Below are 57,671 nucleotides of genomic sequence, written 5' to 3'. Positions count from 1 at the left end.
GGCTTTAATAGCAAAGCTATAAAAGTATCTATTTGAACCTCTTCGGCAAATTTTTTAAACAGTTTAAAAAGCAATTTACTTATCCCTTTTGAAACAATTCTTTTAAGTAAAAAACCTATTAAGATTATTGCAAAAAACAAGCAATACGCCTGTACGGTGTTGCCCCAAATTACCTGTTCAAAAAATTCGCTATTCATTTTACACCAATTGTTTTAATGCTATTTCAAAAGCAGTACTTGATAAATTTGTTTTTTTATTCGAAGAATTATAGACTGCTATTAAAGCATCTTTAATTACAGATGAAGCATCGCTAAAGATCGCATCATCACTCATTTCTACATTTCGTTGCATTAAGTATGCAAAAACCCTAGCCATTCCGCAATTGGCAATAAAATCTGGAATTACCGCAACATGATTATCTGCATGTTCCATAATACTACCAAAAAAGATTTCCTTATCAGCAAAAGGCACGTTTGCACCGCAAGCAATCACCTCTAAACCGCCTTTAATCATTTGGTCTACTTCACTTTGCTGTACCAACCTTGATGAAGCTGCAGGCACAAAAATCTCTGCTCCAACATTCCAAACTTTTTCACTCGCTTCGGCAAAGGGTATTAAATTATCAGCAACCAAAGTGTTGTTTACTCTATTATTAAATAACGTTTTAATCTCCTTTTCTGTAAAACCATCGGGATTAATTAAACCACCAACACGATCTATGATACCAACAATTTTAACACCATGTTGCGCTAAATAATATCCAGCAGCCGCCGCAACATTGCCCCAACCTTGTATAATTGCTTTTTTGCCAGCTAATTCTCCACCCCAAATGTTGTAAAAATGTCTAATCGACTCAGACACACCATAACCGGTAATCATATCGGCAACTTTATATTTTCTTTTAATATCTGGGGTGTAATCTAAATCTTCGAGCACTTTAGAAACACCATAACGCAATTGACCAATTTGATGGATACGTTCGTTTTCTCTAGCTTGGTAATGCCCACTAATTACGCCTTCTTGCGGATGCCATAAGCCATAGCTTTCCGTTATTGGAATAACTTCATGTATTTCATCGATATTTAAATCGCCTCCGGTGCCATAATAACTTTTTAATAAAGGCATTACCGCTTTGTACCAACGTTCTAGCACTTCCTTTTTACGCGGATCTGCCGGATCGAAGTTGATACCAGATTTTGCACCACCAATTGGTGGACCAGATACAGTAAATTTCACTTCCATTGTTTTGGCCAGCGATTCTACCTCACGTTTATCTAAGCCTTTACGCATACGTGTACCGCCACCAGCAGCGCCACCACGCAAAGAGTTAATTACAACCCATCCTTCGGCTTCAGATTCTTTGTCTTTCCACTCGAAAACAATTTCAGGTTGTTTCTCTTCGTACTTTTTTAATAAGTCTTTCATTTTGTTCAGTTTTATAAAGCTAGCATTACCCCAATAATGCGTATTTGGGTAAATCTTCTTTAATCAGTTTTATAATTGGTGGGGCAAAGATAGAAACAAAAAAACCTCCACGAAACTAATCGTGAAGGTTATATATCTTTATTAAGAATATTATTTTCTTAAAGATTTGATACGAGCAGCTTTACCAGTTAATTCACGTAAATAGAACAATTTAGCTCTACGCACTTTACCGTGACTGTTAACTTCTACTTTATCGATATTTGGAGAATTGATTGGGAAGATACGCTCTACACCAACACCATTACTCATTTTACGAACAGTAAACGTTTCGTTTGCACCTGCGCTATTACGTTGAATAACTACACCTTGGTAAATTTGAATACGTTCTTTATTACCTTCGCGAATTTTATAGTGTACACTAATTGTATCTCCTGATTTGAAAGAAGGAAACTCATTTTTCGCGATTACCTGCTCTTCTACAAATTTTACTAAATCCATGATTTTAAGCTATTAAGCCGATTTTTTTATGTTTAAAATCGGACTGCAATATTAGGGATTTTATTTTACAAAAAAAAGTAGATTTTAAAATTATTTTATTTTTTAACAAATCGCGTTTTTTCCACAACGACGAGGGGGTTGAGTTGGTAAGTTGCTGAGTGGTGGAGTCGGTAAGATGTTAAGTTGTGGAGTTGTTTGGTACGCCTTAACAACTCCACAGCTTCCCGACTCAACAATTACTCTAGTAAATCTGGTCTACGCTCCTGTGTACGTTTTAGCGCCTCATCATGGCGCCATTCATTAATTTTAGCTTGGTGGCCGCTCAATAAAATATCTGGTACCGTATGTCCACGCCAATCGGCAGGTCGCGTATAATTTGGTGCATCTAACAATTCGCCTTGAAAACTATCAGATAAAGCAGAAGTCTCATCATTTAATACGCCAGGTATTAAACGTACAACAGCATCAACCACAACCGCAGCAGGCAGCTCTCCGCCACTTAAAACATAATCGCCTATGGAAATCTCACGAGTTACAAAAATATCGCGTATGCGTTGGTCTATGCCTTTATAGTGCCCGCATAAAATGATGACATTTTTTAAGGTAGATAATTGGTTGGCGATGGTTTGATTTAATGTTTCTCCATCTGGGCTCATAAAAATCACTTCATCATAATCACGTTCGCTTTTTAACTTTTCTATACAAAGCGCAAATGGCTCTATAGACATGATCATGCCGCTACCACCACCATAAGGATAATCATCCACACTTTTTTGCTTATTGGTGGCATAATCTCTTAAATTATGTACTACAATTTCTGCAACTCCCTTTTTTTGTGCACGCAGTAAAATAGAATGTGCAAAAGGACTGGTTAATAAATCTGGCAAAACGGATATGATATCAAAACGCATGGTGCAAAGGTAAGAATAGTTTAGCGTTTGGCGCAGAGCGATGATTTTCTGTTCGCAGAGCTTAAACCGCGATGCATTAGTCTACTTCTTCTAATTGAAAAATCTCCTCAACAGCAATGTTGAAAACTTTCGCCATTTTTAAGGCTAACACAGTTGATGGTACGTATTTTTCGCCTTGGTTCGTGAAGATACGAATCAAGGTGGTTGATTGGGCTTCATGTAAGCAGTATATTTCGGTTTTAACCACCCCGCCTTTCAGGCACCCCTCCAAAGGAGGGGAATGGAGGTTGCAATTCCCTCCGACACGTCGGAGGGTGGTCGCAGACCGGGGTGTTATAAAAACATTAATCGAACTCCGGCTTAAGAAATGACATTAGGGCTTAATTTGCATAAACACTTAATTTTTCTTAATTTCTTAATGTTGATCGTTACAGAACATTTCTAAACCGTCCACTGATCGTGGATCAAAGCCACCAAGAAATATTGCCCATCAATTTTTTCGAATACCAAACGGAGAGTTGTCCAATCCATTCCGTCTAATTTTTGGTCGAAACCACTAAAATGATATTCGATAAAATGATGATTTGGATAAATCGTTTTTAAATTATTTAGCGAATTGCCTTGCTTAATAATTTGATCGTAACCCACGGCTTCCGCAGCTAGATAATCTGCATTGTAAACAAACTTTTTAAGATATGCGGGCACCGAAAGTTTAATCGGATCTCCAGTACCATCGTAACTCCCCCAAGTTAAGGTCCATTGTTTATTAATCGATTCTAAAAAATCTTCAGGAGTAAGTTTTTTTGAGTTTGCCGTATCTATAAATCCATAAGGAACAAACCTAACGCCATCGGCAGAAAAATATTTAATCAGCTCTGCGTAATTATTTTGTTTTAAGAAAGTTAGCACTTGCCTTGCAGTGGCTTTTATAGAGTCTTGCTGAGATAAACCGTCGCCATCATCTTTTGGCAGTGTGGTTTTAACGGTGTCTGTTATAGCTACAGCACTATCTTCAATTTTATTATCTTTTTTGTCGCTGGTGCAAGCGGTAATAAAACTAAACAACAATAAAAATAGAATTAAGCGTTTCATTTCTATTCAACGAAATAATAAAACTATTGTTTCAATTTTACGAATTTAGATAAAGATCTAGCAATCCCTCTGGTAAATCCACGAGTAAAGTTTTTTCATCCTCATCAATCTCTACAATCATATCTTCGTTTAATGGGAATAAAATCTCTTTATTTTTGTAAACAACTGTGGCCACAAAATGTTGTGGATATTCATTTACCTCAATGATTTCGCCTAATTCGCCATGGGTTTCATCAGAAACTATAAAACCTTTTAAATCATCGTAAGTAAAATCATCTTCATCGCGTTCTGGCATTTTATCTAGCGGCAGGTAAACTTTCTTTTTAACCAATGCTTGTGCCTTATCAATATGGTCTAAATCATCAAAATAGAAAAGACCAGTGCTGTTTGGGTATAATTTATGACTAGCAACAAAAAAGGGAACCATTTTGCCGTTCATATCTGCAAAAACAACATCTAAATCCAAATCTTCATAGGCATCAAACTCAAAATACAATTGTATTTCGCCTTTTAAACCTTTGGTTTTTGTAAAATAGCCAATATAAAACGCTTCTTCTTTTAACATAATATAAATGTATTTGTTAGTTTAATCCGCCAATGCAGAGAATACCTCAATAAGAAATTCTTTATCGAACTAGTTGGCATTACAGATGCTGATCCCGAATACTCGGGACAGCATTGACGTGTTATGCTGGGGTTTTGGTTAAAAAAATAGCGTCCCGAAAATCGGAACGCTATTACAAGTTAAAACAAATCTATGATTATGCCTCTTCTTTTTTCTCTTCTTCAGTAGTTTCAGCAGCTGGAGTTTCAGCAGCCACTTCTTCAGTTGCAGCTTCTGCAGCAGGAGCCTCATCAGCTACCACTTCTTCTTCAACAACTTCTTCTGCTACTGGTGCATTTTTTGCAGCAATTGCAGCAGCACGATCAGCATTTTTCTTAGCTTCTGCAGCTAAAGCAGCTTTTCTAGCTGTTTCTTTTGTAGAGCTTAAACCTTCTTTTTTACCTTCAATTTGACCGCCTTTAGTTTCTAACCATTGCGCAAATTTAGCATCTGCTTGTTCTTCGGTTAAAGCACCTTTTTTAACGCCACCTTGTAAGTGTTTTTTGTACAATACACCTTTGTAAGAAAGAATAGCACGAGCCGTATCAGTTGGTTGTGCACCTTTGTTTACCCAGTCTAAAGTTTTTTCGAAGTTAATTTCGATAGTTGCAGGATTGGTGTTTGGGTTATAAGAACCTAAACGCTCAATAAATTTACCATCTCTTGGAGAGCGAGAATCTGCTACTACCACATGGAAAAAAGGTTTCCCTTTTTTACCGAATCTTTGCAATCTGATTTTAGTTGCCATTTTCTTTTAAGTTTATGTATTCAACATAGTTCCCGGAGCTTCGTGCTTGCGGGGATGCAAAAGTAAGTAAAATACTAGTAACTAACAAAAACATTATTTTATATTGAAACAACATAACTTTAATCTTATTTAAAGATATTTACAATTATGAAAATAGCTATAGATATGGACGAAGTCCTAGCCGATCCTATTAAAAAATTTATACACCTTTATAACCGCGATTACGATGTGCCGCTCGATTTACAAATTGAGCCTGGCAATGAGATTTACCAACACATTCCCGAACATATTAACAATAAATGGTTCGATTATATTAACGAAAAAGGCTTTTTTAGAGATTTAGAATTGATTGAAGGAAGTGTTGAAGCTGTTAAAAAACTGCAAGAAAAATATGAAGTTTATATCGTTTCCGCAGCTATGGAGTTCCCAAATTCTTTAGAAGATAAATACCATTGGTTAGCGGAGCATTTCCCTTTTATTAGCTGGAAAAATATCATGTTTTGCGGAGAAAAAATTGTAAATACTGATATCATGATTGATGATAGAGCCAAAAACTTCATTGATTTTAAAGGTAGAACACTGCTTTTTACCTCGCCACATAATTTATTGCTAACAGATTACGAACGCGTAAACAATTGGCAAGAAGTTTTAGATAAATTGATGTAGATAGTTTCGTGCTGAGCTTGACTGGGCATCGTAATGCTTTGGTAGGTTTTGGTTTTGTTATCAGAAAGGCAAAAGCAGTATTTCAATTAAAGTTAGCCGGGCTCTTTGCTGCAATCTTTTGTTTTCAGCTTTGACAACTTTCTTTCAACATGGTTATAAAAGTTGTCAAAGCTCTAGAGAAAACAAAAGTGCAAAAACTTACGAAGTCTACTGTTAAAGCAGGACAGTAGACTTCGTAAGTTTTAAGCCAAAAAAGCCAAAAAGTATTTTCGCTTCAATCCCGCTTAGCTAACAAAAGTCTATGCTACTATTTAAGCTAGCACCTAGTAAACTCCATAAAAAGACTTACGAAGTTTCTGTGCAGAATGCCTAAAACTTCGTAAGTCTATATTTAATGTCAGTGTAATCCTTTAAAAACCTACTTAATCAAGCGCAGCTAATTAAAACTAAACTCTCCAACCAATCTACCTCCACTACTTTTAGCTTCTAAAGGCATTACAATAATTTTGCGTTGCTGCTTACCCGTTGAGTAACGCGTATAAATTTCTGCTGTAACCGTTGTTGGCCCGCTGATGGTAAATTGCCTATCTCCATAATAATTTACTTCAATTTTATATTTACCATTCATTGCTTTTTTAAGCATAAACTGTTCCGGACCATAACCAGAAGTAAAATCATCACTCAATCTTCCGCCTATTTCAGTCGTCGGATCGCTGTAATAACACTTCTCCCCTTTAGGATCGGTTACCCACAAATCAATATCCGTATCGTTTTTGTTCCAGTTTAAAACTACACGTACATCTACAGGCAAACTTTGTATCAATCTTTTGTCTATAGCACTCGTGTTTAATTTATTGCCATATTTAGTAATCAAATTGTTTATTTCGGCAATAATAATCTCTTCAATTCCCTCATCTCTACTAGCTGTTTGACTGTTATAACTTTGCGTTAGCACTTTGTATAAATTATCCAACGCTTTTTGATACTGACCAACATCGGCCAATGCCAAAGCATAATCTCTATAACTTTGCGAATCCATTGGGCGCCATTGTAACACTTTTTCGGTTACAAATAAAGCCTGATTGTAGTTACCTGTTTGCTTTAGTTTATAAGCCAAAACTTTGTATAAGTCGGCGTTTTCTAAATCTAAATCGGCAATGCTACTTAAAATCGTTAATGCCCTTGTACTATCAGCTTGTTGGTAAAAATAATTGGCCACATCAAAATAGAAAGTTGGCGTACTTAAATATTGAGGTCTAATGGTTAAATATTGTTGGTAAGCTTCTTCCCCTTTTGCAGTAAGCGATTTCATGTAATCCTTATCGCTCTTAAAATCAGGAATTATAATTATGGGTTGTTGCACTTCTGTTCTATTCGCCGCTGATTGGTCTTTAATAGCTAATCCTGCAACTCTCCCCCGCAAAGCTTGCGAAGCTCCTGGCGCACCAGAATCACTCATTTCTTGTGCTTTAATTGTTGTTACAGAAGCCGTAACAGATTGTTTTCTTTGAACACCATACCCTACAATAACAACCTCATTTAAAGCTTCTTTATTTTCACTTCTATCATCACGCTGTACTCTTGGTGGTAGCGCCGGAGATGCCTGTGTTCTTGATGGCGTTGGCGAAGGCATTCTTACGGCGTCTACTACTACATTTTGTGCAGCTACAGGCTCTGGATAATCATCTCCCTTTTTACCTTTGTGCTGAGCAGTAAAATCTGTGTTCCACCATTTTTTTAGCTGTTTGCTCATGGTAAAAGCCTTGCTTAGTAAGTCTGTTTTACGCTCTAAAATATCCGCTCTGCGTTGTTTCATTACCTGATCAAATTGAGTTCTCAATTCTGCGGGCGGAGTAATATCGTAACGCAAATAATCATCTAAATTTTCTAGCACGATTAAACTGGTGTTTCTAGTAACAATACCAAACTGTTTGCTCAAAACACTAATATCATCTTTGTTTAACTCGTATTGAATATCCATTTCGGCAATTTTCTTTTGTGCCCAAATTCTACTTACATTAACCGAAACCAAACTTTGCGCATTAGGATCTAACCTAACATTTTGCTCACTTACAACTGTGTTGCCATATCCAAACTGTAAAATAATGTTAGTACTAAACTCGCTTAAGATACCTGCAACTGCTAAATGCCCATTTACATTAACCCGCATTGATGGGTAGGTTTGACGAACTTCTGCATTATTTTTTATGCCTAAAAATTGCAATTGTTCGTCATTTAATTGCGCAAAAGCTTCGCTGGTTGAGCTAGTATTCAAATTAATGAATTGTCCGCCAGATTTTAAACTAATATACTTTAAAGTGCTGTAATCTGCTTTTTGAGATGTATTAATGGTATGAGTTGGCTTGTTTAAAGCAACTGAATTTTTGCCGAAGGTAGAAAGCCCATCGCTAAAGAAAAGGTATTCGTTAGCTGATAATGAATTAGCATGAATAGCGCTGTAATTTGTACCGCCATCGTAAACTGTTTTTGTTAATTTTTCTTTAAGCTCATCCCAATTTCCATTGGTAATTTTAAAAGAGCCTGCGTTTTTAAAAGTATTGTTTAATAAACCTAAATTGACGGTTAAGTTTTGTTTTTGCTTTATAATTAAGCCTAACAATTCTAATTCTTTTTTGGTATCTCGATGCAACCCACTTAACGAGGCATCCCAAATTAAGCCTAACTCGTTGCTCCAAATCCTTGCTCTACTTTGCGCTTTCGGAAAAACATTTACTAAAAAATAATAACCGCTGTTTGCTTTTTGCATTTGCACTTCGGGCATATCGCTACGTTTTGGTAAATTAATGTTTAAAGCTTTTTGAGGTTGGTAGTTTGTTTTTTTCATTTCGGCAACATAATTATTGCCTTTGCTATTTAAGTTAAAACTGCCGTCTGGCTGCTCGGTTAACTCTGGTTTAACCACACTTTCATAAACTGTTGTTTTTAAAGAAAATTCGGCAATTGTTTGCTTGTAATCTAATGGTAAATGATAGGTTAAGGCATTTCCATTATTGAATTTTAGTTCTTCTTCATAAGCTACAATTATGGTTCGCGTAGCTTTGGCTGGCATTGGATAAATTCTTGTTCTAAAATTATTTCCTTCTACTTTTTCTAGCAAGCCTGGGTCTACCCTACGTCTTTCTATGCTTTCGAACACTTCAGTTGCTTTTGCTTTTTCTACAGGCACGGCTTCACGCATTTTGCCATTAATATCTAAAGCATAGCGACTAATGCTTACGCCATCTGGCATTGGGAAAGTTAATTCGCCTTCTAAAATACTCGAGGTACTGTTGTAGAAAGTCATGGTCATTGTGGTAGTGGCAATGTTGCCCATAATTTGCACATCGATATTTAACTTTTGTAAGCTAACTGCGTTTTCTTGTGCGTTTGCTGTTTTTACTTTTAAAACTGGCATTTGCGCATAGGCGGATGATGCGATTGATAAAATGAAAATTGTGAGGAGTGTTTTAAATGATTTCATAAGTCTGGTTTTTATTAGGGATGCAAAACCTAGGCAGATTGCATAAATGTTTTTTTAATTTGGGTGGAAAACCTGAAATAGCAGCACAGTTTTTTGGGAAAGCCCGAAATGAGGCACGAATGAGGCTTGCCTGCCTGCCGGTAGGCAGGGAATGAATAGCAGGGCTAATGTTAGCGAAATGTGATGACTAAAATTTTCAAAAGATTTGTAACATTTTCTAAGATTAACCATCGAAATATAAAAAACCTAAAACCATGTTAATTACAACTACAAATACGATTGAAGGCAAGAAAATTGTTAAATACATTGGCCTTGTAAGTGGCGAAACCATTATTGGCGCTAACATTTTTAAAGATCTTTTTGCGGGTATCCGCGATATTGTTGGCGGAAGATCTGGCTCTTATGAGCAAGTGTTAAGAGAGGGTAAAAACACCGCTATAAACGAAATGCAACAATATGCCGCTGCAATGGGTGCAAATGCAATTATTGGCGTTGATTTAGATTACGAAACTGTTGGTAGTGGCGGCAGTATGCTAATGGTTACTGCTTGCGGAACAGCTGTTGTTTTGGAAGATTAGATTATTAGTCATTGGTTCACTAGTTTATTTTGCATAGCGTAATGAATGGTCTTTAAAGAGACAGCATATTTGAGCATGTGCTGTCTCTTTGTGCCCCGCACTAACGAACTATTGAACCAATAAACTGTTATTTACATAGAAAGTATCTCTACCAATTTTAACCAAGATGGGGTTATTTTTTCGGCATCGATGTGTTTAATGGTTTGCGAAAATGGTGTAAATACAATTTCTTTGTTTACCAAGCCAGCCATCACATCAGTTTTGCCTTCTAGCAAACCTTCAAGTGCGGCAACGCCCAATCTGCTCGCTAAAACCCTATCCATACAACTCGGACTACCACCTCTTTGTATGTGCCCAAGTACCGAAACTCTGATATCGTATTTAGGGAATTTTTCTTTTAAGGTTTCGCCAATAACATAGGCACCACCAGCTTCATCGCCTTCGGCAACAATGATAATTTTTGATGCTTTATCTTTACGACCAGTTTCTATTCGGTGCATTAGTTCTGGTACGCCAACTTTAGCTTCAGGAATTAAAATTGCCTCTGCTCCCACTCCAATTCCACTTCTTAGGGCAATTAATCCAGAATCTCTTCCCATAACCTCTACAATAAAAAGTCTGTCGTGAGATTCGGCGGTATCTCTAATTTTATCAACAGCATTTACAACAGTGTTAATGGCGGTATCATAACCAATTGTAAAATCGGTACCTACCAAATCATTGTCAATTGTGCCTGGTAAGCCAATAATTGGGAAATCAAATTCTTTAGAGAAAATATCTGCGCCAGTAAAAGTACCATCTCCACCAATTACCACAAGTGCATCAATTTCACTATCGACAAGATTTTTATGTGCCAATACTCTTCCTTCCTTTGTTTTAAAAGCATCGCAACGAGCCGTTTTTAAAATTGTACCGCCGCGTTGTATAATATTGGCCACCGATTTGCCGTCCATAGGAATAAAATCTGCTTGTATTAAGCCTTCATAGCCCCGTAAAACGCCTGTAATTTTTAAATTATGGTATAAACTTGCTCTTACTACTGCTCTAATTGCAGCATTCATGCCTGGAGAATCTCCTCCAGAGGTTAAAATGCCTATGTTTTTTATCTTGCTCATTATTTATTTCTTGTTTGCAAACTCAGCTAAACCTTTATCTAAGTAAGCTAAATATTTATCAATATCGTACTCAACACCAATTGGCGGAGTTACTAATTCTTTGCCATCAGTATCTAAAAGTACATAATAAGGCTGTGCCAACGTTTTATAACGCTCACCTTGTAAATGTTGAAACTTTAAACCAACAGAGTTTACCTGCGTTTTTAAAACTTCAGATCTAAATTGTTCTGCTTCTGGAAGCGGGGTTTTATCATCAGTGTATAACGATACAACAATATAATCTTCTTTCAATTTTTTTAATACGCGAGGATCCGACCAAACTTTCGCTTCCATTTCTCTACAGTTTACACATCCATGGCCAGTAAAATCAAGAAATAGAGGTTTATTCACTGTTTTAGAGTAAGCTAAAGCTTCTTCGTAATCAAAAAAGCCATCTATGTTATGCGGAATGTGTAAAAATTCGCTATATTTTCTTTTTGTTTTGGTGGTTGAAGTTGTTGCTGTGCCACTACCTTCTCCAATTACAAAATCTTGAGTAGACAATGGCGGAACTAAAGAACTTACTGCTTTTAGTGGAGCACCCCACAATCCTGGGATTAAATAAACAGCAAAAACAAAACTTGCCGTAGCAATAAATAACCGTGGAACAGAAACATAGGCCAAATCACTATCGTGAGAAAATTTGATTTTGCCTAATAAATAAACACCCAAAAGTATAGCCAATACAATCCAAATGGCTAAGAAAACTTCTCTGTCTAAAATACCCCAATGGTATGCTAAATCTGCCGTTGATAAGAATTTTAAGGCTAAGCCCAATTCTAAAAAGCCTAACACTACTTTAATTGAATTTAACCATCCTCCAGATTTTGGTAAGCCCGTCATTAAACTTGGGAAAATGGCAAACATGGTAAAAATTAACGCTAGCGAGAGCGAAAACCCAAACATTACCACAATTGGTGTGAGCAAATCGGTATTTATGGCTACAAGTGAGGTACCGATTAACGGCCCTGTACAAGAAAATGAAACAACGGCTAGCGTTGCTGCCATAAAAAATATCCCTCCAAAGCCTTTAGAATCTGATTTAGCATCTAGTTTATTTACAAATGAACTTGGCAGAGTAATTTCGAAAGCACCCAAAAAAGAAACACCAAAAATTACTAAAATTAAAAATATAAGAATATTAAAAAAGCCATTTGTTGAGATTTGATTTAAAGCACTTGCTCCCCAAATTAAGGTAATAATAACGCCTAAACCCACATATATAACAATAATAGAAAGCCCGTAAATAATAGCACTTCTTATCCCTTTTGCTCTACTTTCGGCTCGTTTAGTAAAAAATCCAACCGTTAATGGTACCATAGGGAAAATACATGGAAGAAAGAAAGCTGCAATTCCCGCCAACAATCCCAAACCAAATGTTACCCAAAGTGAAACTGGTTTTTCTGAAGTATTGCTGGGAGCAACTTCAGTTTTAGCGGTAGTTGATACAGCTGTTGTATCTTGTACTTTATCATTTGCTGCACTATCTTGTTCAGAGCCAACTGTGGTAAAATCTAAATCATCTGGTACTGCAGTTGTGGTATCTGCTTGCAGTTTTAGCGCAAAACTTTTTGTTGGATTAGCCAAGAAAAAGAAGCTTACAACAAATAAGAATAAGATTGTGTTCTTCATGTTAAGTTTTAAAAGCTGTGAAATTAATAAAACTTTTTATTAATGACGTTGATTACAGGCTTTGGTGTTATACACATTGCATTATAATTACATTACCTAACGGGGATTTTTAATGTAATTTCATCTGACGGTAAGCAACTTACCTCATTACACACCATAAATTCTACTTTCGCTGTTATTAGCGTGTTAGGTTTAATGAGTTTAAGTTTTTGAGTGAAAACAACTTCTTTCTCAAAATAAGCTAATTCCATTTTTATCACTTTATCATATTTAATGATTGGTTTAGGTTGCCATGTTTTTCCAATTATTACAAATTCTTTTGATGGCATATAATTAAACTTCAACCGCATCGGTTCTGATTTTACATTTTGCGCATACATATGCCAACCTTTATCAAGCTTTGCTTTAAAATATAAAATAGCATCGGTTTTAGTTGTTTTTTTCACATAGTAAGACCACGTAATTGGTTTTACCAATTGTGCCTTTACACTGTAAGCAATGCTAATAAAGAGCAATAATAAAATGTGTTTTTTCATAAAATGAAGATAAATAAAAAGCCTTTCAGCGTGTGCTAAAAGGCTTTAATGTTAATGTTTTTTCAAATTACTTTACAGGAATGCTGAAAGCTACCTCAGATGGAGGCAAACAAGAAGCTTCATTACAAACCATAAATTCAACTTTTCCTTTTACAACAGTTGTTGCTTTATTTAGCTTAATCTTTTGCTGAAAAACAACTTGATTTTCAAAATAAGTTACATCCATTTTAAAAACCTTTTCATATTTAGAAATTGGTTTTGGTTCTGTTGTTTTACCAATCAAAGAGAAGTCTTTAGAAGGGGCAAAACTAAAACTGGTTTTATTTGGTCCACCCGGTTTAAGATTTAGTGAATAAATATGCCAGCTATCATCAATAGTTGCTTTTAAGTAAACTACAGCTTCTGTTTTACTGATTTTTTTTGCTGCATAAGACCAAGTTACTGGATTTTCTAATTGAGCAAATGCACCTACTGCGCTAAAAAATATTAGGCTTAAAATTAATGTTAGTTTTTTCATTTGTTTATAGTGTGTTATGTATAAATTCTATTTCTTTAAAGTTAAATTCGATTAATTTTCCTTCTTTTTCAATCTTTAAAAGTCCTTGGTCTGTTATTCCAGTTATCATGCCTTCAAAAACCTCGCCATTTTGTCGGTAACTTGCACGTCTATTAATTTTATAAAGGTTATTAACATATTCTTCTTTTATAACAGTATCTCTTCCTGCTTTTAATTGTAGATATACTACCTCAATATGACTACAAATCTCTGCCAAAGTCAATTGTAAATTAACATTTTCTTGTAAAATTTGATATAATGATGTGGCGCTATTTACCAAGTGAGCGGGAAAGTACTCCTGATTAACATTTAATCCAACACCAATAACAGATGATTTGATGGCGCTTCCAACGATTGTGTTTTCAATTAACATACCTCCAATCTTTTGATCGCCATAATAAATATCATTAGGCCACTTAATTTGAACATCATTGCCTAAATATTTAAATAATGCTTTGTTAATGGCAACACTAATAGCCATATTTAATAAAAACTGTTTCGTTAACGGTAGAAATGATGGTTTAAGTAAAATGCTAAAAGTTAAGTTTTTTCCAGGTTCAGTATGCCAAACGTTTCCTTGCTGCCCTCTACCTGCAAATTGCTCGTCTGCCATAATTACAGTTCCCTCGGGTAATGGCTCGGATTTTGACAATAAACTCTTCAAGAAGTTATTAGTAGAATCGACAGCTGATAATTTGATAAGATTTTGACCAACAAATAATGTTGAAAAAGTGTTATTTTGCAAGTGTTGATTTATATTTGTTGATATTCAAAATTAAAAAAATTTAATGGTAAAAAAGAAAACCGTAAATCTTTCTACATACCTCTCGGAAATAGCCATACATGGCATACAAGAAAAAAAAGGACATGATATTGTTCGTTTAGATTTGAGAGAACTGAATAGCTCAGTTTCTGATTATTTTATTGTTTGTAATGCAGATTCATCTAACCAGGTAAAAGCAATTGCCGATAGCGTTGAAGATGAAATTTATAAACAAACCCAAACTAATCCTTGGCATAAAGAAGGTCAGGAAAATGCCGAATGGATTATTTTAGATTACTTTGATATAGTAGTACACATTTTTAAAACCGAAAAACGTGAATTTTTTGGAATTGAAGATTTATGGGGTGATGCCGAAACCACAACTTACAAAAGCGCATAGCCCAATTATTTAACACACATTTAAACTAACATGGAAGATAACCAAAATACAAAACCAAAACCGCTTAAACGTATTCCAAATATCCCAAAAAAACCAATAAAAGGAGGCAAATTCAATATTTTTTGGGTTTATGCCGCAATTATTGTTGGTTTATTGGTAGTTCAATATTTATTTACTGCTGATAATGTTAAACGAGTAGATTACAGTGTATTTGAAAAAGATATGCTATTAACTGGAGATGTACAGAAGATTGTTTCTTATAAATCTGATGATGTAGTTATCTCTGAGGTTTTTATAAAAGAGGATAAAAAAACTGATAAAAAGTATGACAAATACCGCAGCAAAAATTCATTTAATGCTGCCGAAAAAGGCCCTATGGTTACATTTGTGCAGCCAGATGCAGAAACTTTAGATAAAAGGTTAGAGGCTTCTCAAATCACTTTACCTGCAACTCAGCAGCGAATTAAATCAGAAACAATTTCTAAGTCTAACGGTTGGATGGGTCAATTAATCAGCTTTATACTTCCTTTGGTATTAATTGTTGGTTTATGGATTTTCATGATGCGTCGCATGGGCGGTGGAGCTGGCGGTGGCGGAGGTCAAATCTTTAATATCGGTAAATCTAAAGCAACTTTGTTTGATAAAGAAAGTCAGGTTAGCATTACATTTAATGATGTTGCTGGTTTAGAAGAAGCCAAACAAGAAGTAATGGAGATTGTAGATTTCCTTAAAAACCCTAAAAAATATACCAATTTAGGTGGTAAAATACCTAAAGGAGCTTTATTGGTTGGTTCTCCAGGTACAGGTAAAACATTATTAGCCAAAGCAGTTGCTGGCGAGGCACAAGTTCCATTTTTCTCTTTATCAGGATCTGATTTTGTGGAGATGTTTGTTGGGGTTGGTGCTTCTCGTGTACGTGATTTATTTAAGCAAGCAAAAGATAAAGCGCCTTGTATCATATTTATTGATGAGGTTGATGCAATCGGTCGTGCCCGTGGAAAAAACAGCATGATGGGTGGTAATGATGAGCGTGAAAATACCTTGAACCAATTGTTAGTAGAAATGGATGGTTTCGGTACAGATTCTGGAATTATCATTTTAGCTGCAACCAACAGACCAGATGTTTTAGACTCAGCTTTAATGCGTCCGGGAAGGTTTGATAGACAAATTTCTATTGATAAACCAGATTTAACTGGCCGTGAGCAGATTTTTAAAGTTCACTTGAAACCAATTAAAACTGCTGAGGTTGTTGATGCTAAAAAATTATCTGCACAAACGCCTGGTTTTGCAGGTGCAGAAATTGCCAATGTTTGTAATGAAGCTGCCCTAATTGCTGCTCGTAGAAACAAGGAATTTGTTGATATGCAAGATTTCCAAGACGCGATTGACCGTGTGATTGGTGGTTTAGAGAAGAAAAACAAAATCATCTCACCTGAGGAGAAAAAAATTGTGGCTTACCACGAGGCTGGTCACGCAATAGCGGGATGGTTTTTAGAACACGCCGATCCTTTGGTTAAAGTTTCTATTGTACCACGTGGTGTTGCCGCTTTGGGTTATGCACAATACTTACCAAAAGAACAGTTTTTATATACAACCGAACAATTAACTGATGGTATGTGTATGACAATGGGTGGTCGCGTAGCGGAAGACTTAGTTTTTGGTAAAATATCTACTGGTGCTCAGAACGATTTAGAACGCATTACAAAGTTATCTTATGCCATGGTTACTATTTATGGTATGAACAAAACGATTGGTAATGTTTCGTTTCACGATCCGCAAAATGAGTACAATTTTAACAAACCATATTCAGAGAAAACATCAGAAATGATTGATCATGAAGTGAGATTGTTAATTGCTGAAGTTTATGAAAGAACAAAAGAATTATTAACAGTTAACCGCGAAGGCTTAGAAAAATTAGCTCAGAAACTGATAGAGAAAGAAATTCTTTTCCAAGCTGATTTAGAAGAGATTTTAGGAAAACGTCCGTTTGATAACAGAACAACTTATGATGAATTTGTAAATGGAACTGGCGATCAAACTCCAGCTGCTCAAGGGCTAATTCACGATGGAGTTGGTGCAACAACAGACCCAACCGCTCCAGCTACAAATACCAGCGAAGAGCCAACAAATTAATTTTAAATAATATTAAATAAACAGCAACCTTAAACAACAAGGTTGCTGTTTTGTTTATATGACCTAGGTTAGGTATTTTTGAAAATCTATGAAAGAAAATATTTCTTCGAAAGAATTGATCCTAAAAAAAATTAGGAAAGCTTTGCTCGAAAAACGAGACAATCCGCATCCTAATTTAGAAGAAAATCAATTGTATAAAACCAACGAAGAAGAGTTGGAAGTTTTATTTGCTGAGCAGTTAACGGCTGTTTCGGGCAATTTTATTTTCTGTGAGAATGGCGTAGATTTTATTGAAAATATTTTAGAGCTTGCAGATAAATATAAATGGCGTAAAATTTATTGCTGGGAGCCAGAACTTCAGGCTTTGCTATCACACTACGAATTTCCCTTTTACCAAACCGATAAAGATTTTGATCAAGCAGAAGTTGGTATCACTTTGTGCGAAGCATTAGTAGCTAGAAATGGCTCTGTAATGGTGAGCAACCAAAATGCCGCAGGGCGGAGATTAAGCATTTATCCTCATCATCACATTGTGATTGCCAGAACTGGGCAATTGGTATTGGATTTAAAAGACGCTTTTCAGCTACTTAAAAACAAATACGGCACCCAAATTCCATCAATGGTGAGCAACATTACCGGGCCAAGCCGCACAGCGGATATCGAGAAAACTTTAGTGCTTGGTGCACATGGCCCAAAAGAGTTATTTGTATTTTTAATTGATGATTTTAGTTGAGGCTCTTTTAAGAAAGGCATTTGATATTATCCACCCTCACTTAAAATTGGCGATTGTTTGTATTTAAACAAGCCAAAACTCAAACCGAATTTGGCAAACCAAGCAGACTGCTGTAAGTAAATGTTATAGGTATCTTGCCCATAATATCCCGTTTCGACAAATAAACCCGCAGCAACAAATCCGGGTACTCGCCAATGGCCAGTTACGTGGAAGTTTATACGATCTGTAAATTTTGCTTTTTGCAAGTTATATATAGCGCCTACATTCATTGGATTTAAAATGTAAGTTGTATAAAGTTCAATACGCATTCGTTCTACATGATAACCCGTTTCATCATACCTTTTTTTGCCATTAATTATAGTTCTATATAATGGCCTCCACGCCCATGAAGACATTAAATTTAACCTGTCTGTGCCGTATAATTTATACTGTGCCAATTGTTGTGTTATACCAGTAGTTGTGGAATAACCTGTTTTTAGGAAAAACAAATGGTTTTGATCTTTGCTATTGCGGAAAACCATAGCATTAAAGGCTAATAATAAATCGTCGCTAAAATCTCCGTTATATGTATTAACAAAACCCTTTTTACCCCATAATCTATCCTCCGAATTAAATACTTCGCCATCTTGTCCGTTAGAATGGTGGTTTATTTTAAAAGAATAGGCAAATCGATATTTTCGCTTCGTGTCAATAAACTGTTTTACTTTACTGATAAAAATTTCTGCACCAGGTCTAAATGATGCCGTACGAACAGGTTTTGAATTATCGCCAATGGCAGGATCATCATCAAAAAGTCTTACCTCAAAGTCAGGGTTAAAGTATATTGCTGTCATCCATGCATTATCGGCTTTGCCAAAGTTCCAATTTAAGGAAGAGATGTTGATGTATGGATTTATTCGAGCATCAATTATTAAGCCTTTTCTATTTGGAAAATCAGATTTTGTTTGCCATCTTTTGTTACTAATAAAGGAGGCTTTTGATAAAAAAACTGTTGAAGCTATATCTTCTTCAAAGTAAGCATGTGCTATTCTTTGCCTAACAAATGGTGTGTCTGCTGCATCTAGTTTAAGGGTTCGAAGTTTTGCGGGATCACAAGATTCAATATCAAAACTACACAAAACCCTGCAAATCAAATGATTGCAGGGTTTTTGTTTTTAGGGAAAATACTAAAATATGCACCAATTCTCATATAAATAGTGAGCGATTCGGTGAGTAGTTTTAGAAAAGTTCACGACTCACCGAATTAGATATAACCAGTTGTATTACAACTAGTTCAATAACTGTACATCTTGTAAACGTCATCCTGCAAAGCTAAATTTGTTTCACTAAAATCATTGAATGATGAAAACTAATTTTAGCCTGCTCTTCTACATGAAGAAGCAAAAGAACTACACAAAGGGCGTTGTCCCTATCTACATCCGCATTACCGTCAATGGAAAGAGAGCAGAATCTGCAACTGGCAGGTCATGCGAACCTGACCGCTGGAATGGTAAATCTGGAAGGTCCATCGGTACAAAAGAGGATTCCAGATCACTCAATTCATTTTTAGACCAATTGCAAAATATGGTCTACGATGCACACGCCTCACTTATTAAAGCTGGACATAATATAACGGCTAATTCAATAAAGAATAGGTTCATTGGCAGGGAAGATAAATCACAGACGCTTTTACAGGCAGTTATCGAGCATAATCAAAAGGTAGAAGCCCTTGTGGGAAAGGAGTTTGTGCAGGGAACACTCAATACGTATAAGGTACTTAAAAAGCACTTGGAGATTTTTTTGCCATTCAAATATAATGTTAAGGACATCGACATGCGGAATGTTGATATCGCATTTCTGAACGAGTTTGATTACTATTTAAGGTCTGAGAAATCATGTGCCAACAACTACACTGTAAAAATGATCAAGAACCTCGGAAAGATCATCAATATCTGCTTTGAAAATGGTCATATTCAAACAAACCCCTTTGCCTGTTATAAGGGCAGAACGAAAAAGGTAGACCGTTATTTTCTCAACCAAGAGGAAATACAGATCATTGCCGATAAAAAATTCGTTTCTGAAAGGCTGGATATCATCAGGGATGTATTTCTTTTCTGCTGTTTTACTGGTCTAGCCTATTCAGATGTACAAAAATTAGAGATTTCCCACGTTAACAAAGGCATTGATGGCGAACAATGGATCATCAAGAACCGCCAAAAAACCAATGTTAGGTCTGCAATACCATTGTTGCCCTCTGCCGTTACCATCATTGAGAAATACAAAAACCATCCAGCAAGCGTAAACAGGGGCTTTGTATTTCCAGTTCCAAGTAACCAGAAAATGAACGAATATCTAAAGGAGATAGAGGAACGATGCGAAATTGGCAAAAAACTGACCTCACATATTGCACGCCATACCTTTGCAACAACGGTAACTCTCTTGAACGGAGTACCTATAGAAAGCGTATCGCAGATGCTCGGACACACGAATATTCGAACAACCCAGCATTATGCCAAGATACTTGACATAAAGGTTGGTGCAGATATGGCACTGTTGAAAAAGAAATTAGCAATTATATAATATTGAACATAAATTTAAGCCAATCATCCACAAGAATATTGAGATTATTATTTACAAAAACTAAAGGATATGAGTGGAGAAAATAATGGATTATTAGTCCCTGATGAGATAGTAATGAATAAAATCTACTATATCAGAGGTATGAAAGTGATGGTTGATAAAGATCTTGCGGAACTATATGAGGTACAAACAAGCAATCTGAATAAAGCAGTCGGCAGAAACTTAAAGCGCTTTCCCGATGAAGACTTTATGTTTCAATTAACCGAGGACGAATTTAAAAACTTGATGTTCCAAAATGGAATATCAAGTTGGGGCGGAACAAGAAAATCTCCCCGAGTATTTACCGAACAAGGCGTGGCTATGCTTTCTGGCATACTTAATAGTGACAGGGCGATAGCAGTGAACATTCAAATCATGAGGATATTTATTCGTATCCGCCAAATGTTTGTAGACAATACAGAAATCCGTCTAGAGATTGAAAAAATCAAGAACAAGCTAGATAATCAGGACAAGAACATGGAAATCGTATTCAGGTATCTTGATGAACTACTTGAAAAACAAGAGCATCCAAATCCTCCAAGAAAACGGATTGGATATAAACCCGATGATCTTTAAATATTTATGTTAAACTTAAGGGTGCCAAATTGGTACCTTGAAATTAGCTTCACCAATTCACGAGTGAACCACTCCCATCTTTTTGGTAAACCACTCTCCTGAACACAATCCATTTCAAGACAAGGCTTTGCAGAAAAAAATACCTCGCCAGCTTTGCTGGCAGGGAAGATTTTTTTCTAGCAAACCCGAAGGGCCTGGCCTTGGCGGAAATGGATTGTTCAGAAATTTGTGCAACAAAAAGTTGAGTGTACCCAGTAGCAATATTTACCTGCTCAATCCCTCACTCATTGATTGCTTCCTTAATCTGCGCTTTTCTGCTTTCTCAAACTCATTGTTAAATGTCTCAAAGCTGGGTTCCAAAAGTATTTCTAGAAAACCATCTTTATCCTTTCCAGATTCCGACAACATATCATTGACCGTGGAAAATATCCCATTTGAGACCTCATTGACCAATGTTTTGGCAAGAGCAAAATTTTCACCTGTTAATTTTGCGCCCTCTTTTAGAACATCCAACTGCACTTGCTGCTCCCGACTGCCATTTTTGTTTATATTGGCAAATGACATAGTTTCGTTCAATTGCCTGTTAAAATTGAACTCCTTATCAAACAAGGCTTCGCCACACTGTTTAAAGGCAACCCTGTTAAATTGTCCAAGCTTTAGCGAATGTTCCTCGTTCTTGCCCCTTGAATTGTTCATTGGGCTTAACTTAATCTTATTAGTTGCATCCTTTCGGCTAACGATAACCTGAATATGCACCTGCTTTCCTTCCTTACGCTCCCCTCGCTGTTTCGTACCGTTTTTTACCTCTTTATCCTCATGGGAATAATAGCGGTGTTTTTCCAGCTTGGCAAACCAGACAAGGTCTTTTGAACTTTCAATCCCTGCACGTTTAAAGTTTCTTGCATATTCGTCCATTACTTTTTCTGCGTATTTTTTTAATTCATCTTTTGCCCCACTCTTGCCAAAATTATCATAAAGGTGTTTTATCTCCTTTTTGCTGGGGCTGATATTCACCAGAAAAAACTTTGCATCAGTCTTGCAAAGCTTCGCAACATTATTGTCTATGGAATGGCGGACTTCAAAGGGTTGAATGTTTTGTCTTTCATTATTGAACCAATATTCTGGTAGCTTCGTATCATTAATCCTGTTTTCTTTTTCCAGGTAATTGACCAATCCGCCACTACTCCCCTTGTTGCTTGCCGTTGCGCTATCGGTAATATTGATGAACATAAGTTATAATTGATTTACCTGTTGTATTGTTTTATTGATCAATTCTTCCCTTTCCTTGCCCGGTGTCATCAGCGTGAACGAATCCCTGATCCTGATATAGTTCTCGATGATGTAGATGAACTTGTTCTTCATCTTTTCCCTGGTATCTAGTTTTGTTACGATTAAGGACATCAGCTCATCCGACTTCGAGAATTTATCAATCTGTAACCGTTGGTTCTCCAATAGGTCCTTATTATGCCTGATCACATTTGCATTGAAATAGTCCAACAATTTTTTCTGGGATTGTACCATTCTGTCAACTTCACGTTTTGTTGGTATCAGAAGATCTGTTTCCTGTGTCTTGATGAAGCCGATATAATCCCTGTGGTTTTTAAGGAGCGTATTTTTCAATAGTTCGTCATTAACATCCAATGGGTCTTTCTTGCTCCGATAGAAATAATCAACCATCTGCACGAATACCAAACGTTTGTTCCTGCCAAGCTTTAAAGCCACCTTTTCAAACTTATCGCCAGTTAACGCATTAAACCTGACGGACTTGTTATTTTCATCTGTCATACATTCATCTTAAATATCGTAATCGGGTATTCCCAAGGGAATTCCATTTTATTGGTTTCAGTCACTTTATAAAGGGCAAAGGATACCTGGAGTATCCTTTGAAGTCCCTCAGTGCAGCGCAGGGCAAGCAAAGTAGGGCGCAGCCCAACTTCCGCTTGCTCCATTTTTTTTTCAGGAAAATGGACTTTCTGCAGTATGCCTATCCACCCCGTCGCCATAAAATTGGTTAAGTATCTTAATCGGCAAGAGTTCAATCTGGCTGGCCAATATGGGGTCGAATGAGGGGCTATAGACCAGACAGCCAAAATCAATGAGCTCTCATCCGTTTATGATAGGTTGTAAACGATCGGATAGAAGATAGTTTCATCAATTCCCTCCTGGTTATCCGAAATGGATTGGAAAACCCATTCTTTTGATAGGTCAATAGTAAAGCGGAATAAAGGCTGATATGTGACGGCAAAAGATGTTTCTGCAAGGTTGCCATTTTGATGAAAGAGCTCAATTGATTGTTTATGTCGATCATTTGCCACCTCCCTCTTCCATAACCCTTACAATGTCATTATAGGCATAGTACATGATACTTCCAATCTTTCTGAAAGGAAGCGTTCCGTTTATCCGCAGGTTCTGCAACGTACCTGCCGAAATCTTCAATAACTTTCTTACTTCAGCACTTCTCAGCCACTGCTTGTTAAGTGCGGTTTCTGGTTTAAAGATCTGTTTTAATTTCAAGATCAGTTCAGACTTGAACTGTTTAAGATCATCCCTAGTGATTAGCTCCACGTTCATAAATTTCCTCCAATGATTAGTATAGAGCAAATCTCTTGAAGGAAACAGACAGAACAATGACCATCAGTTTGCGATGGTCATGTGCAGTTTATGGATTGGTTATTTCTTATTTTCCAGCGGTATGATTCTGAACAGACGTTGCTCCGACTTGACCACCGTTCCCTTAGTGGCAACATCCCCTTTTTTCTCAACAAAATAATTCCTAGTCGTTTCGGTGGGGATATCCTTTCCACCATACGAGAAATACTTGCTTATCATCTTTGAAAATGGACTTTTATTATCGCATCTAAGCAATAGCCTACCAGATGGTATTTTAAGTTCACGCATCTGTTTGATCAGATCAACTAAAGTAGCTAAATGCTCTTCTTCAATTCTGATTTTTTGGGCTACCTCATACTGATTAAGTTGGTTAAGCTTAACTTTCAGTTCATCAATCTCTTGTCGTTGCTTAGTTATCAGCTCATCTTTTTCAGCAATTATCAAGTGTGGTGGACGGGCATTCCATTTATCGATGCTGTGCAGGTATTTTTGGAATAACTGAAGTTTATGTAGATTGCTTACATGCATCGCATGATTGCTTGAAAATGGATCTTGTTGCTCAAAATGCTTAATCCTATTTTTTACTACCTGCCAAACATGGCGGTAAAAATCTTCCTCTATTGCAATGTCGTATTTAATAGTATATGAAAGATGATAATTGTAATACTCATCAAAGCTGGCCTCATTTAAACTATATATTTTCAAAAGAAAATGATTGTCGTCATGGTTTCGCCAAAGGCCTAGTGCAGTACCAATATCGTAGGGATGAGGCGATAGGGAAAATGCTTTGCGTGGCTTGAAATAAAGCTTTTTCATAAAACAAATATTTGACTTAAAGTAACGTCTAAATTTAAATATTGTTTCTAAGTTACCTAAGTCAAGATGCATATAGCAAATTTTTAAATTAAAAAATGCTTAGATGTATAAAGATATTTAATACCGAAAGAATATTCCAACTAGAGATTGAATATTTGTATTTCGAAAACGTCTGTTTAGATTATTTATATATTGTGTGGATATCAGATAACTTAACAGGGTTTAACCCGCTTATAGTTAATGTTGTGGAGGGGTGGCAGGATTAGCCTCTCCTTTTTTAATATGCTGTTGTCTAATTACTTAGATGTTTTACCTATACATTTTTCAATAAAAGGACACCGAATTGGGCACATATAATTTACTTAGTTTTATGTGTTAAACACATCCTTTTGTTGAGAATCAGTTACGTACCTCGTTTTAAAATTCAAGACATTAAAATTACTGAAAACCAAAAAATAAAATATCATTGGCCATTAAATGAATTAAGAGGGACTAATGTAAGTGAAGAAGTTAGTGGAAACAATGCTTATGCTGTTAACCCACAATGGATTAAAAACTTTTATCTGGAGTGGAATCAAGTTGCCACATACAAAATTCATGGGGCAGCTACCGTGGTTTATGATTACAAGAAGGATAAACTTATAACTATAGGTACTGATTCTGTTTTTACTTGCAATTTAATAAATGGGATTTTTGAAAACAAAAATTATAAGTCAGGAAAATATCCAACGACAAAAGGTAATAGAAGTTTTTTTAATCCAATCAATGATCGAGTGTACAACTTCACCAGTGAACGACAGGAAGTAAACTTTTTTAATTTCAAGACAAATGAATGGTCTGGAAAAATTAAAAACACAGATGAAGTGCCATTGCACTGGCATTTGAATCATTTTTTTTCAGCTAAGGACTCATCTTTATATTTATTTGGAGGATATGGTCAGTTTACGTATAAAAGTGATGTTTACAAATATTCTTTCATTAATAACTCTTGGGATACTCTAAAAGTTAGTGGAGATATTTTTACACCTAGATATTTAGCTGCACTAGCACCAAGTGAAAATAAAAATAATTTATATATACTTGGAGGCTATGGAAGTACTACTGGACAACAAGTACTTAAACCGAGATTTTTATACGATTTAGTTTCATTCGATTTAGAAAAACAAAGTTTCAAAAAACTATTTACATTAAATGTTAAAGATGAAGATTTTGTTTTCGGAAACTCTATGGTTTCAGAAGGAGATTCGATTTTATATGCACTCACCTACCCGAAACATAAATTTAACACCGAGATACAATTAATTAAAATATCCCTTAAGAATTCTTCATGGAAAAAAGTAGGCAAAAGGCTTCCATTCCTTTTTCATGATACGCAATCTTTTGTTGAATTATTTTACAGCAAACCACTTAAGAAATTTATTGCTGTTACCAGTTTTTTAGATAAAAATGATGATAGTAACTTTGTTGTTTATACGCTGAATAGCCCCCCATTATCAGACGTTTATAGCTCATCTGCTGCAAAAATAAAATTCAAATGGATTTATCTATTACTGATTTTTTTAATTTTATTGTTAGCGGTATTTTATATTAAAAGAAATAGAAAAAATGGAACGGAGAAGGCATTCGAAGCCAACCCAAATTCAGAAATAAAGACTCCGTACAATACAAATCATCCTATAATAGATGTTGTTGCTCCAGAGGCTAATATAATTAAAAATACAATATTTCTTTTTGGCGATTTACAATTATTTGATAAGGAAGGCAATGACATTACCAAGTATTTTACCCCTTTAATTAAGGAGCTTTTTTTAGCCGTTACTTTATACACCTTAAGGTGGGGAAGAGGGATAAGTTCCGAGAAATTAAACGAATTGATTTGGTTTGATAAATCTGTTAAAAGTGCCCGAAATAATAGATCTGTTAACATAGCAAAGCTAAAAGGAATACTAGAAAATGTACAAAATTGTACCGTATCTAAAGAAACAGGATATTGGACCATCGATTTCGATAATCATTTGGTTAAAATTGATTATCAGACCTATATTAATATTGTAAGTGATAAAAACAAGCTTGACCAAGAGAAGGCGATGCAACTGATTTCTATTATTGAAAGAGGAAGTTTTTTACCGAATGCAGAATATGAGTGGCTAGACGCATTCAAATCAGAAATATCTAATGAAATTATTGATGTTTATAATCATTACATAAAGTCTATAGACCTTTCCTCTGATCCTGAATTCCTAATAAGATTATCTGATTGTATTTTTTATATAGACCCGGTTAACGAGGAAGCTATGATTATTAAATGCAAAAGCCTAGCTTTATTGGGCAAACACTCGTTGGCACAAAAGAGTTTTGAAAATTTTAGCCGTGAGTACGCCAAAATTTATTCACAAGCTTTTGACAGAGACTTAAATACGATTTTGAGTTAATAGTATGGGAATTAATACCTTATAAAATTACCGATGCCGACCTAGGTTAAGTTCGTACCTTTGCGAGCGTAGAATTCCCAACATTAAAATTTTCCTTTGTCCATTTGAGTTGATTATACCCTTGCAAAAATTTTAATCTTAGCTCCAGTAGTTTTTCTTTCCCTTCCATTAGCTTATTCTCGCGGCTGTTGATTAGAAACAGCGAACTTTCTCCATTGCTGTATTTTACTTCTTCAGCCCTTAACAACCGTTCATAAGTGCCAACATTTTGAAATGCCAAGTTAATTTGTTGATTGTAATTAAGCACTACATTTTTGTAGAGCATAATTTTTGAGTTAATTTCTTGCTTTTTATACTCCGTATCAAGCTCGTTTTGTTGTGCTTTAATTTTAACAATGCGATAATCTGCTCTCGCCTGTCTTAAAAAAATGGGTAGTTCTAATTTAAATCCGTACTGATAATTGTTTTGAAACAGAGAGAACAAATTGCGCTGGTAGTTTTCTTTGTTAAGGAAGTTATAGGTAAAATCTACCCTCGGTAAAAGACTCTGAAATTTAAACCTGCGTTCGCTCTCCAGTATATTTTGTTTTCGGAAATAAAAGAGCATAGAAGCATGATCAGACAATGATGCGTTATCAATATCCTTAATAAGTGATAAATAATTTTGATAGGCGATATTATCGGTGAGCGATTCAGATGGGAAGACTAACTTAGAAACTTCGTAGGGTTGTTGATTTTCTTGCCATAAAAACAACGACAATTGCTGTGTGGCTTTAACAAATTCTAGATAAGCGTCTTTTTGTTCTAGCTGGAAGCTCTGTAGCTGCGCAAGTGCTTCAGTGGTATCAATCGCAGCCCTTTCTCCGTACTGGTATGTTTTTTTAATAAACAACAGTCTATCCTGGTTAATTTTTACGGCTTTGTTTTGCAACAGGAATACTTCATGGGCTTTTACCCATTCCCAGTAGGCATTTTCGGCCTCTAGCATTAAATCGTTCGTTAGTAGTAGTTGCTCTGCTTCTGTCATCTGCAACGCGAATCGAGCCTGATCTAGTAAAGCCCTGCGTTTATCGTAAAGCAAATTCTTGCTCAGTGGTAAGGTAATCCCGAATTGATATAATCCCCCTTTGGTTTCACTATTATTTAGCCTTTGTCCATCGATATAATTGTAGCTCCCATTTAGCTCCACGCCGTACCAAGTTGGAATTCCCAGACCTACATTTGTTTCTTTGTAATAATTGGTTCCATCGATGGTTTTTGAGCCTTTCTTAGCTGCCAAGATCGGATCGAAATTACCTCTCGCGCTCTGAATTTCGGCTTTAGCAAGTTGATTTTGTAAGCGGTAGCGGAAAGCTAATGGGTGATAGTTTTTAACCACCACCAAAAACTCCTGATGAGAGAGTTTTAGAGTATCTTGTGCATGAGCGAATTGAAAAAACCCAATGAGCATTAGTAATAAGAATAGTTTATTTCGCCTTTTCATCGCTGCTTGTTGTTTTAACTGTATAATAATCTGGAGGGAAGCCATTTATATTTCGCCATAATTCGTACCAAATCGGCACATCATTTAAGATGGCTATTCCCTGTACTCCTGCGCCCATTTTAATCTGTGGTGGCCATGGTTTTTCTGTTGGATCTTCAATAACTAGCGCTTTAAAAAGACCATTTGGACTGATGTTATTTTCGATTGCTATCACCTTACCCGTAAAGGTACCATAGCTAGAATTTGGCCATCCAGAAAACACAATGGCGGGAAAACCATCGAAAATACACATCACGGTTTGCCCATTTTTAAGCAATGGAAGATCTACGGGCTTAACATAAATTTCTACGGCGTAATCTACTTTATTCGGCACAATCGTTCCAATACTTTCTGTATCCTTAAGTATCTCTCCAATACCAGCTTTATTTAGAGATACCACCTGCCCATCTTGAGAGGCGAACACGAAGTACAGCCCCCGCCTAGCTTTATAATTTGCAACTTGATTTTCTAGTTTTGCAATATCGCCGGTGCTTCCTTCAATTTGCCCCATGCTTTGAAAGCGTTCGCCCTCAGTTTTACTCACTTTCTCTCTGTAGTCTTGTATGGCAGCATTTTGCTCGATGTTTATCGATACAATTTCTTGTCGGGTTTGAGCCAATTTATTTTCTATGGCCGTTTTTTTAGCTAGGGCGTTTTGAAATGAAACATTTCTTTGTTGAAATTGCGTAAGGGAAACGAAACCATCGTCGTACATCTTTTTCTGACGATTATATTGATCTTCACTTAGCTTTAGTTCATTATTAGCTGCTACAAGCTCTGCTTCCTCCCCTGCTAGCTTGTTGTTTAACTGGCCAATTTTAACCTTTAGCTGACTTACCTTAAGTTCTCTGCCGGCATTTAAAGCGGTGAGTTGGCTGTTGGTAGTGCCTACTTTCGCCTGATAGTAGTCGCGCACTCCCATTTTTGCTTTTACTTGCTGTTGGGTACGTTCCACTAACATAGGATCTAAGTAATCCTCTTTCACCTCTGCCAATTGTAAAAGGGTATCACCTTTTTTTACATGATCACCGTTTTTTACGTACCACTTTAAAATTCGTCCAGGGATGGGTGAATTAAGTTGTTGTGGTCGCTGATCTTGATACAAGGTACTAACGTTGCCTCTCACTTTTATATTTTGAGTCCACGGTAAGATTAACACAAGGAGACAAAGACATAAGATGATGAAAAACCATCGTTTTACGCGAGAGTCGATGTTGTTATGATAAATATGGTCTACTGATTTTAGTTTCATCTTCAACTACTAAATTTAAGTTTTCTCAATTGTACCGTTTTGGAGGTGTAATTTCTGATCTGCAATTGCCATTAATTCTGGCGCATTAGATACAATTACGATCGTGGTATTTTGCTTAACCTCTTGTAAATAGTTTAGCATTTTTACACAGAACTCGGCATTCATTCCATCTAATGGATCTTCTAACAACAGTAAGCGGTTATCTCCAAGCAGCGCTCTTAAAATCAATATTTTCTTTCTAGAACTAAAGGATATTTCGGTATCCGTTTCGCTTAACAGGGTGTTAAAGCCATCCGTGAAATTCCCCGAAAAATTATCTAGTCCGATGGCTTCAGAAACCTCAAGTATGTGTTGGGTAGTAACTTCTTGCCTACCCAATAAAATGTTTTCTTGGAGCGTGCCTTTAATGATTTGCATATCGTCCATATACAGTCCAATATGATCTCTCAAAGCAGCTTTATCTAAATTCTTCAGTGGAATTTTATCAAAGAGGACAATTCCGATTGAGGGATCATAAAAGCCAGCCATCATATTCAAGAGTAGCGATTTTCCGGCACCAAGGCTTCCTGTTACCAAGGTTAATGTATTTGGCTGAATGTTAAAATTGATACCTGATAGAATGGGCTTTTGATCCTTAAACGAGAAATCAACATCTTTAAAACTGATTTCCATCCCACCCACCTTTGGTTCTAGCACTAAGTTCTCTGTATGTTCTTCAGTTAGTTCAGTTACTTTGCCCAGCTTAACCAGGGAGGCGACCACATCGTAATAGCTTTCGAGGCTTTTGATTAGTTTTTCTACAGCAATCATGATACTCAGAACCACAATTTCTGTTGCGATAAATGCACCGATATTTAATTTTTGGTTAACCAACAGATAAGTACCAATGGCAAGCATCACCAACGTAATAACCACTTTAAAGCCGATGATCGCTTTATATTGAAAAACCAATACTTTAAAATGTTTAGTGCGGCTTTTAAGATATTCGACCACACGTTCATCAGCGCCTGTAAGGTGCATTTCTGATTTTGAATTAATCTTAAAGGTTTTAATCGCCCCGGCAATGTCCTCAAGCCACGAAGCGACTCTATATTTATTGGTACTTTCATCAACACTAGACTGTATACCCGAGGCCATTGTAAACCTAAAGATGATGATCACGATAACAATTACGATAGCGCCGAATACTAAAAACCAAGGATGATAGAACGACAGCAGGAGGATGCCAAATAGGATTTGGATTAATGCCGTTGGTATTTCTAATAAGATCTTTGAAATACCCTTTTGGAGGTTTTGGGTATCAAAAAACCGGTTGACCAACTCTGGTAAATAATATTTCTTATTAACTGATAAATCTATTTTCGGGAGCTTCTCTGCAAAGGCAATCGCATATTCCACGAAGATCTTCTGCTGAATTTTTTCAATGATTTGCATCACCTTTACCCGAAAGAAACCTGCTAAAAAAGTTCCTAAAACCACAAAGCCGATAAGTATATATAACGACGTAACCATGGTGGCGCCCATTACAAAACTTACGATCGCTTGTATCCCTAGTGGAATACTTAGCTGGACCAAACCACTTAATACAGCATAAATATAAATGGCGGTAACATCCTTCTTCTCTTTGGTGATATAATTAAATAGTGCTCTACTACTTTTTGTGTAATGCTGATCTTGGGTCATGGTTTATGCTATTTGAGAACTGAGAAAGTTAATAGATTTAAATACTCTAAAACATATTTTTTATGATTGGCTCTAGCTGTATTGTCGGTTAATTTTGGCAAATGCTCACTAAAAAACTGCTGATCATGGGCCGTTTCTAGTAATGTACTGGCTAAAGAATTGGGGTAAATAAATTGGGGCTTGATTTCCAAAATAATTTCACCAATAAATTTACAGAGACTTTTTAAAGGGCTAAAAACTAACTCTTGATTAATTTCATCAACTTCTTTAACTAAATAGGATTTGCTACTTTCTGAAATAACAATACTATGCAGCTTTTCTAAATCGTAATCTTGTATTTTGGAATTGCTATCGTAGTTATGAGTAATAATTCCGAGAATTAGTTTTAATTTTTCTTCAGAATTTGTCATTTCTTGCGACCGCATTTTAGCGACAAACTCTAAGTAGCACCATTACCAATTAAGTATATAGGTTAGCAACTTATGTTTCGATGAAAAGTATCTGTAAATTGTGGTTTCAGTTGAATCTATTCGCTGGGCTAATTTTTTAAATGTAAACTGCTCAAAGCCAATCTCATAAATAAGATCTATCCCGCTCTCTACAATCAACTTCCCAACTTCAGTGTTCTCAGGATCTCTGATATACAGATGTTCATTTAGCTTAAACTTTAATAAAACTTGCATAAAATATTTTTGACAAAGTTATAATACTTTTATCAAAAAATGTAAAACAATTAAAAAAGATAGTAGTACTATTACAAATGTTTTTATTCTCAAGGTTCTATATGTCCATTTTAGAGTGGGTCTCATACCCCTATAACTTTACAGTTTTTGGATAAACCCTTAACTGTCAATGAAAGAAGAAGCAATTGCGAGATTTGATTACCCCGATGAACTTAAGGAGAAACTGGTGAGCTTGTAGTCTACCAGAACTATTCCAAGGAAGAAGTAGCAAGAAAGTACGGTCTGGTAAATACCTACATCCTAACCAACTAGATTAATGGTTACAAGAAAAAATTAGAGAAAGGAGCCGTAACTTTAGCTCCCATCGAAAAGCCAAAGACTAAAGATGCCGCTGAGCTAAAAAAGCGGATAAAGAACCTGGAGAAGGCGTTGGAGAAAGCCAATGTGCTGATCTATGGCCTGAACTCGATGATCGACCACGCCGAAAAGGCACATAAGGTTCCCATCAGAAAAAAGGGTGGTACCAAACAGTAAAGCTGATCAGGGAGAAGCGCATTACAAGGATGGGCGTCGGGCCACTTTGTAGACTGTTTGGTAAGAGCCGACAAGCCTATTATGATCATCTGCGGCATTATTCGCGTCAAGGGGAACAGGAGGAAATCGTCGTCGAAATGGTACATCAGGTCCGCAGTGAACTTCCGGACCTAGGTGGGCATAAGCTGTATAGGTGTCTTTATAGGCCCTTTCGGAGCTATGGGATAAAGATTGGAAGGGATAAACTTTATACTATTTTGGAAAAGCACAAGCTTCTGATCGATAGAAAAAGAAGGAGCCCCAGTACAACCCAATCTAATCATTGGTTCAAGGCGATACCCGAACCTGATAAAGGAAATGGAGATTGTGCGGAGCAACCAGCTATGGGTTTCTGATATTACCTATATTTGTATAGGATATGATTTCAATTACCTTTCGTTAATTACCGATGCCTATTCGAGAAAGATAATGGGCTATTGCCTCCACTCTTAATTAAATGCCCAGGGATCTGTAAATGCCCTGAAAATGGCACTTAAGGAGCGAAATTCTGATATCCCGCTTATCCATCATTCCGATCTGGGCGTGCAATACTGCAGCTATGATTACACATAGCTGCTGAGAAACAACGACATATCCATCAGTATGACCGAAAACGGAGAAGCATACGAAAACCCCATAGCTGAACGAATAAATGGAATTCTTAAAACTGAGTTCAAGCTCAATAGGGTATTCCAGTCCAGAAGCCAAGCAATGTTGGAAGTGGCAAAGAGGATCGACTCCTACAACCATCTTCGGCCTCACATGAGCTGTAACTATCTCACTCCGATTGTGGCACATACAACTGAGGAACCTTTAATTAAGCGATGGAAGAACTGTAGAAAAAAGTATAATAGAACTAATGAAAAACAATTAACTTTATAATTATTAACCCCTCCAAAAACGGTCTAATACGGATTTCTCCTTACAGTTGATTCAGCAAAATACCCAATACTAACAGGTAATACTGTATCATCTTTAATAACATCAATTAATAGGTTTGCATGAACTTTAAAGCCCAACAGATCCTCCGATGTTTCATTATCACTCCACATAGTTAATTATTTAAATTTAAATCAACGTTTCATAAATTTAAGTAGTCTTCTTAACATTTCTTTTAGAAGTTATGAGTTATCATTTTAGATTTCCACCATCTATATATACCAGTAATCAAACTCTTTCGCGAAATAGATAATAAAAAATTCCGTTGATTTGAAACTTCTTCTTTTAGACTTTTGCAGGTTGAGAGTTGGAACATTTAGCAATATTATGTATGCCAATCTATAATAATGCAATATAAAATTATTTTCTAGCATAATAGGTTATAATTCCTCCGTATCCACGACCCTCTATCGAAACCATCCCACCCGTTCCCCTTTCCTTTGCTATATAATTTGAAAAATTAAATCATTATGGCAACGATAGAATTTATTACCAAGGAAGACCTAAAACAATTCAGGGCTGATTTATTACAAGATCTAAAAGAGGCATTAAGAAAACCCAAGCTTCTGGAATCAAACAAAGAATGGCTGAAGAGCTACGAAGTTCGTGAAATACTTAAAATATCCCCAAGCACTTTACAGACCCTTAGAGTAAACGGCACTATACCTTATTCTAAGATTGGCGGATTGATGTACTACAAAAATGACGACATAAAAAGCCTGTTGGAAGGTAATTTGAGTTAGTCCCTCAAATAAGGATTCAATACAATCATTCATCACAGAACATCTTTCCAAAACACCGACTTATTGGGTGCGTGAAAAACACCTTTGTGTTTCGCAAGATGTATTTTTGCATGCGCAAAAACATCTTGCCGTCCTTGAGGCCGGGACTTTGCTCGGAACTCGCAAAGTCGGGAACTTCATAAAAGAGCTATCAATTCTGCCAAGGAAAAAACTAAAAGACCAAGATTTCGTTTGTATAATTGGTCAATTTTTCTTATATTCGTATCATAGCATTTGCAGCTAAAACGTATAAACAAAAGGTGAGCGATTCGGTGAGTACTAAATCCAAAACCTCCCAGATATTGAATAAACGCGTAAAATTCGACTTAGTTCGAATCCCAGCGGGATTAAATACTATAGAATCCTTACCATAAATTTGAGCATAAGACGGAATGCAAAAAGCAGATAGCAGAAAGATTGTTGAGAGCGTTAATTTTTTCATAAAAATTATGGATTTAATTACATAAATAATACGTTAAATTTTCAATTTTTATTAGATATTTATATTGTAATTTTAATCTAATTTACAGTTATTCAGCAAATTACAAAGTAATTTTTAATAGTTTTGCGGTAATTTCTCCAACTTCACCATCAGCAACAATTCCATGATCTTGCTGAAAAGCTTCTACGGCTAAGGCTGTGTTTGGTCCATAAATATTATCATTTCCCTGTGGGTCATAACCTGCCAACTGCAAAGCTTTCTGTATTTTACCAACCGTTAAGTTCACCATTGGGGGTTCTGTATATCTGTAAACAATGCCGTTCACATCTGCCACTATTTGTTTAGCCCCTTTTTCATAGTTTATCCATGGCACTAAAACTCCATAATCCCAACGCCTAAACGAGAGCTTAGCAGCAATTAGCCCTTTTTTTGTACTATGAGCTTCCACCGTACCTCCTTTACCATCAGAAACCACTATATGTCCTGTTTTTCTTTTTAATGGGGCTCTTAAAATAATTGCCCCAGCAATTCTTGCAGCTTCATCTACAGTTATTATTTTACCGTATTCGTTGGAGTCTCGTGCCCAATAGCCCGTATAGGCATCGGCAACTGCTGGATTACCGCCATTGTTGTAACAACCATATAATTTATTTGATACTTGATAAATTATATAGGAAGTAAATTCAGCACAATCCCAAGCTCCATTGTAGTTTTGTTTATTTTTTGGAACTACTATACCGTGAACATATTTTTGTCCTACTTTAGTTTTTGCTAGATTTAAAATTTCCTGTCCGGTCATGATGTTTATTATTTGGTTATAAGAGTTACATTCTAATTTTTGTAAGTAAATTGAAAGTTATTGAAATGAATTTTATTAGGTTATTTCTATGAAAATTTGTTTAATTACCTGCGAATACTTTGCCGCCTGTATTAAACACAATATTCCCAATAATCAATTTATCAGGATGAACATATATTAGCATCCATCCATAAAAAGGAGGTCCTGCTTGTGCGTTTTTATCAATTGTTTTAAATTTAATTGGAACGTTGTAAAATTTGTAAAATTCAGTTTTAAACCCTTTTTCATAATTGAAAGTGGTATTACCAATCACTCTATCCGCTACCAAAAAGTATCCTTGTGTGGTTGGAAGTTGAAACTGGCTTTCATCAATTAGTACTCCTTTTTCAAGTGTAGAAATTCCAAAAGAACCTGTATCAAATTCTGCATGATAGCCTGCCATTTTAGTTGATGTTCCCAATAATATAGACCACCCTTCGGCGTTTGCTGCTATTGATTTTGTATAGCTATAATCTATATTAAAATAATAGTCTATATTTCCTGCATTAACTTTAAGTTCTGCTTTTGTCCCTTTTAAAATTTCCAAGTCGTATTGTACGGTAATAACTTTATCTACCCTCTTAAACTCATCTTTTTTACACGAGCAAACAAAAATTATAACCATTAGTACCATTAGTATTCTATTTTTCATAATTAGATATTGTTAACAAGTAAATTAAAACCAGCTCTCGGAAAAGTATTACTTTTGGAATAGATTTTATGTTTAATGCATTTTAATTAAAATTTTACAGACACACCCATTCCATTTGATGCTGTACCAAGCGTTAAACTTTTCTTTGCGTTTTGTAATGCTTCGTTTCCTTTTTTACCTACAGATAAAGTTGTAACAGTTTTAAACAGCCCTACAAGTACACCTCCAATACCTCCATAAACAAGCGGATAGTTAATGTCATCTTCTCCACCACCAAGCGCTCCAGCTCCTGTTGCAACAGTTCCCGCCACTAAAAAACCAATTCCTATTAAATTACCTGTCTTCCTTTTTCGCTTTTCCTTTAAATAAACATCGAAATATTTACTAGCTTCTGGGTACAAACTTTCACGATTATTTAATATGCTTTTTAACTCTTTCTCAATTTCAGTTTGACGAACCAAATTTGCCAAGCCTGCATTTGTAAGAGACATAGCTGTATTAGAAACTATGTTTCCAGCGGTATTTATAGCTTCAGTTTTTGCTTGTTGTCTTTGTGCTTCTTGTTGTTGTTTTAAAATTTGTTGCTGTTTTTGGGTTTCTGCATTTTTATTTGCAATTGCAGCATTTTTTTCTTGCATCTGTCGATCAATATCTGCCTTGCTGCGGTTGTATTCGCTTAGGTCGTTTTGTTGAGTAGAATTCGATTTATTTGAACTATTAGATCCTTTTATTGCTTCTACGGAAATATTGAGTGTTTCAGCATTTGAAAAAGTATGGCACATAAACATTATTTTGTTTACAAGTGCATCTGGGCTTCCTCCATAAGTGCTCACTCTTCCGTCTGCTCCTGTCGCAATTAATTTATACTCAATTGATGGTTTACCTACAACTTCAATATGCCAATAAAAAGTATGTTTATTTGGTTCATCATTAATTGCATTATAACAACTCTCAATAGGACCTTGTACTCTAATTTGTATTCCAGGTACTTGACTAAATGTTCGAATTGGACCCCAGCATCTAATTATGTTTTTACTTCGGTCGCCACATCCGCTTGATGCACAATCTTTATTAGAACCATATTGACCGAAAACAAATGTCAATTGAAATAGTATAATTGAGAATAAAAATAATTTTTTCATGAGAGTAGAATTAAAAATTTTAGTGTTGGTTTATTCTTTTGGAAGGGTTGCCGTGATGTTGGTTACAATAACAGGATCAACAATTGTGTCTTTATTAAAACTTGCTTTTAATTTATTCCAGTTTTCAATTAACTTTTGATAATTATCTGTGTTAAGACCTTCTTCGAAATTAAAATCTTGAAAATTTACGATGTTGTTAAGTCCAAAAAATTGCACCCTACATTTTAGTTTTACCTTGCCAATTTGTGCTGCTGCTGTAAGATTTTTTAAGGTAAAATCATCTAGCTTCACTTTTAAATCGGACACTGTAACATATAAAGACATACCCACTTGAGCCCTAATCACAGGTTTTGGAGAGCAGACAAAATCTTTAAATACCCAAAAATTTGCTTGTAATAACCTGTCTTTCTTTTTTAATGATCCTGTTAAACCGAATAGTGATAGATTTACATCCTTACTTTTCGTTACCTCAAATAAACGATCATCATACTGATTTAATTTACCTAAAACTAATGGCTTGGTCCTTTCTGGATTATTACAATCAAAAGGAATTTCATTTATTGATTTTTCTGTTGCTACCTTTAAAGCATTCTCTAATCGAGTAGGCTCAATTTTATAATAACCGTATTTAGATAGATTTATAACCTTAAAGTTGGCTACGGTAGCAATGCCATTCTCATTTTTAATGGAGTTGTTGGTGGGGTAACTTTCAACCCTTACTAATTCTTGACTATATCCGGATATGCATATCAGCATAAAGAGAGTTATTATTATTAATTTGATTTTCATGCCGTTAATTTATAATCTAAATCTACAACCATCTCTTACCCTCTCATATACCGAGTACTCGGTATTTTTTAAGTTTAATTTAAAAGCTATATTTATTTGGGTTTTAAAAGACTGCATAAGTAAATGCTATATCTGATTAACTTGAACGCTCATGAATAAATCTTTTCTTTGTTCTTTATTTATACTGGCAAACCTAATGGGCTATACACAAAGCAATAAACCCGTTCTAATTGATAGCTCAGCCATCTTTGATATACATAGCGGCACTTATTTTTACGAAGACAAAACCTTAAACGCAACTATTGATACGCTTATAGAACTAAAAAAACAAAATAAGCTAAAGCCACTTGCACCCAATACAACGCTTAACAAGGGATTTACACAAAGCTATTGGTGGTTAGTTTTTGATCTAGAAAATACGCTGCCTGAAACCGTAAATCTATTTTTTAACGAAAAAAGTAACGGAATTAACCGTTTACAACTTTTTAAATTAGATAGCTCTGGTAAAATCACTGCTATGCCATTAACAGGTGATCATTTTAAATTTGATACCCGAGCAATAAACTATCATACCTATTTATACCCGATTAAATTAAAAGCAAAAGAAAAGGCAACCTACTTTCTTTGGGCTGATAAGAGAGGGCAAAACATGGTTATTCCTTTTAGTTTGGCCAAAGATGTTGAAATGATACATAGTGAAGTATCTTTTTTTAACCTTTTTGGCATTTTTGTAGGGATTTATTTATTTGCTATAATTTTCAATTTGCTCCTTTTTGTTTCATTACGAGATAAAATCCACCTTTATTATGCCCTTTATGTATTTTGTATGCTCATTTTTAATATGGAAGATGAGGGTTTTGCTTTTCAATGGTTGTATCCCAACATCCCTTTTTTGCAAGATTATTTAAGACACATTATTGCTTTTGCTGGTTCTGCATTACTAGTTCAGGTTATGCAACTTTTTGTAAATCAAACCAAAGCAAATAGCAAGCTCTATCATTTAGCCAATTGGTATAAATTTTTATGTTATGGATTAGTATTAATGCCTATTTATTTGCTTTTTGAAGCAAATTTTTTGCTAGAAAAAATAAACTTCTTTGCAGCTAATTTTATCGCCATCATTACCGTTGTAATACTTATCGCCTGTGCAATTGAAAGAATTATAAGTGGTTATAAATTGGCGTGGTATTATTTGGTGGCCATGCTTTTCTTGTTGTTAGGAATTTTAAACTATGTTTTTAATGCATTAGGCATTACTACTTTTTATATTTATAATACTACCGGTCTGGTAATAGGCTTAACAGTAGAGATTATATTTCTTTCTTTTGCCTTAACCCAGCGTTACAATTTTCTTAAAAACGAAAAAAAAATACTATTAAAAGAAAAAGCAGAACTGCAGATTGCATTGGTTGACGATGTTTTTGCGGCACAAGAAAATGAGCGAGCTCGGTTAGCTAGAGATTTACATGATGATCTTGGCGGTACCCTATCAGCAATTAAATTAAACTTAACAGCTTTTAAATCGAATGTTAATTCACTAAGTGAGAAAAACCAGCAATTTTATGCGCAAACCATTGGGATGATAGAAAAGGCTTGTTTAAATTTAAGGGAAATAGCACATGATCTTATGCCAAAAAACTTAGAAGAATTGGGTATTGTAGATGCGCTTAAAGAGCAATTTGTTTCCTTAAAACAAACAAGTAAAACTGATTATAATTTTATATTTGATATTCAAAAATCGATTTCTACAGAGCTGTCGTTAGCAATATATCGCATCATTAAAGAATTGATTAACAACATAGAAAAACACTCTTGCGCAACAAAAGTAAGTGTACAATTGCTTTGTACCGATACCCAAATTACAATTATGTGCGAGGATAATGGAATTGGCTTTAATTCTTCGGTGCAATACAGCGGGTTAGGCCTAAACAATATTAATTCTCGCATAAACTATTTAAATGGAAGCATTTATATAGATAGTAATAAAAATGGATCTACTATAACCATCTATATCCCCGCATAAAATGGATAATACATCATCGATTAAAATCATACTAGTTGATGACCATAAACTATTTATTGATGGCTTATGTGGCTTACTTTGTACTCAGCCAGATTTTGAGGTTATTGGCAAAGCTTCAAATGGTAAAGAAGCATTACATTTAATAAATAAAACCTTCCCCGATGTATTGATTATAGATTTGAATATGCCAATTTTAGATGGACAAGCTGCATCTGAAAAAATGATTAGCTTATTTCCTTCCATTAAAATTTTAGTGCTATCAATGTATAACAACAATTCTTTAAATACTAGCCTTAAAACGCTTGGAATAAAAGGATATTTACCTAAAGACACAGACACGGAGTTACTTTTTTGTGTAGTTAGAGATATAGCCCAAGGAAAATCATATTTTAAGCAAACAGAAAGTTTTTTAACATTTCAAAACAAATTTAATGCTGATGATGATTTTTTAAAAAAACATAATCTTACCATTAGAGAGCTCGAGATTTTGAAACTAATTTGCAAAAATTTTTCATCACAACAAATAGCCAATACGCTATTTATTAGTTTGTTTACAGTAGATACCCATCGAAAAAACATGATTCAGAAGCTTAATGTTGACAAAAAAACAGGATTGTTAAATTTTGCATTGAAACATAATTTAGCATAACTTGTTTATAATTGATGGTTTCAACATATATTTTTGCTGCCGATTTTTAAACATTTTCTGATTATTTAACTGATTATTTTTAATTTCGATTAAAATGTAATATTTTTATACTAAATACCAAAACAGTATACGGTACAGAATAATCTATATGAACAAAATTTATTCAGTTATTACTGCTACAGGAAGTTATATTCCTGAAAATATCATTTCTGGTGAACACTTTATGGGCTCATCATTTTATGATAATGGCGTTAAATTAGAAAAAGAAAATAGCGAGATCATTCATAAATTTAGTGAAATCACAGAAATTATAGAACGAAGATACGTTTCTTCGAACCTACTCAATAGTGATATCGCAACTCTTGCTGCTAAAAAAGCCTTAGAAACCGGTAACGTAGATAAAGAAACTTTAGATCATATTATCCTTTGCCATAATTTTGGAGACATAAGTGAAGGATCAAACCGAATGGACATGTTGCCTGCTTTAGCTGCAAAAGTTAAAGAGAAATTAGCAATAGAAAATCCAAACTGTGTAGCTTATGATGTGATTTTTGGCTGTCCGGGTTGGGTACAAGGTGTTATACAAGCAGATTATTTAATTCGCAGTGGCGATGCCAAAAAAGTAATGGTTATTGGCTCAGAAACCCTTTCAAGAATTATCGATCCACATGATAGAGATAGCATGATTTTTTCTGACGGAGCCGGAGCAGTAATTTTTGAAGCTAAAGAATCTGAAGAACCAACAGGAATAATAACGCACAAAAGCCATACGTATGCCAGCCATGCAAATCTGTTAATTATGGGCAATAGCAATAATCCAGCTGAGCAAAATGGCAATATGTACCTAAAAATGAATGGGCGTAAATTATATGAATTTGCGGTGATCAATGTGCCACAAGTTGTTAAATTGGCAATAGATAAAGCTGGTTTGTCAATCGATCAAATTAAAACCGTATTTATTCACCAAGCAAATGGCAAAATGGATCATGCGATTATGAAACGCCTATTTAAATTGTATAATTTAGATACAATTCCAGAAAAATTGGTTCCAATGACTATTTCTTGGCTTGGTAATAGCTCTGTTGCAACCATACCAACATTAATAGATTTGGTATTAAACAACAAGGTTGAAGGATACAAAGCAAATAAAGGTGAATATGCAGTATTTGCTTCTGTTGGAGCAGGAATGCATATTAATGCAATAGTTTATAAGTTTTAAGGCTTTTACTATTTGCTTAATATCCTAAATGAAATGTATTTTGATGTTTATAAGGCTATTAATTTAGCTTATAAGGAACAATTAATTGAAATTCTGGAATATTTACCTTAAAACTTTTTTCTAATACTAAGTTGTGCATGGTATAGTTACCTCTCATGCTGCCTATATCTGTTTTTAAGTTACAACCAGAAACATAAGAATAACTATCGCCTGATTCAATTACAGGTTGTACGCCAACAACACCTTCTCCTTCAACTTCCCTAACCGTTCCGTTGCTATCAAATATAAACCATTTTCTACGCATCAATTGTATTGCATGGGCTGATAAATTTTCAATATCAATTCGATAGGCAAACATATAATGCTCGTTGGCTGGATTAGAATGCTCATCTTGGTAAATGGTCTCTACCGAAATTTTTACACCGTCTGTAATTGTTGTAACCATCTGATAAATTTATAAAATGCTTTTCAATAATCAAGCCATTTCAGAAAAAGGCAAAACATGCTCATATTTTTCTGCCACTTCGTCTAATAACTGATAGATAATTTCAATATTTTCTTCTTTTACTAGCAACATCCTGTAATGTTTAAAATCTGGCAACCCTTTAAAATAATTCGAATAATGACGTCTCATTTCAAATACACCAACTTTAGGCCCTTTCCATTCTATAGATTTATCTAAATGAGTTCGGCAGGCAATTATTCTTTCGTCTAAGGTTGGGCCAGGCAAAAATTCTCCCGTTTTAAAAAAGTGTTTAACTTCTCTAAAAATCCAAGGATAACCAATCGCCGCTCTACCAATCATAATGCCATCAACCTCATATTCTAATCGCCAGTTGGCAGCTTTTACGGCGCTATCTACATCGCCATTGCCAAAAATTGGAATTTTAATCCGCGGATTGCGTTTAATTTCTCTAATTAAAGTCCAATCGGCTTCGCCTTTGTATAACTGCGCTCTTGTACGACCGTGAATGGTTAGTGCTTGTATACCAATATCCTGCAATCGCTCTGCAACTTCTTCAATGTTTTTAGTGTTATCGTCCCAACCTAAACGGGTTTTTACAGTAACTGGCAAATGCGTAGCTTTTACAACAGCTTCTGTCATTTTTACCATTTTATCAATGTCTTGTAGCAAAGCTGATCCAGCACCACGGCAAGCCACGTTTTTAACCGGGCAACCATAATTAATGTCCATTAAATCTGGCCCTGCAAGGGTTGCTATTTCTGTAGCCTCACGCATACTTTCTATATCGCTTCCAAAAATCTGGATTCCAATTGGCCTTTCGTACTCGAAAATATCGAGTTTTTTACGGCTTTTTGCAGCATCGCGTATCAGTCCCTCTGATGAAATAAACTCTGTATACATCAAATCTGCCCCGCCTTGTTTGCACACATAACGGAAAGGCGGATCGCTCACATCTTCCATCGGTGCCAACAACAAAGGGAATTCTCCTAAATCAATATTTCCTATCTTTACAGACATTTTTCTATCTTCAAACCAAATTTATGCAACAAAGGTACAAAAATTCAAAATAATGCAACTGAGCCAACCTGTTAGAGAAGAAAATCATCCTTTATTACAACTATTGATATTAGGTGTTAATGCTGCCATTGGGCTTGGGATATTTCTAGTTATTGGTTTTATTATCTGTGTCTTAATTTATGGTTTAGATTTAATTCACAATATGGATTGGATAACTGGCAAGGATTTAAAATACATTGGTGCCTTAAAAATTTTGGTTACCGCACAACAGATTGGTTTTTTTTTAGTGCCAGCCATAGTTTTAGCGATTTTTGAAGGTAAAAAGCCACAACGCTTTTATGGCTTCAAAACCCCAAAAATAGACCTGCTTGGTATTGTGTTTTTACTGATGCTCTTTTCTGTTCCATTAATGGGTTGGATTAACGAACAAAACATGAACATGCATTTACCCAAATTTTTAAGCGATTTGGAGAAATGGATGACGGATAAAGAAAGTGAAGCTGCAATTACTACAAAAGCCATTTTAGCAGGAACATCTGTTGGCGCATTGGTAATTAACCTTTTGGTAATTGCAGTAACACCAGCCATTTGCGAAGAATTAATTTTTAGAGGAGGTTTGCAAAGAACATTAGGGAGATGGTTCAAAAACCCTCATGTAGCTATTTGGACATCGGCAATTATTTTTAGCACCATACACTTTCAGTTTTTTGGATTTTTTCCACGTATGTTTTTAGGAGCCGCATTTGGCTATATTTATTTCTGGACTGGCAGTTTATGGTATCCAATGTTTGCGCATTTTATAAATAACGGTTACGCAGTTGTAATTGCTTGGTATATGCAGCGAAACAAAATACCAATAGAAAAAGCAGACGATTTAAACATTGCTTGGTACGGTTATATAATTAGTGCAATTTTAACCATAGCTTTGTTTTGGTTTTTAAAGAAGAAGTCGGCAAACGAACGACCGATGTCAGAGACTGAAATTAACTCACCCAAATAATGTCTCATATCTCAAATCTCACTACTCACATCTAATGAAAACCAGGGCAATAACCGCTTTCTTTTTTACCATAGTAATGCTTGCGTCATTATTTAATGGCTATACTTTTACTGGCTTTTATTTGCTTTTGAGCATTATAGCGTTGCTAGAATTTTATAAAATGGTTAAAATGGGCGGTATTCGTCCGCATAGAAATATGGGTGTAGCCGTTGCGGCAATTATGTTTAGCATAACCGCAGCCTATCATTTTTTCGAGTTCGAGCTTAAATATTTGCTACTTATTGTACCGTTAATTTTCTCGGTTTTTATATTAGAACTTTACAAAAAGAACAAAATTCCTTTCGCTAATATTTCTTACACATTCGTGGGATTTATTTATGTAACTGTACCTTTTTGCTTTTTCTATTCGCTTGGTTTTTTGATTGACTCATTTAATTATAATTTTCATTTACCTCTTGCTTTTTTACTGCTGTTATGGGCAAGTGATACTGGTGCTTATCTTTTTGGGGTAAAATTTGGTAAAACGAGGTTATTTGAACGCCATTCGCCAAAAAAATCATGGGAAGGCTTTTTAGGTGGCTTATTTACCAGCTTATTGGTTTCCTACCTCATATCAACACAATTCACTGAAATTAGTCCAGCAGTATGGGGCGGAATGGCCGTATTAATTGTGTGTTTTGGTACGCTTGGCGATTTAGTAGAATCGATGTTAAAGAGAAGTTTAGACGCAAAAGACTCTGGAACATTTTTACCTGGTCATGGTGGTTTTTTAGACCGTTTTGACGGATTATTAATTGCCGCTCCTGTGGTTTTTGTTTATCTGTATTTGATTTTGTATTAACAGAAAATTGATTTTTTTTGAAGCGCAATACTTTTGCAATTATTAAAGTTAGTCCTACTTTCCGCTATATTTTTTATTAACCTAAAGGTTTTAATAAAAAGATATCGCTTCAATTAGGGCTATATAAGTTAATGCTGTGCTATGCAATCCCCTCATAGTAGCAACGGCCAGAGTTTCTAAATCCGCCACGGCGGACAAGCTCTGATAGCAGCGAAAATCTTTTTTTGATTGTCATCCTGAGCCTGTCGAAGGACAAATCAAAAAAAATTGTAGCGAATAGCAGGAATTCCAACCCTATAAAACACCATAGTATATTTTCAAATTTAGCTTATAAATCACTTAAGGGCTCATGTAACAAATTTACAGCAAGCAAATTATCTTTCGTTTTCTGCTTTATATTTGATTAACAAACTAAACTTATTTTCATGGCGAAATTTTACAAACCTTGCATTTGGTTAGTGGCAATGCTTTTTTGCATTCAAACGGCTTTTGCACAAAACATTCCTACACCAAAAGAACATTTTGGCTTTAACATTGGTGATGATTACCAATTGGCCAATTACACACAAACTGAAGCTTATTTTAAAAAATTAGCGGCTACTTCTAAACGAGTTAAACTGGTAGATATTGGTAAAACTGAAGAAGGCAGAACCCAATACATGCTAATTGTAACATCAGAAGAAAACCAAAAGAATTTAGCTAAATACAAAGAAATTTCTCAAAAATTAGCCAGAGCCGAAGGTTTAACACCAGAACAAGCAAAACAATTGGCACAAGATGGTAAAGCTGTAGTTTGGATTGATGGTGGTTTACACGCCAATGAAACTGTTGGCGCTCATCAATTAATTGAAACTGCGTATAATTTATCGAGCAGAACTGATGCAGAAACCACAAAAATTTTAGATAATGTAATTGTATTGATGACACATGCCAATCCGGATGGGCAAGAGCTACAAAGCGACTGGTACATGAGAGAGAAAGATCCTAAAAAACGCTCATTAGCGGGTTTGCCTCGTTTGTACGAAAAATACGCTGGACACGATAATAACCGCGATTTTTTTATGCTAAACTTAAAAGAAACACAAAACATGGGTCGCCAATTATTTGTAGAATGGATCCCTCAAATTATGTACAATCACCACCAAACTGGTCCGGCAGGAACTGTTGTAGCTGGGCCACCATACCGCGATCCTTACAACTATGTTTTCGATCCAATTTTAATGACAAGTTTAGATGCCGTTGGCGCTGCAATGCACAATAGAATGAATGTTGAAGCGAAACCTGGTTATACACAACGAGGTGGTTCTGTGTTTTCTACTTGGTACAACGGTGGTTTAAGAACTACTACCTATTTCCATAACATGATCGGTTTATTAACCGAGATTACTGGCAATCCAACTCCTTCAGAAATACCTTTAGTTCCAGCTCGTTTATTGCCAAATGGCGATTCTCCAAATCCGGTTTTACCACAAAAATGGTTTTTCAAAAACTCGATAGATTACTCGGTTTCGTTGAATTATGCGGTTTTAAATTATGCTCAGCGTTATTACGATGAGTTGTTGTTTAACATTTACAAAATGGGCAAAAACTCAATTGATAGAGGAAGTAAAGACACTTGGTCTTTCTCGCCTAAAAAAATTGACGCCATTAATGCCGCAGCACAAGCCGATAAATATAGCAATAACAGAGGCGGCATACCTGTAAAATATTTAGATACAGTGATGAAAAATCCTGTAAATAGAGACCCAAGAGGTTATATTCTTTCTGCAGATCAACCAGATTTTACAACAGCAATCCGCTTTTTAAATGCATTAATTAGAACTGGTGTGGGTGTACAAAAAGCTACCGCTCCTTTTTCGGTTGCTGGTAAAAGTTATCCTACCGGAAGTTATATTGTAAAAACAGATCAGGCATTTCGCCCACATGTTTTAGATATGTTCGAGCCACAAGACCATCCTAATGATTTTAAATATGAAGGCGGGCCACCAGTTGCGCCTTACGATGCGGCAGGTTGGACCTTGGCTTATTTGATGAACGTTAAATTTGATCGTATTTTAAACAATTTTGAAGGTCCTTTCGAAAAAATCCCTTACGGAGAATTGTTAAAAGTTACACCAAAATCTTTACCTTCTGGAAGCGGATATGTGTTAAGCGCAGCTGCAAATGAAAGTTATGCTGCAGTAAATGAATTGTTAAAAAGTGGCGCAGAAGTTTATCGCAATGCGAAAGATGGTTCATTTTATGTGCCTGCCGCAGCAAAAGCAAAAAGCATTTTAACAAATAATTATGGGATGAAGGTTAGTTCAGCTAGTAAACCTGCAAACGCTATAAAAATCACCCCTTCTCGTATCGCTATTTGGGATACTTATGGCGGTTCAATGCCATCAGGCTGGATTAGATACATTATGGAGCAACATAAATTTGATGCTACGGTAATTTATCCTCAAGATATTGACAAGGGTAATTTGAAAGATAAATTTGATGTAATTGTATTTGTTGGGGGTTCAATTCCTGCTTTTAGTGCTAATGTAAATGAAGCTGGGGGAGGAAGAGGTGGTTTTGGCACTCCAGCTTTAGAAAGTATTCCAGAAGAGTTTAGAAACAGAATAGGAAGAGTTTCTCAAGACAAATCTATTCCACAGCTGAAATCGTTTTTAGAAGCTGGCGGAAAAATTGTAACCATCGGTTCGGCTACAAATTTAGCTGCCCACTTAAATTTACCTGTTCGCAATGCGATGGTTGAATTGGTTGATGGTGCTGAGAAAAGATTGCCTGCAACAAAATATTATGTGCCCGGTAGCGTGTTAAATGTAGCTGTAGATCAATCTTTAGCTGCAAATTGGGGCATGGAAAGCAATGCTGATATTTATTTTGATAACAGCCCTGTTTTTAAATTAAGTCCGAACAATAGCGGTAAAATTAGACCACTTGCTTGGTTCTCAACATCAACGCCATTACGCAGTGGCTGGGCATGGGGGCAAAGCTATTTGCAAGATGGTGTAGCAGCTTTTGAAGCAGATTATGGTAAAGGCAAATTATATGCTTTCGGACCAGAGATTACCTTCAGATCGCAAACACACGGAACATTTAAGTGGATGTTTAACCAGTTGTATAAGTAGTTTTGTCACATTGACAACCATTTTAAAAACCCAGCTAACATTTTTATTAGCTGGGTTTTTACTTTTAGCTTACCATTCAAAAATCCATCAGCCTTACCTTTGTACAATGAAAGTAGAAATCTGGTCGGATGTAATGTGTCCGTTTTGTTATATTGGTAAAAGACATTTTGAAAAAGCGATTGAAAAATTGCCTTTTAAAGATGAAATTGAGGTAGAATGGAAAAGTTTTCAACTCAATCCTGAGTATCACAATACTAACAATGAAGATTTATATGCTTATTTAGCAAGAGCAAAAGGAATGAGCGTTGCACAAGCCAAACAAATGACAGGTCAGGTTGAAGAAATGGCGGCAAATGTTGGTTTAAGCTTAAATTTCGAAACCAATGTTCCGGCAAATTCATTTGATGCACATCGCTTTTTACATTTTGCTAAAAGTAAAGGATTGCAAGATGAGGCAGAGGAAGCGATGTTCAATGCCTATTTCACCCACTCAAAAGATATTGCAAAACATGAAACTTTAATCAGCATTGCTGAAGAATTAGGTTTAGACACTGCTGAAACTTTGAAAGTTTTACAAGGCGACGATTTTGCAGAAGCTGTTCGCTATGATGTTTATGAAAGTCAGCAGATAGGCGTTAGAGGAGTGCCTTATTTTGTGTTGGATAGAAAATACGCTTTATCTGGCGCTCAGCCCGTCCCGGCATTTGAACAGGCAATTGTGCAAAGCTTTACCGAATGGCAAGCCGAGCAACCTAAAACACAGCTCAAATCATTAAATAAAAATGATGATGCGGTTTGCGATGAGAATGGTTGTGAGGTTTAATTTATATTTTCTCGTCATTGCGGAGGAACGACGAAGCAATCTATCCCGCTAGAAAGATTGCTTCGTCTGCTGAAAAAACCTTCTCGCAATGACAGTTTTTTATTTTTACATCTTCTTAAGAGGCTCTAGTAAATACTCCAACCCATTTGCCTTAATTTCGTACATGGTGGCTAATAAGCCGCCTAACTTCCCAGCTGGAAAACCTTTGCTATGATACCATACCAAGTACGGCTCTGGCAACGAACAAAGCATCCATCCCTTGTACTTTCCATAAGGCATTTTCATTTTAACCAATTCGAGCAGTAAGTTTGGATCTAGCATTACAAGATAAAATCTAAGTAGTTTTCGGTGTTTATAATATCAAATGGTATGTTTGGATAATTTTTCGCAAAGAATGTTGGAACTTTCTTTTTCCCTTTCCCATATTTAAAATCAATCGCTAATAAATTACCATTTGTTTCTTCTACCAAGTCTATTTCTTGTTGGTCGTAAGTGCGCCAAAAATAGTATTGAGCATTGTTTTGTAAATAGTGGTTTCTTTTTATCCGCTCTGCTAAACAATAATTTTCCCAAAGCAAACCATGGTCATTTCTTAAGGCAAGTAATCTAAAATCGTTAATTAATGCATTTCTAATACCATTATCATAAAAATACCATTTTGATGATTTTGTTACTTCTTTGCGCAAATTACTGCTATAGCCACCCACTTTATAAATAATAAATACCTTGCTTAGCAAATCCATATATCTAACAATAGTATTTTTACTTATAGATAACGTTTTAGAAAGTTCATCTGTAGAAACTTCTGAACCAACCTGAAAGGCAATTAATTTTAAGAGTTCTAATAACTTTGCAGCATTTTGAACCTGCTCGTAAATTAAAACATCCTTTAATAAGTAAGATCGAACTAATTCATTTAAATAGATGGTTTTTTCTTTAAGTGTTGGTATTTTAAAAACTTCAGGATAAGAGCCAAAAATTAATCTTTCCTCTAAATTTTGTTTAGTTTGTAAAAGATTTTCGTTCAGCTCTAACTGTGCAATTGGAAATAGGTTGTAGGTTAAACTTCTTCCGGTAAGTGGTTCGCCAGTTTGGTTAGAAAGATCGAAAGCAGATGAACCAGAAGCAATAATTGTGAGTTGTTTAAACGAGTCAATCATTAGTTTTAAAACCTTCCCAATTTCTGGAATTGCTTGAGCCTCATCTATTGCCAGAAGAGTTGTATCACCCAAAACCCTTGCATAGTTAGCCTTGCTTCTATTTGCTAATAAAGCTTGTACATCTTGGTCTTCTCCATTAAGTAATAATTTGGCTCTATTATCATTATTTAAAAGGTCTTCAATTAGCCAAGTTTTCCCAACTCTTCGTGTTCCAAAAATTAGCAGGACTTTATTTTTGCCAATATTGTTTCTTAAAACAGCTTCTAAATGTCGTTTAATTACAATTTCCATCAACTAAAGATAGTGTTTTGCAACATAAGTTGCAAAATAATTGACCAAATTAACGTTAATTTGATGAATTGACTGACTAAATTAACGTTAATTCAGTCAGTTAACTGACCGAATTAACATTTTATATCAATTCCAACATCTCAATCGCTTCATCAACGTTTGCAATGTTATCAAAAGAAATCCGTAAACTATCTTTTACTTCTTTTAAATTACACAAACGTGGGTGCAGTTGCGCAAAAGCCAAAATCTTGTTAAAAATCTCAGAATCGAAAAACCTCGATTGTTTATCGCTAATGAAATAACCACGAAGAATATTCTTTTTAAAACTCAATTTTTCAAAACCTAATCGTTTACCCACCCATTGCAATCTTAAAACCTTTAACATGGCTTTTACCGGTTGTGGTACTGGCCCAAATCTATCTTTTAATTCTTTCTCGAAATCCGCTAATTGAGTTTCGTTTTCTAGCTTAGAAAGCTCGGTGTATAAATTATATCGCTCTGTGATGCTAGTAACGTAGTCATCTGGAATATGCAATTCTACATCAGTGTCAACTTGTGTAAAGTTTACGAAAGCCCGTTCAGGTTCGTCTTTAAATAAATCTTTAAACTCCGCATCCTTTAATTCCTGTATGGCCTCATCCAAAATTTTATTATACATCTCAAAGCCAATTTCGGCAATAAAACCACTTTGCTCGCCGCCGAGTAAATTTCCACTTCCACGTATATCCAAATCACGCATAGCGATGTTAAAACCGCTGCCCAAATCAGAAAATTCTTCAATGGCGCTTAGTCTTTTTCTGGCTTCGTTAGTTAAGGTTGATAAAGGCAAACTCAACAAATAACAAAATGCTTTTTTATTAGAGCGCCCAACCCTGCCACGCATTTGGTGCAAATCGCTTAAACCAAACATGTGCGCATGGTTAATGATAATCGTATTTGCGTTTGGAATATCCAAACCAGCTTCAATGATAGTGGTAGCCACCAAAACATCCTTTTCACCGTTAATGAAATCAAGCATTACATCTTCTAACTGGTCGCCATCTAACTGCCCGTGTGCAATACCAATTCTTGCTTTTGGAACCAATTTCTGTATCAATCCGCCGAGCTGTGGTAAATCATTTACACGGTTGTGGATAAAGAAAACCTGACCTCCTCTATCTAACTCAAACTGTACTGCTTCTTGAATTAATTTATCATTAAAAACATGTAATTCTGTATTAACCGCTTGCCTATTTGGTGGCGGTGTGCTCATGATAGATAAATCTCTGGCACCCATTAAAGAGAAATGCAGCGTTCGTGGAATTGGGGTGGCGGTAAGTGTTAAAGTATCAACATTAACGCGAATTAGTTTTAGTTTCTCTTTTGCTGCAACACCAAACTTTTGTTCTTCATCAATAATCATGATGCCTAAGTCTTTAAACTTAACATCTTTACTTAACAAACGATGCGTACCAATTACAATATCAACTTTGCCTTGGGCTACACGCTCTAAAGTATCTTTAATTTGTTTGCTAGTTTTAAATCGATTGATATAATCTACGGTACAAGGAAACTCTTTTAAACGCGATGAAAAGGTTTTAAAATGCTGAAGTGCCAAAATAGTTGTTGGTACAAGTATTGCCGCTTGCTTTCCGTTAGCTACCGCTTTAAAAGCCGCACGAATAGCAATTTCCGTTTTGCCAAAACCAACATCTCCACAAACCAATCTATCCATTGGGTGTGGCGCTTCCATGTCTTTTTTTACATCGGCCGTTGCCTTAACTTGGTCTGGGGTATCTTCGTAAATAAATGAAGCTTCCAATTCAGTTTCTAAATAACCATCAGACGCAAAAGCAGTACCCACTTGCGCCTTACGCATTGCATAAAGCTTAATTAAGTCTCGGGCAATGTCTTTAACTTTTTTTTTTGTGGTCTTTTTGAGTTTGTCCCAAGCTTCGGTACCCAATTTATTCATTTTGGGTTGTGTACCATCTTTTCCACTAAACTTCGCAATGCGATTTAGGGAGTTGATGTTCACATACAACAAATCGTTATCGGCATAAACCAAACGGATCATTTCTTGTGTTTTTCCGTTTACTTCTACCTTTTCTAAACCTGCATATTTTCCAATTCCGTGGTCAATGTGGGTTACAAAATCGCCGGGCTTTAATTCACGTAAATCTTTAAGCGTTATCGCTTGACTGCGTTGATAACCTTTCTTTAATTGATATTTATAAAAACGATCAAATATTTGATGATCGGTATAAAAAGCTACCTTTTGTTGAGCATCTAAAAAACCTTCGCGAAGCGGAATATTAACGGGCGTAAACTTTGCAGTTTTATCAATGTCATCTAATATCGCATACAAACGTTCGGTTTGTTTGGTAGAATTAGTGAAAATGAAATTATGAATATGTTGACTTTCGTTCTCTTTTAAGTTCTTAATCAGTAAATCGAAATCTTTATTGAAAGATGGCTGCGGCTTGGTTTCAAATTGAATTACATCGTCAGTTTGATAAAAAAACTGCTTGCCAAACTCTACCAAGGCAAAATCCTGAAATAAATCAGACAGCATTTTTTCATCGGTAAAAGAAAATTTCGGATCTAACCAATTTGGGTTTTGTTGCTTTTCTGCTATGCCCAAGGCTTTCCAAAGTTCAACCGCTTTCTTATAGCCACCTTTTACAATATCGATGGTATATTCTACATCTTTAAACCAAAGTTGCGTGTCTTTTTCAATGTAATCTAACAGGCTAATGTTGTTTTCGGTTAAAAATTTGGCTTGTACATTGGGTACAATAGTTAAGGTTTTCACCTCATCAACCGAAAGCTGGCTCTCTATTTCAAAAGTTCTGATGCTTTCTACAGTATCGCCAAAAAACTCAATTCGGTATGGTAATTCATGTGAGAATGAAAATATATCTACAATACCACCACGAATAGAAAATTGACCAGGTTCGTATACAAAAGCCGATCTCTCGAAATCATATTCAAACAAAAACTCATTGATAAAATCGATGCCTAAAGTTGCACCAAGACTGATTTCTAAAGTATTTTTCTCTAAAACCGAACGGTCAATTACCTTTTCGGCCAAAGCTTCGGGGTAGGTAACTACAATTTTTCCGTATTCAGATTGATGGTTCAGCTCATTTAATACTTCGGCTCTTGCCAAAACATTAGCTGTATCTATTTGGGTAAACTCAAAAGCTTTTCTAAATGAGGATGGAAAAAACAGCACCTCTTTATCTAAAATTCCTTCCAAATCTGAAAGAAAGTAAGATGCTTCTTCCCTATTAGGTAAAATAAAAAGCTGTGGTTTATGCAGTAAAAAGTAAGTTGTTATGGCTATTACAGCATCGGCAGAACCCACCAATCCCTTTAATTGGGTTTTACTGCCCTTTCCCTTGTTTAACGATTTTGCTGTCGCAACAACACGCTCGTCTGTTTTGTATCTGTTAATCAGGTCGCGAATGTTCACTATGTAAAGGTAAATAAAGATTTGTTATTAGATGTGAGAAATGAGACAAAATAGAGATATATAAGTTTCTCAAATCTCATATCTAAGCTCTCACATCTTTTTTGAAAGCGCAAGATTAGTGCAAAAAATAAAGCGCACTCCCGTTTTCCGTTTTACTTGCTTCGTGCCTCAGCTTCGTGTTCGCTACAACCGGGGCTAAAGGGCAAAAACAGCATTCTATTTTTGGGGTTTGTATGGTGCATAAAATCAACTGAAATAACCGACTTTGTCATTATGACGAAGGAAGAATCTCCAAAGCCAAATCAATTTAGGGATTCTTCGCCGGCTCAGAATGACAAACTAACTCAAATCTCATATCTAACTTCTCACATCTTTACCAAAACCGAGTTTGTCGATATATTTTTTCAGTTTGTCGAGTACGCTATATTTGCCGTAACAAAAAACTTATCATTGTTTCTAATTAACAAATACAACGTAAAACATGAAGAACATTAAAAGCTTTCCGATAGAATTAACCTTCTGGGTTTTAGCTTTAGTGTTGTTGGCAACAGCAAACCCTCATGAACATCACTTTACCCTTTGTCCGCTAGCTAACTTAGGATTTGATTGGTGCCCAGGATGTGGTTTAGGAAGATCAATTACTGCACTGTTTAACGGAGATGTAACTGCAAGCTTTAAGCAACATTGGTTTGGTATACCAGCACTAATATTAATAGGCTACCGCATTTACGAATTAACAAAACAATTATTTAACAAAAACATTAACTTAAAATACAAGGAGGACTGATCATGTTTGATTCACAATTTATGGCATTGCCAGGCATTACCCCACAAGAATATAGCTATTTACAAACTGCAACTAACGGTTTAACCGAGCAACAAGTGCGTACATTTTTAATGATTTATTCTGGTAAAAGAAAAAATCCAAGTGATATGTTATTGTTCTGTGTAATCGGTCTATTTTTAGTTCCAGGTATACAGCGTTTTATTATTGGTCAAATAGGAATGGGTATTTTGTATTTATTAACCGCTGGTTTATGTTTTATCGGATCGATTGTAGATATCATTAACCATAAAGAATTGGCTTTTGAACACAACCAAAAAATGGTTTTTGAAAGTTTACAAATGGTAAGAATGGGAAACTTTAATTAGCCCCCACCTAAATCCTCGCCGCCGCGGCGGTAGGACTTTTAAAAATATTATCCTTATCAGTGTAAAAACGGATAAGGATTTGTTATTTTTATACCATGAAGTTAGCAGAAATTACCAACTTTTTAGAAGCCATCGCCCCGTTAAATTACCAAGAGGATTATGATAATTCGGGCTTAATTGTAGGCAATACCAACGATGAAATTCATGCTGCTTTGGTAGCGCTAGACTGTACCGAGCAAATTATAGATGAAGCGATTGCGAAAAACTGTAATTTGATTATCACGCATCATCCGATTGTATTTAAAGGCTTAAAAAAGTTTAATGGTAAAACTTATGTAGAACGTGTTGTGCTAAAAGCGATAAAAAATAACATCGCATTATATGCCATACATACTAATTTAGATCATGTAGCGCATGGCGTAAGTGCCGAAATTTGTAAGCGATTGGGAATTGTAAATGCAAAAATTCTTGCGCCTAAAAATAATCTGTTAAAAAAGTTGGTCACTTTTTGTCCGACAGCACAAGCAGATGAATTGAGAAATGCGTTGTTTACCGCTGGAGCAGGGCATATTGGCAATTATAGCGACTGCAGTTTTAATTTAAACGGAACAGGAACTTTTAAAGGAGGTGATGGCGCAAACCCTTATGTTGGCGAAATTGGCTTGCAACATCAGGAAGCAGAAGTAAGGATAGAAACCATTTTTAAAGTTCAAGATGAGCGAAAAATTTTGTTGGCTTTGTTAGAAAATCATCCTTATGAAGAAGTTGCTTATGATATTTATCCGTTAGCAAATAAACTAGAAAATGTTGGTGCAGGCATGGTGGGTTGGCTGCCACAAGAAATGGAGGTAAATGAATTTCTTCACAATGTGAAAGAAAAAATGCAAACAAAAGTAATTAGACACACTGCTTTATTACAAAAGAAAATTAAAAAAGTTGCCGTTTGCGGTGGCTCTGGTAGTTTTTTATTAAAAGACGCTATTGCTGCTGGTGCTGACGCTTTTATCACTGCCGATTTTAAATATCATGAATTTTTTGATGCAGAAAATAAATTGATCATCTGTGATATTGGACATTATGAAAGTGAACAATTTACATCTAATTTGTTGATAGATAATATTCAAGAAAAATTTCCTAACTTTGCAATCCGTTTAACGGAGCATAATACAAACCCCATCAATTATTATATTTAATGGAACAAACAGTAGAGCAAAAGCTAAAAGCTTTATACGAATTACAAAACATACACACTAAGATTGATAAAATTCGCCAAGTACGTGGTGAGTTACCAATGGAAGTAGCTGATTTAGAGGATGAAGTTGCAGGATTGGAAACGCGTATACAAAAAATTAAAGCTGAATTAGACGATACTGAAGACGCTGTTGTAAACCGTAAAAATATGATTAAAGAATCTCAAGCTTTAATTAAAAAATACGAGAAACAACTAGAAGACGTTAAAAATAACCGTGAATACGATGCTTTAACTAAGGAAGTTGAGATTCAGAATTTAGATATTCAGGTTTCTGAGAAGAAAATTAAAGAGCATGGTTTCGAAATCGCTTCTAAAACTGAAATTTATGATCAGGCTTTAGCAAATATTGAAGCTAGAAAAGGTGATTTAGAAATTAAGAAAAACGAATTAGCTACAATTACTTCAGAAACTGAAAAAGAAGAGCAAGCTTTAGTTAAAAAAGCAGATAAAGCTCAAACAACTATCGAAGATCGTTTATTGGTTGCTTACAACAGATTAAGAGGTAATGCAGTAAATGGATTAGCGGTTGTTACTATCGATAGAGATTCATGTTCAGGTTGTTTTAACCAAATTCCACCTCAACGTCAATTAGATATCCGTCAGCGTAAAAAAGTTATTGTTTGCGAGCACTGTGGTAGAATTTTAGTTGATGAAGCATTAACGCAAGAATTAGCAGAAGCATAAAAACCAAAACCAAATATAAAGATTAGGCTAGATGAAAATCTGGCCTTTTTTTTTAAAATGATTTTGTGAATTAAAAGATGACAAGGGCTTTTAATTGCTCCTCATTCTACTAAAACAATAACCTATTTTTATCGTTGTGATAAATTAGTAACTTCAAATTTTAAACCAGACAAAACAAATAAATGTCTCAACGATTTTTCAAATTTAACGGCTTATTTATAATTTTAATTGTTTGTTCTTTTAGCAGTTCTGCCAATTTCGATTTTAATGCAAATTGTT

At 35.5% G+C, this 57,671-nt stretch carries 55 protein-coding genes (2 of these 55 running past the window's edge); 22 read left to right on the top strand and 33 right to left on the bottom strand.

What is annotated here, in order from left to right:
• The 8 genes from FA045_RS00805 to FA045_RS00770 all read right to left on the bottom strand — a co-directional run.
• Positions 1 to 197, bottom strand: the 5' end (the start) of a protein-coding gene (locus FA045_RS00805) for a mechanosensitive ion channel family protein (RefSeq protein ID WP_136873454.1). 943 nt of this gene lie to the left of the window's left edge; only the first 197 of its 1,140 coding nucleotides appear in the window; the start codon lies at positions 195 to 197; its stop codon lies beyond the left edge, outside the window.
• A gap of 1 nt (position 198) precedes the next feature.
• Entirely contained in the window at positions 199 to 1,425 is a 1,227-nt protein-coding gene (locus FA045_RS00800) for a Glu/Leu/Phe/Val dehydrogenase dimerization domain-containing protein (RefSeq protein WP_136873452.1), read from the bottom strand.
• Positions 1,426 to 1,575: 150 nt separating this feature from the next.
• Positions 1,576 to 1,923, bottom strand: coding sequence for a 50S ribosomal protein L19 (gene rplS, locus FA045_RS00795; RefSeq protein WP_131551598.1), 348 nt, complete (start codon positions 1,921 to 1,923; stop codon positions 1,576 to 1,578).
• A gap of 236 nt (positions 1,924 to 2,159) precedes the next feature.
• Complete coding sequence (gene trmD, locus FA045_RS00790) at positions 2,160 to 2,834, bottom strand: tRNA (guanosine(37)-N1)-methyltransferase TrmD (RefSeq protein ID WP_136873450.1); 675 nt, start codon at positions 2,832 to 2,834, stop codon at positions 2,160 to 2,162.
• Between the two features lie 76 nt (positions 2,835 to 2,910).
• Positions 2,911 to 3,033, bottom strand: coding sequence for a hypothetical protein (locus tag FA045_RS19110; RefSeq protein WP_262709595.1), 123 nt, complete (start codon positions 3,031 to 3,033; stop codon positions 2,911 to 2,913).
• A 242-nt stretch (positions 3,034 to 3,275) separates the two neighbouring features.
• On the bottom strand, positions 3,276 to 3,926 hold the full coding sequence (locus FA045_RS00780; protein ID WP_136873448.1) for a hypothetical protein: 651 nt from the start codon (positions 3,924 to 3,926) through the stop codon (positions 3,276 to 3,278).
• 37 nt (positions 3,927 to 3,963) lie between these two features.
• Positions 3,964 to 4,491, bottom strand: a complete 528-nt coding sequence (gene rimM, locus FA045_RS00775) for a ribosome maturation factor RimM (protein WP_136873446.1) — start codon at positions 4,489 to 4,491, stop codon at positions 3,964 to 3,966.
• A 196-nt stretch (positions 4,492 to 4,687) separates the two neighbouring features.
• A complete protein-coding gene (locus FA045_RS00770; RefSeq protein ID WP_136873444.1) occupies positions 4,688 to 5,278 on the bottom strand; it encodes a 30S ribosomal protein S16 in 591 nt (196 codons plus the stop codon).
• Positions 5,279 to 5,425: 147 nt separating this feature from the next.
• Between FA045_RS00770 and FA045_RS00765 the strand changes: the two genes are divergently transcribed.
• Positions 5,426 to 5,944 carry a 5' nucleotidase, NT5C type gene (locus FA045_RS00765; RefSeq protein ID WP_225871231.1) on the top strand — a complete coding sequence of 173 codons (519 nt, stop codon included), beginning with the start codon at positions 5,426 to 5,428 and terminating at the stop codon, positions 5,942 to 5,944.
• Positions 5,945 to 6,380: 436 nt separating this feature from the next.
• Here the strand turns inward: FA045_RS00765 and FA045_RS00760 are convergent, their stop codons facing one another.
• Positions 6,381 to 9,425: a VIT domain-containing protein gene (locus FA045_RS00760; RefSeq protein WP_136873442.1), complete on the bottom strand. Its 3,045-nt coding sequence runs from the start codon at positions 9,423 to 9,425 to the stop codon at positions 6,381 to 6,383.
• A 254-nt stretch (positions 9,426 to 9,679) separates the two neighbouring features.
• Between FA045_RS00760 and FA045_RS00755 the strand changes: the two genes are divergently transcribed.
• Entirely contained in the window at positions 9,680 to 10,003 is a 324-nt protein-coding gene (locus FA045_RS00755) for a heavy metal-binding domain-containing protein (RefSeq protein WP_136873440.1), read from the top strand.
• Between the two features lie 131 nt (positions 10,004 to 10,134).
• Here FA045_RS00755 and pfkA read toward each other — a convergent pair whose 3' ends face one another.
• The 5 genes from pfkA to FA045_RS00730 form a co-directional block, all read right to left on the bottom strand.
• On the bottom strand, positions 10,135 to 11,118 hold the full coding sequence (pfkA, locus tag FA045_RS00750; RefSeq protein ID WP_136873437.1) for a 6-phosphofructokinase: 984 nt from the start codon (positions 11,116 to 11,118) through the stop codon (positions 10,135 to 10,137).
• Positions 11,119 to 11,121: 3 nt separating this feature from the next.
• The gene (locus FA045_RS00745; protein ID WP_136873435.1) at positions 11,122 to 12,789 is read right to left on the bottom strand and encodes a protein-disulfide reductase DsbD family protein; all 1,668 of its coding nucleotides are present in this window, start codon (positions 12,787 to 12,789) and stop codon (positions 11,122 to 11,124) included.
• 92 nt (positions 12,790 to 12,881) lie between these two features.
• Entirely contained in the window at positions 12,882 to 13,325 is a 444-nt protein-coding gene (locus tag FA045_RS00740) for a protein-disulfide reductase DsbD domain-containing protein (RefSeq protein ID WP_136873433.1), read from the bottom strand.
• Between the two features lie 67 nt (positions 13,326 to 13,392).
• The gene (locus tag FA045_RS00735; RefSeq protein WP_136873431.1) at positions 13,393 to 13,842 is read right to left on the bottom strand and encodes a protein-disulfide reductase DsbD domain-containing protein; all 450 of its coding nucleotides are present in this window, start codon (positions 13,840 to 13,842) and stop codon (positions 13,393 to 13,395) included.
• A 4-nt stretch (positions 13,843 to 13,846) separates the two neighbouring features.
• Positions 13,847 to 14,626 carry a biotin--[acetyl-CoA-carboxylase] ligase gene (locus tag FA045_RS00730; RefSeq protein WP_136873429.1) on the bottom strand — a complete coding sequence of 260 codons (780 nt, stop codon included), beginning with the start codon at positions 14,624 to 14,626 and terminating at the stop codon, positions 13,847 to 13,849.
• Positions 14,627 to 14,669: 43 nt separating this feature from the next.
• Between FA045_RS00730 and rsfS the strand changes: the two genes are divergently transcribed.
• From rsfS to FA045_RS00715, 3 genes are all read left to right on the top strand, one after another.
• Positions 14,670 to 15,044 (top strand): ribosome silencing factor, encoded by a 375-nt coding sequence (rsfS, locus tag FA045_RS00725; RefSeq protein ID WP_136873427.1) that lies wholly within the window; start codon positions 14,670 to 14,672, stop codon positions 15,042 to 15,044.
• A gap of 30 nt (positions 15,045 to 15,074) precedes the next feature.
• Positions 15,075 to 17,177 carry an ATP-dependent zinc metalloprotease FtsH gene (gene ftsH, locus FA045_RS00720; protein WP_136873425.1) on the top strand — a complete coding sequence of 701 codons (2,103 nt, stop codon included), beginning with the start codon at positions 15,075 to 15,077 and terminating at the stop codon, positions 17,175 to 17,177.
• An 88-nt stretch (positions 17,178 to 17,265) separates the two neighbouring features.
• On the top strand, positions 17,266 to 17,910 hold the full coding sequence (locus FA045_RS00715) for a LutC/YkgG family protein (protein ID WP_136873423.1): 645 nt from the start codon (positions 17,266 to 17,268) through the stop codon (positions 17,908 to 17,910).
• 26 nt (positions 17,911 to 17,936) lie between these two features.
• On the opposite strand, the gene FA045_RS00710 is transcribed toward FA045_RS00715, so the two are convergent.
• Positions 17,937 to 19,028: a hypothetical protein gene (locus tag FA045_RS00710; protein WP_136873421.1), complete on the bottom strand. Its 1,092-nt coding sequence runs from the start codon at positions 19,026 to 19,028 to the stop codon at positions 17,937 to 17,939.
• Positions 19,029 to 19,248: 220 nt separating this feature from the next.
• Here FA045_RS00710 and FA045_RS00705 point away from each other — a divergent pair, with 220 nt between their 5' ends.
• Together FA045_RS00705 and FA045_RS00700 are read left to right on the top strand one after the other, a co-directional pair.
• The gene (locus FA045_RS00705; RefSeq protein ID WP_317130558.1) at positions 19,249 to 20,469 is read left to right on the top strand and encodes a site-specific integrase; all 1,221 of its coding nucleotides are present in this window, start codon (positions 19,249 to 19,251) and stop codon (positions 20,467 to 20,469) included.
• 69 nt (positions 20,470 to 20,538) lie between these two features.
• Positions 20,539 to 21,084, top strand: a complete 546-nt coding sequence (locus FA045_RS00700) for an ORF6N domain-containing protein (protein ID WP_136873419.1) — start codon at positions 20,539 to 20,541, stop codon at positions 21,082 to 21,084.
• Between the two features lie 264 nt (positions 21,085 to 21,348).
• Here FA045_RS00700 and FA045_RS00695 read toward each other — a convergent pair whose 3' ends face one another.
• The 4 genes from FA045_RS00695 to FA045_RS00680 form a co-directional block, all read right to left on the bottom strand.
• Positions 21,349 to 22,314: a DUF5712 family protein gene (locus FA045_RS00695; RefSeq protein ID WP_136873417.1), complete on the bottom strand. Its 966-nt coding sequence runs from the start codon at positions 22,312 to 22,314 to the stop codon at positions 21,349 to 21,351.
• Positions 22,315 to 22,317: 3 nt separating this feature from the next.
• Positions 22,318 to 22,869 carry a BfmA/BtgA family mobilization protein gene (locus FA045_RS00690; RefSeq protein WP_136873415.1) on the bottom strand — a complete coding sequence of 184 codons (552 nt, stop codon included), beginning with the start codon at positions 22,867 to 22,869 and terminating at the stop codon, positions 22,318 to 22,320.
• Between the two features lie 519 nt (positions 22,870 to 23,388).
• Positions 23,389 to 23,655, bottom strand: a complete 267-nt coding sequence (locus tag FA045_RS00685; RefSeq protein WP_136873413.1) for a helix-turn-helix domain-containing protein — start codon at positions 23,653 to 23,655, stop codon at positions 23,389 to 23,391.
• 99 nt (positions 23,656 to 23,754) lie between these two features.
• Complete coding sequence (locus tag FA045_RS00680) at positions 23,755 to 24,510, bottom strand: hypothetical protein (RefSeq protein WP_136873411.1); 756 nt, start codon at positions 24,508 to 24,510, stop codon at positions 23,755 to 23,757.
• 392 nt (positions 24,511 to 24,902) lie between these two features.
• Between FA045_RS00680 and FA045_RS00675 the strand changes: the two genes are divergently transcribed.
• A complete protein-coding gene (locus tag FA045_RS00675) occupies positions 24,903 to 26,942 on the top strand; it encodes a Kelch repeat-containing protein (RefSeq protein WP_169304996.1) in 2,040 nt (679 codons plus the stop codon).
• Positions 26,943 to 26,988: 46 nt separating this feature from the next.
• Here the strand turns inward: FA045_RS00675 and FA045_RS00670 are convergent, their stop codons facing one another.
• From FA045_RS00670 to FA045_RS00650, 5 genes are all read right to left on the bottom strand, one after another.
• Positions 26,989 to 28,470 carry a TolC family protein gene (locus FA045_RS00670; protein WP_136873407.1) on the bottom strand — a complete coding sequence of 494 codons (1,482 nt, stop codon included), beginning with the start codon at positions 28,468 to 28,470 and terminating at the stop codon, positions 26,989 to 26,991.
• Positions 28,409 to 29,590 carry an HlyD family secretion protein gene (locus FA045_RS00665; protein ID WP_205943072.1) on the bottom strand — a complete coding sequence of 394 codons (1,182 nt, stop codon included), beginning with the start codon at positions 29,588 to 29,590 and terminating at the stop codon, positions 28,409 to 28,411. Before FA045_RS00665 ends, FA045_RS00670 begins: the two co-directional genes overlap by 62 nt.
• Positions 29,591 to 29,731: 141 nt before the next feature.
• A complete protein-coding gene (locus tag FA045_RS00660) occupies positions 29,732 to 31,399 on the bottom strand; it encodes a peptidase domain-containing ABC transporter (RefSeq protein ID WP_136873403.1) in 1,668 nt (555 codons plus the stop codon).
• Between the two features lie 8 nt (positions 31,400 to 31,407).
• The gene (locus tag FA045_RS00655; protein ID WP_136873401.1) at positions 31,408 to 31,809 is read right to left on the bottom strand and encodes a hypothetical protein; all 402 of its coding nucleotides are present in this window, start codon (positions 31,807 to 31,809) and stop codon (positions 31,408 to 31,410) included.
• A 42-nt stretch (positions 31,810 to 31,851) separates the two neighbouring features.
• On the bottom strand, positions 31,852 to 32,082 hold the full coding sequence (locus tag FA045_RS00650) for a TetR/AcrR family transcriptional regulator (protein WP_136873399.1): 231 nt from the start codon (positions 32,080 to 32,082) through the stop codon (positions 31,852 to 31,854).
• 1,146 nt (positions 32,083 to 33,228) lie between these two features.
• On the opposite strand from FA045_RS00650, the gene FA045_RS19170 reads away from it, so the two are divergent.
• A complete protein-coding gene (locus FA045_RS19170; RefSeq protein WP_394347469.1) occupies positions 33,229 to 33,537 on the top strand; it encodes an integrase core domain-containing protein in 309 nt (102 codons plus the stop codon).
• Positions 33,538 to 34,064: 527 nt separating this feature from the next.
• A complete protein-coding gene (locus tag FA045_RS00640; protein ID WP_136873395.1) occupies positions 34,065 to 34,337 on the top strand; it encodes a helix-turn-helix domain-containing protein in 273 nt (90 codons plus the stop codon).
• A gap of 581 nt (positions 34,338 to 34,918) precedes the next feature.
• Here FA045_RS00640 and FA045_RS00635 read toward each other — a convergent pair.
• The 4 genes from FA045_RS00635 to FA045_RS00620 form a co-directional block, all read right to left on the bottom strand.
• Entirely contained in the window at positions 34,919 to 35,617 is a 699-nt protein-coding gene (locus tag FA045_RS00635; RefSeq protein ID WP_136873393.1) for a peptidoglycan-binding domain-containing protein, read from the bottom strand.
• A gap of 100 nt (positions 35,618 to 35,717) precedes the next feature.
• Positions 35,718 to 36,308, bottom strand: coding sequence for a hypothetical protein (locus FA045_RS00630; protein WP_136873391.1), 591 nt, complete (start codon positions 36,306 to 36,308; stop codon positions 35,718 to 35,720).
• Positions 36,309 to 36,394: 86 nt separating this feature from the next.
• On the bottom strand, positions 36,395 to 37,450 hold the full coding sequence (locus tag FA045_RS00625) for a hypothetical protein (RefSeq protein WP_136873389.1): 1,056 nt from the start codon (positions 37,448 to 37,450) through the stop codon (positions 36,395 to 36,397).
• A 30-nt stretch (positions 37,451 to 37,480) separates the two neighbouring features.
• Positions 37,481 to 38,239: a hypothetical protein gene (locus tag FA045_RS00620; protein ID WP_136873387.1), complete on the bottom strand. Its 759-nt coding sequence runs from the start codon at positions 38,237 to 38,239 to the stop codon at positions 37,481 to 37,483.
• A gap of 151 nt (positions 38,240 to 38,390) precedes the next feature.
• Between FA045_RS00620 and FA045_RS00615 the strand changes: the two genes are divergently transcribed.
• The 3 genes from FA045_RS00615 to FA045_RS00605 all read left to right on the top strand — a co-directional run bounded on the left by FA045_RS00615 (position 38,391) and on the right by FA045_RS00605 (position 42,130).
• Entirely contained in the window at positions 38,391 to 40,262 is a 1,872-nt protein-coding gene (locus FA045_RS00615) for a sensor histidine kinase (protein WP_136873385.1), read from the top strand.
• Between the two features lies 1 nt (position 40,263).
• The gene (locus FA045_RS00610) at positions 40,264 to 40,911 is read left to right on the top strand and encodes a response regulator (protein ID WP_136873383.1); all 648 of its coding nucleotides are present in this window, start codon (positions 40,264 to 40,266) and stop codon (positions 40,909 to 40,911) included.
• Between the two features lie 148 nt (positions 40,912 to 41,059).
• Positions 41,060 to 42,130: a 3-oxoacyl-ACP synthase III family protein gene (locus tag FA045_RS00605; RefSeq protein ID WP_136873381.1), complete on the top strand. Its 1,071-nt coding sequence runs from the start codon at positions 41,060 to 41,062 to the stop codon at positions 42,128 to 42,130.
• A 58-nt stretch (positions 42,131 to 42,188) separates the two neighbouring features.
• Here FA045_RS00605 and apaG read toward each other — a convergent pair whose 3' ends face one another.
• Together apaG and dusB are read right to left on the bottom strand one after the other, a co-directional pair.
• On the bottom strand, positions 42,189 to 42,575 hold the full coding sequence (apaG, locus tag FA045_RS00600; RefSeq protein WP_136873379.1) for a Co2+/Mg2+ efflux protein ApaG: 387 nt from the start codon (positions 42,573 to 42,575) through the stop codon (positions 42,189 to 42,191).
• 30 nt (positions 42,576 to 42,605) lie between these two features.
• Positions 42,606 to 43,613, bottom strand: coding sequence for a tRNA dihydrouridine synthase DusB (dusB, locus tag FA045_RS00595; RefSeq protein ID WP_136873377.1), 1,008 nt, complete (start codon positions 43,611 to 43,613; stop codon positions 42,606 to 42,608).
• Between the two features lie 52 nt (positions 43,614 to 43,665).
• Here dusB and FA045_RS00590 point away from each other — a divergent pair, with 52 nt between their 5' ends.
• The 4 genes from FA045_RS00590 (at position 43,666) to FA045_RS00575 (ending at position 49,396) form a co-directional block, all read left to right on the top strand.
• Positions 43,666 to 44,613: a CPBP family intramembrane glutamic endopeptidase gene (locus FA045_RS00590; RefSeq protein WP_136873375.1), complete on the top strand. Its 948-nt coding sequence runs from the start codon at positions 43,666 to 43,668 to the stop codon at positions 44,611 to 44,613.
• 34 nt (positions 44,614 to 44,647) lie between these two features.
• Entirely contained in the window at positions 44,648 to 45,454 is an 807-nt protein-coding gene (locus FA045_RS00585) for a phosphatidate cytidylyltransferase (protein WP_136873373.1), read from the top strand.
• A 425-nt stretch (positions 45,455 to 45,879) separates the two neighbouring features.
• Positions 45,880 to 48,573, top strand: a complete 2,694-nt coding sequence (locus tag FA045_RS00580; protein WP_136873371.1) for a M14 family metallopeptidase — start codon at positions 45,880 to 45,882, stop codon at positions 48,571 to 48,573.
• A 106-nt stretch (positions 48,574 to 48,679) separates the two neighbouring features.
• Positions 48,680 to 49,396 carry a DsbA family oxidoreductase gene (locus FA045_RS00575; RefSeq protein WP_136873369.1) on the top strand — a complete coding sequence of 239 codons (717 nt, stop codon included), beginning with the start codon at positions 48,680 to 48,682 and terminating at the stop codon, positions 49,394 to 49,396.
• Positions 49,397 to 49,501: 105 nt separating this feature from the next.
• On the opposite strand, the gene FA045_RS00570 is transcribed toward FA045_RS00575, so the two are convergent.
• The 3 genes from FA045_RS00570 to mfd form a co-directional block, all read right to left on the bottom strand.
• Positions 49,502 to 49,717 (bottom strand): DUF3820 family protein, encoded by a 216-nt coding sequence (locus tag FA045_RS00570; protein ID WP_136873367.1) that lies wholly within the window; start codon positions 49,715 to 49,717, stop codon positions 49,502 to 49,504.
• Entirely contained in the window at positions 49,717 to 50,847 is a 1,131-nt protein-coding gene (locus tag FA045_RS00565; RefSeq protein ID WP_136873365.1) for an ATP-binding protein, read from the bottom strand. The genes FA045_RS00570 and FA045_RS00565 overlap by 1 nt, the downstream gene beginning before the upstream one ends.
• 121 nt (positions 50,848 to 50,968) lie before the next feature.
• On the bottom strand, positions 50,969 to 54,304 hold the full coding sequence (gene mfd, locus FA045_RS00560) for a transcription-repair coupling factor (protein ID WP_136873363.1): 3,336 nt from the start codon (positions 54,302 to 54,304) through the stop codon (positions 50,969 to 50,971).
• Positions 54,305 to 54,785: 481 nt separating this feature from the next.
• Here mfd and FA045_RS00555 point away from each other — a divergent pair, with 481 nt between their 5' ends.
• The 5 genes from FA045_RS00555 to FA045_RS00535 form a co-directional block, all read left to right on the top strand.
• Complete coding sequence (locus tag FA045_RS00555) at positions 54,786 to 55,091, top strand: DUF2752 domain-containing protein (RefSeq protein WP_136873361.1); 306 nt, start codon at positions 54,786 to 54,788, stop codon at positions 55,089 to 55,091.
• Positions 55,092 to 55,093: 2 nt separating this feature from the next.
• Positions 55,094 to 55,456 (top strand): TM2 domain-containing protein, encoded by a 363-nt coding sequence (locus FA045_RS00550; RefSeq protein ID WP_136873359.1) that lies wholly within the window; start codon positions 55,094 to 55,096, stop codon positions 55,454 to 55,456.
• Between the two features lie 95 nt (positions 55,457 to 55,551).
• The gene (locus tag FA045_RS00545; protein ID WP_136873357.1) at positions 55,552 to 56,649 is read left to right on the top strand and encodes a Nif3-like dinuclear metal center hexameric protein; all 1,098 of its coding nucleotides are present in this window, start codon (positions 55,552 to 55,554) and stop codon (positions 56,647 to 56,649) included.
• Positions 56,649 to 57,392: a zinc ribbon domain-containing protein gene (locus FA045_RS00540; protein ID WP_136873355.1), complete on the top strand. Its 744-nt coding sequence runs from the start codon at positions 56,649 to 56,651 to the stop codon at positions 57,390 to 57,392. The genes FA045_RS00545 and FA045_RS00540 overlap by 1 nt, the downstream gene beginning before the upstream one ends.
• Positions 57,393 to 57,574: 182 nt before the next feature.
• On the top strand, positions 57,575 to 57,671 hold the start of the coding sequence (locus FA045_RS00535) for a YfgM family protein (protein ID WP_136873353.1). 1,397 nt of this gene lie beyond the right edge of the window; 97 of the gene's 1,494 nt are visible here — the first part of the coding sequence; it begins with the start codon at positions 57,575 to 57,577; its stop codon lies beyond the right edge, outside the window.

It is taken from the genome of Pedobacter cryotolerans (genome assembly GCF_005116475.1).
GTDB classification, from domain to species: Bacteria; Bacteroidota; Bacteroidia; order Sphingobacteriales; family Sphingobacteriaceae; genus Pedobacter; species Pedobacter cryotolerans.
The sequence above is the reverse complement of the archived record's forward strand: the minus strand, read 5'-3'. Positions and strand labels throughout refer to the sequence as shown.

Excerpts from the sequence above, each read along its gene's own strand:
- FA045_RS00700 (WP_136873419.1), top strand. The coding sequence starts at position 20,539 with ATGAGTGGAGAAAATAATGGATTATTAGTCCCTGATGAGATAGTAATG.
- FA045_RS00650 (WP_136873399.1), bottom strand. The coding sequence starts at position 32,082 with ATGCAAGTTTTATTAAAGTTTAAGCTAAATGAACATCTGTATATCAGA.
- rplS (WP_131551598.1), bottom strand. The coding sequence starts at position 1,923 with ATGGATTTAGTAAAATTTGTAGAAGAGCAGGTAATCGCGAAAAATGAG.
- FA045_RS00640 (WP_136873395.1), top strand. The coding sequence starts at position 34,065 with ATGGCAACGATAGAATTTATTACCAAGGAAGACCTAAAACAATTCAGG.
- FA045_RS00605 (WP_136873381.1), top strand. The coding sequence starts at position 41,060 with ATGAACAAAATTTATTCAGTTATTACTGCTACAGGAAGTTATATTCCT.
- FA045_RS00565 (WP_136873365.1), bottom strand. The coding sequence starts at position 50,847 with ATGGAAATTGTAATTAAACGACATTTAGAAGCTGTTTTAAGAAACAAT.
- ftsH (WP_136873425.1), top strand. The coding sequence starts at position 15,075 with ATGGAAGATAACCAAAATACAAAACCAAAACCGCTTAAACGTATTCCA.
- FA045_RS00735 (WP_136873431.1), bottom strand. The coding sequence starts at position 13,842 with ATGAAAAAACTAACATTAATTTTAAGCCTAATATTTTTTAGCGCAGTA.
- dusB (WP_136873377.1), bottom strand. The coding sequence starts at position 43,613 with ATGTCTGTAAAGATAGGAAATATTGATTTAGGAGAATTCCCTTTGTTG.
- FA045_RS00620 (WP_136873387.1), bottom strand. The coding sequence starts at position 38,239 with ATGAAAATCAAATTAATAATAATAACTCTCTTTATGCTGATATGCATA.
- FA045_RS00740 (WP_136873433.1), bottom strand. The coding sequence starts at position 13,325 with ATGAAAAAACACATTTTATTATTGCTCTTTATTAGCATTGCTTACAGT.
- FA045_RS00755 (WP_136873440.1), top strand. The coding sequence starts at position 9,680 with ATGTTAATTACAACTACAAATACGATTGAAGGCAAGAAAATTGTTAAA.
- FA045_RS00580 (WP_136873371.1), top strand. The coding sequence starts at position 45,880 with ATGGCGAAATTTTACAAACCTTGCATTTGGTTAGTGGCAATGCTTTTT.
- FA045_RS00625 (WP_136873389.1), bottom strand. The coding sequence starts at position 37,450 with ATGAAAAAATTATTTTTATTCTCAATTATACTATTTCAATTGACATTT.
- FA045_RS00540 (WP_136873355.1), top strand. The coding sequence starts at position 56,649 with ATGGAACAAACAGTAGAGCAAAAGCTAAAAGCTTTATACGAATTACAA.
- FA045_RS00550 (WP_136873359.1), top strand. The coding sequence starts at position 55,094 with ATGTTTGATTCACAATTTATGGCATTGCCAGGCATTACCCCACAAGAA.
- FA045_RS00760 (WP_136873442.1), bottom strand. The coding sequence starts at position 9,425 with ATGAAATCATTTAAAACACTCCTCACAATTTTCATTTTATCAATCGCA.
- trmD (WP_136873450.1), bottom strand. The coding sequence starts at position 2,834 with ATGCGTTTTGATATCATATCCGTTTTGCCAGATTTATTAACCAGTCCT.
- FA045_RS00655 (WP_136873401.1), bottom strand. The coding sequence starts at position 31,809 with ATGACAAATTCTGAAGAAAAATTAAAACTAATTCTCGGAATTATTACT.
- FA045_RS00670 (WP_136873407.1), bottom strand. The coding sequence starts at position 28,470 with ATGGCTTCCCTCCAGATTATTATACAGTTAAAACAACAAGCAGCGATG.
- FA045_RS00690 (WP_136873415.1), bottom strand. The coding sequence starts at position 22,869 with ATGACAGATGAAAATAACAAGTCCGTCAGGTTTAATGCGTTAACTGGC.
- FA045_RS00680 (WP_136873411.1), bottom strand. The coding sequence starts at position 24,510 with ATGAAAAAGCTTTATTTCAAGCCACGCAAAGCATTTTCCCTATCGCCT.
- FA045_RS00545 (WP_136873357.1), top strand. The coding sequence starts at position 55,552 with ATGAAGTTAGCAGAAATTACCAACTTTTTAGAAGCCATCGCCCCGTTA.
- FA045_RS00660 (WP_136873403.1), bottom strand. The coding sequence starts at position 31,399 with ATGACCCAAGATCAGCATTACACAAAAAGTAGTAGAGCACTATTTAAT.
- FA045_RS00570 (WP_136873367.1), bottom strand. The coding sequence starts at position 49,717 with ATGCTAGATCCAAACTTACTGCTCGAATTGGTTAAAATGAAAATGCCT.
- FA045_RS00630 (WP_136873391.1), bottom strand. The coding sequence starts at position 36,308 with ATGAAAAATAGAATACTAATGGTACTAATGGTTATAATTTTTGTTTGC.
- FA045_RS00780 (WP_136873448.1), bottom strand. The coding sequence starts at position 3,926 with ATGAAACGCTTAATTCTATTTTTATTGTTGTTTAGTTTTATTACCGCT.
- FA045_RS00715 (WP_136873423.1), top strand. The coding sequence starts at position 17,266 with ATGAAAGAAAATATTTCTTCGAAAGAATTGATCCTAAAAAAAATTAGG.
- FA045_RS00635 (WP_136873393.1), bottom strand. The coding sequence starts at position 35,617 with ATGACCGGACAGGAAATTTTAAATCTAGCAAAAACTAAAGTAGGACAA.
- FA045_RS00555 (WP_136873361.1), top strand. The coding sequence starts at position 54,786 with ATGAAGAACATTAAAAGCTTTCCGATAGAATTAACCTTCTGGGTTTTA.
- FA045_RS00695 (WP_136873417.1), bottom strand. The coding sequence starts at position 22,314 with ATGTTCATCAATATTACCGATAGCGCAACGGCAAGCAACAAGGGGAGT.
- FA045_RS00800 (WP_136873452.1), bottom strand. The coding sequence starts at position 1,425 with ATGAAAGACTTATTAAAAAAGTACGAAGAGAAACAACCTGAAATTGTT.
- FA045_RS00745 (WP_136873435.1), bottom strand. The coding sequence starts at position 12,789 with ATGAAGAACACAATCTTATTCTTATTTGTTGTAAGCTTCTTTTTCTTG.
- FA045_RS00685 (WP_136873413.1), bottom strand. The coding sequence starts at position 23,655 with ATGAACGTGGAGCTAATCACTAGGGATGATCTTAAACAGTTCAAGTCT.
- FA045_RS00615 (WP_136873385.1), top strand. The coding sequence starts at position 38,391 with ATGAATAAATCTTTTCTTTGTTCTTTATTTATACTGGCAAACCTAATG.
- FA045_RS00765 (WP_225871231.1), top strand. The coding sequence starts at position 5,426 with ATGAAAATAGCTATAGATATGGACGAAGTCCTAGCCGATCCTATTAAA.
- rimM (WP_136873446.1), bottom strand. The coding sequence starts at position 4,491 with ATGTTAAAAGAAGAAGCGTTTTATATTGGCTATTTTACAAAAACCAAA.
- FA045_RS00705 (WP_317130558.1), top strand. The coding sequence starts at position 19,249 with ATGATGAAAACTAATTTTAGCCTGCTCTTCTACATGAAGAAGCAAAAG.
- pfkA (WP_136873437.1), bottom strand. The coding sequence starts at position 11,118 with ATGAGCAAGATAAAAAACATAGGCATTTTAACCTCTGGAGGAGATTCT.
- FA045_RS00585 (WP_136873373.1), top strand. The coding sequence starts at position 44,648 with ATGAAAACCAGGGCAATAACCGCTTTCTTTTTTACCATAGTAATGCTT.
- FA045_RS00770 (WP_136873444.1), bottom strand. The coding sequence starts at position 5,278 with ATGGCAACTAAAATCAGATTGCAAAGATTCGGTAAAAAAGGGAAACCT.
- FA045_RS00590 (WP_136873375.1), top strand. The coding sequence starts at position 43,666 with ATGCAACTGAGCCAACCTGTTAGAGAAGAAAATCATCCTTTATTACAA.
- FA045_RS00575 (WP_136873369.1), top strand. The coding sequence starts at position 48,680 with ATGAAAGTAGAAATCTGGTCGGATGTAATGTGTCCGTTTTGTTATATT.
- FA045_RS00610 (WP_136873383.1), top strand. The coding sequence starts at position 40,264 with ATGGATAATACATCATCGATTAAAATCATACTAGTTGATGACCATAAA.
- apaG (WP_136873379.1), bottom strand. The coding sequence starts at position 42,575 with ATGGTTACAACAATTACAGACGGTGTAAAAATTTCGGTAGAGACCATT.
- rsfS (WP_136873427.1), top strand. The coding sequence starts at position 14,670 with ATGGTAAAAAAGAAAACCGTAAATCTTTCTACATACCTCTCGGAAATA.